The following is a 42,889-nucleotide window of genomic DNA, read 5'->3' on the forward strand; positions in this document are numbered from 1 at the left end:
ACCTGTCCCTCCGTCCCAGGCAACCGGCAAAAAAAATAGGCCAGAGCTTATGCTCTAGCGCTAAATTTACTGAATCGAGTTAAGATGGGACGACGTGGTCCTTTGCCAAGTCTCATGAAATAAAGCCGATCCTCAAGTCTTTTATAAAAACGAATACCAACGATCTTTAAAGGTGTCCAAATTTCTTTAAACGTATAGTAAGGCACGTGTAGCTCTCCTCCCCCAATCGAAAATATGACTTCTATATTATTTTTCGAATTTTTTGAATCCATTAGTAGAATGATAGCATGTCCAAATTGATAAAAATGTGGAAACGTGTAGAAAAAAATTAAATTATTTTGGACAAATTTAGACAAAAACAGCTAAAAAAGGCCCTTTTTAGGAAAGTTACCTCAAAAAAACAACAAAAATCGCTATAAATTTACTCCGATTTTCCCAATATACATTTTTCTAATACATTGGTACTATATAAGTATAGTAAATTACTAGATTGGTCGTAACACCAATCCAACGTTTGTTAGTTAATGTAGAGAATGGGGGTTTTCTACATTTGACTATATATTTTACCTGTAGACTTTTTTTCTCTTTTGCCCTGCTCAACGTGAGTGGGGTCTTTTTTGGTTGCAAAGAAAAAGTGTATACTACTATAAAGATGGAGGGGAGACAGGTGGACCAACAAATTTTGCCTGCATCAACGACGATGAAGGATTTCGAGCACTTTTTAAAAAGTAAGTATGAAATCGGGGTTTTTACAGAAATTCACATGGCCCAGTTGAAAAATATTAAGAGGCTGGCGGAGCAGCACGGGAAAAAAATGATCTATCATGTGGATATGGTACATGGGATAAAAAGTGATGAGTATGCAACGGAATTTATTTGCCAGGAGTTTCAGCCGTACGGGCTCATTTCTACGAAGTCTAGTGTGATCCAAAAAGCGAAGCAAAAAGGAGTTTGCGCGATTCAGCGGATGTTTTTGATTGATACGCATGCCCTTGAAAAAAGCTATAAGCTGATTGAAAAAAATAAACCGGATTATATTGAGGTGCTACCTGGGGCGATGCCGTGGATGATCCAAGAGGTCAAGGAAAGATTGAATATTCCAGTGCTTGCAGGTGGGCTGATTCGGACTAAAGAGGATGTGCAAAAAGCACTGGAAGCGGGTGCGACGGCCATTACTACTTCAAAAAGGGAGCTGTGGGTATAACCGTATTCAGTAGAAGTCAACCAAGGTTAAGCCTCCTGCGGATGCTTCGATTTTTCAAAGGAAACTTTTCGAGCTTGGGACAAAAGACTAAGAACGCCACGTCCTGTGGCAACTTCTTTGTGGTCCACCTTGGGTAGACCAAAAATCGGACGCAAATACCCCAATCCGCATTTGATCCTCCTTTTTTGATACTATTTGGCAGAATTTGTTGGGAAGTTTTTATGTAGGCGTTGTCACAATTCCTTTATAATATTAGTAAGACGAGATGAGGAGGCGAAGTGATGGAGGAGAATACGAATCAATTAGCGGTTGGTATGGTGTGGGGAACAACATTGAGTATACCCCTTTGGATTGCGTTTTTTGGTTGGTTGAAGCTTCTATCACATCTCTTCCTTTAATCAGAAACTGAACGTGAAAAAGGGACCAGGAGAACCGTCCCCTGTTCCCTATTTCAGCCACTTTTCCTCGAAGTCGGCCCTTGGGAGGGGCGTGCTAAAGTAGTAGCCCTGGCCGTAGGTGCAGCCTTCGTTGATGAGGAAGTCGAGTTGTTCTTTTGTTTCAATGCCTTCGGCGACGACTTTGACGTTAAGATTGTTGGACATTTGGATGATCATTTGAATTAAAATTTTGGAATCCGTATTAAAATTTTTGATAAATGAACGGTCAATTTTTAAATAGTCGATGGGTAGCTGATGAAGAACACTTAAAGAGCTATAGCCGGTGCCAAAGTCATCAAGGCTGATGCTGATCCCAAGCTTCTTCAATTGGTAAACAGAATCAAGCGATTTTTCTAAATTCATTAAGGCACTTTCGGTAATCTCGATATCCAAGCGCTGAAGGCAGGAGGCGCCTCCTTCATTTACTTCCTGGATAAAATGGTACAAGCTCTGTTTTTCAAAGTGCTTTGCCGACACGTTTACCGCAATTTTCTCGAAATAATAGCCAGCATCTTTCCACTTACCTATCAATCCCAACACTTCTGTAATGACCCACTCACCGACATCTACGATTAACCCGGTTTCCTCGAGCACATGGATAAACACTTCTGGACCAAGCATTCCTTTTTCGGGATGATTCCAGCGTAATAAGGCTTCAGCACCTCGAAGTTTTCCTGTTTGGATTTCGAATTGTGGCTGAAGATATATTTCAAATTCCTTTTTTTCAATTGCTTCCTTTAAGTCCTGCTCAAGCTTAAAACGTTCTTCCACCTTTTTTAAGAGAGTTTCGTGATAAAAAACAAGCTCATTCCCGCCATGTTCCTTTGAGGCGTACATGGCAAGGTCCGCCTTCTGTAGCAATTCCTCAATTGATTCGGCGTCAAATGGGAATCGAGCAATTCCGATACTTGCAAAAACCTCCAAGGTGTATTCTTGATAGGAAATGGGGAGTCGGATTTCGTCAGCAATTCCAAGTGCAATTTTTTCAATCTCCTCGTAATGTACCGTTGGAAGAGTCACCGCGAACTCATCCCCACCAATATGATAAGCAATACCATGATTGTCTTTTTCCGTAAGCCGATTGGCTACCGCGGTTAGAACGGCATCCCCAGCTAGATGTCCGTAGCGGTCATTTGTTTTTTTAAATTCGTTCAAATCAAGGTAAATAAGGGTAAAAGGAATTCGTTTCGTAATTTTTTCGGCCACATCCTCACTAAGCTTCCGTTTGTTTGGCAGATTGGTGAGAGGAGTGTGGTAGGCCATGAAGTGAATCTTTTCCATATTCCTTTTTTTCTCGGTGATATCCTTGATCATCCCGTAGATTCCATGGATTTTATCGTCTACCGTAATCGGGATATTCCGTACAAACACATCGATAATGTCACCAGCGGCATTATATAGTTGAACCTCATATTCAACAACTTCTCCGGACAAAACTTTTTCAAAATGTTTTTTCGTTGCCTCTTGCTCGTGTTCGGGTAAAAAATGGCTGAAGTGCAAACCGAGAACTTCATTTTTTCGCATTTCCGCTAGTTTTTCCGAGGTTCGGTTTAAGTCGATAATGACCCCGGTCGGATCCAGCATGATAATCGCGATGGGGTTCAACTCATAGAGGGGGCGAAAATAGCGCTCTTGCTTGTTGAATTTTTGCTGTTCCGTATGCAATTTTTGCTGATACCAATTACCGAGAAAGGCAATGAACATAAATAAAAAAACACTTAATAAAAGATAAGGGACAACGACCCCGCCGGCAAAAATCTTCCCCGTGGTTACATGGCTAAATCCCTTTGAAGACAAGTGATGGAGTACGATGATCGAAATGCCAAAGAATGCACCGACATACCACTTTTTAGAAGAAGTACCTTTAAGAAGTCCTTTTTTGAACAAGTAGCTTCCAACCATACTAAAAATAAAACAGTTCAGCACTCCAACTAGAAACCATTTGTTTAAAAATGAAAGAAAAAATAAATTGTTTGCCATGATAATAATAAAGTAAGAGGTACTACTACCGACCGTAAATAGAAGACCAGTCACTACAAAAGAAGTCTTCCTTTTTATGAGAAGAGTGATTCCAAGAAAACTTGTTATGAACACCATCATGAAAGAAACAATGACTTCTGGAATTTGAAAACTGGAGGTGGATGATTCCACGAGACCAGAAATTCCAACGATATGGGCTGTCTTGGTACCGAGACTAAACGTAAAAGCAGCAAGCAGGGTCCAAAGTAAACCGATTTGTTTTTGAGCGATAGGGACAATATTTAAAGCAATATCAAAGCAAATCATAGCGGAGGTAAGGGCAATGAATATCGAAAAAAGAGAATATGTAATATTGTATTCTGACATAAAAATTGAAATCATACGTACACCTCGGCCACATTTATGTGTAAGGATAGTATGAACTAATCTAAAGAAATTATTGGAACCCCAGATATTTTTTTCTTTTTCATGTATAGGATGGTTCAAGTGAGGCAATGATGAATAATGTATTCCCCCCCTTTGTTTATATATTTTGTTGAACCTCCTATATGGAGGTATTTTTTTTTCCTTTTTTTAAAAAGGATGCCCCTTTCTGCCCCTTACCTCTCTATAACATAGGTGTAAAGGAGGTGAGGGAAATGGCGGCAACGCAGGACATTCAACGTACACAGTTACGCTTAGTGTTTGAAAACGGGATTGATGGAAAAGGACAGATGACGTACAAAAACAAAAACTACAACAATATCAATCCAGTTGTAACAGCTAATGATTTATATTCAGTAGCCGTTGCAATCGAAAAGCTCCAAACTTTGCAGCTTCTAAGCTTCGAGCGTAACAACAGCTATTCATTAGCTGGTGATGGACAGTAAGATGTAAACCAATTTTAGAGAAAGGGGGAATAAAAAGTGGCAAAAACACTAGAAATGCAATTTATTAATGAAGATGGAAAAACAGCAACAGTTTCCATTGAAAATCCGAAGGAACCCGTCGATGAACTAGCGATTTCTGCAGCGATGGATGTAATCGTGTCTACAAATGCGTTCTTAACACGTGGTGGACCGATTGTTGCGAAAAAAGGCGCCCGTGTTGTTGAGCGCAATGTTGAATCAGTTGAATTTTAATAAGATTGGGCCAGCTCTCTATTAGGGAGTTGGCTCTACTTTTTTAAAGGAAGGAGGGGGAAATTGGTGGAGCAGCTAATGCCTTTTATTCAAGAGGTGGGCTTTCCTGTTGTCGTGACATTCTATCTATTGCATCGGATCGAAACGAAGCTTGATAGTGTCATTGACTCAATTCAAATGCTGCCACAAAGCATGAAGGCCGACCCACCGTATGAAACAAAGAAAAATATATCGTAAAAAATGAGGCACCTGACTAGTATAAGTAACGGGTTCACTTATAAGGTGCAAAAAGGCTTAGAGTTGTAAAAATCTCTAAGTCTTTTGTGTGATTTTTTAAGCTAAAACGAGTTTGATAAATAAGCGGAGAAATTTCTTTTAATAAGGAAATAGCACTGAAAATAACCTATATAGACGGAAAGATTCCGGCTATTAACTCGAAAAACATGAAAATGGGAGATTTTACTTTGCATAGGCGGAAAACCTCCCCATATTTATCCCGAAACTGGCCGCTTTCTGCATCTAACCGGAAAATCTCCGCTTATTGAAAAATTAATTGGTACTCACTTTATGGTGCCACAAGCTCCACCTTAATCCGGTCAGGATCCTCGAAGTAGACGGCGTAATAGTCCTCTCCTCCAGCAAACGGTGTTTTATCGGCATACAGAATAGGAGTTCCTTTTTCCTTAAGCATCTTTGTCATCTCGTCCACATGTTCTCTTGACTGTGCATGAAACGCCAAATGGTTCAACCCAACCCGACAACGATGGTATGGAACATCCTTAAACCGCTCCTCCACTTGCACAAACACAAGATACGTTTCACCATATTTCCAGCTAACTCCAGAATCCCACTCTTGATATTTCTTGTAACCCAGCTCCATTAAAAACCAACCCCAAAAGGCGATCGATTTTTCTAGATTCGATACATATACTTCAACATGATGTAGCAAAACAATCCCTCCTAAGTCCATTCTATCTAAAAAAAGGAATGAATAAAAAGGAAGTTGAGAAACTAAGAGGTAATGATTGGATAATGAGGTGTTCCGTTTGGAAATTCGAGGATACAAGCTTGTGAAAAATGAGGATGACTATACACTTGTTGTCTTTGTGGGGTCTGAAATGACAGAATTTGCATCAGAATTTGGCAGACATTTTCATCAGGAAAAAAAGGATCTGAACACACAAATACGCCATCTCGTCAAAGACAAATTCCCGCACCTGCCAATTAAGGTCGCGAAGGTGTTAGCAGGTTCAATGCTGATTACGACCTTCTATTTAGGAGCAACCGCTCCGAAAGTTGGGGCGGAAACAATCAGCGGTCAAACCCAAGTAGTCAACGACATATACACCGTAAAAGCAGGAGATACCCTTTACGGGGTCGCTATGCGTTACAATGTGTCAGTTGATTCGATAAAAAAGGTCAATGGGCTTACGACCAATATGCTGTTTGTTGGCCAGCAATTGAGATTGCCGTTTTTTACATATACTGTGATCTCAGGAGACACGCTTTACAACATTGCGAAGCGTTATAACATAACGGTTGACCAAATTCGCACAACTAACAGTTTAAAATCAGACATGCTGATGATTGGTCAAAAGTTGCGGATTCCACAGCCCCAGGCCGCAAGTGCGCCAAAGCCGGTGGAGGAGACGGTGACAACGCCTGCGCCTACGCCAGTGCAGGAAACTTCCACTTATACGGTTGTTGCGGGTGATACGTTGTATGGAATTTCTATAAAATTTGGAACGACAGTTGACCAAATAAAGTCGCTCAACAAACTGACGTCAAATGTGCTAAGCATCGGACAGGTGCTGAAGGTTCCAGGTAGTGAGGCTGAACCAGTCGTGGTCACACCAACTCCAATCGAACCTGCACCAGTCACGTCAACATATACGGTTGTCTCGGGAGATACTTTATATAGCGTTTCGCAACAGTTTGGCACGTCCGTTAGTGCCATTCAGGCTGCGAACAATTTAACTACGACGAATTTATCAATCGGTCAGGTGTTAACGATTCCTGGAGAGGCAATTACCCCTGAGATACCTGAAGAGACGACTGCACCACCAGTTAACCTAATTGCACCAACATTGGTTCATACCCAGATTATCAATAGCCAATCAGCAGCCGCATATCCAGTGAAAGGAACCGCAGAACCTGCATCGCGAGTGCAGATTGTCTTTTTTGATGGAGTGAATGCACCGATTACGACAGAGGTGCTAGCAAGTGAAAAAGGAGAATTCAGCACGTTTGTGAATCTCAGCAAATTACGTGACGGTCCGGTTTCGATTACGACGAAGGCCGTTGATTCATCTGGAAACGAAAGTGGCATGACGAAGCTAACGGTGAAAAAGGATACCACGGTTGAGGCGCCCATTTTTCAGGAATTACAAGACATTACGGGTAAAAATGCAGCCAATTATATGTTCGCGGGAACAGCTGAGGCAAATGCGGCCATTACCATTCGCGCGACCGATGGAGTTAATCCAGCAGTGGAGACAACAATTTCGACAAACGAAAACGGCGCATTCCAAGCGGCTCTTGACTTGGCTCGTTTGAAAGACGGTGCGGTCACAATTATTGCCACTACAACCGACGCAGCTCAAAATAACTCCACTCCGCAACAGGTTACTGTTACGAAGGACGCATTTGTGGGAGATCCTGTCCTGGATACGAAGCAAACAGTCACCACCCAAAATGCCAATAGCTACAGCCTGATTGGAATGGCTGACCCAGGTTCGACCGTCCAAATTGTGCTATCAGATGGGGTGAATCCTGAAATGACGGTGGAAGTCGTTGCGGACGAGAATGGCGAGTTCAGGACGGTTGTTGACCTTCGTACCTTGAATGACGGGGAAATTTCAGTCACAACAAGTGCAATCGACGAGCATGGAAATCGCAGTGAGGTTGAGCAAGCAACACTCATGAAGGAAACAACTCTTGCTCCGCCTGTGATTAGTAACACGGAGGTTATCAACAGTACGACCGTAACAAGCTATCACATTGTCGGCATGGCTCAACCGGGTGCAACCGTTGATATTACTGTATCAGACGGGGTGAATCCGGATGTCATCACCTCGACAACAGCGAATGAAAACGGGGAGTACAATGTGGCGGTTGATGTGAGTACCCTTCTGGATACGAGCCTAACAATCTCAGCGTTCCAATCGAGTGCAGCCGGCATCTCAAGTAATGTCAGTAATGTAACGGTTGAAAAAGACACAAAGGCTCCAACCGCACCGATTTTTAATAACAACCAATTTATTTCAAGTGACAATCAAGCGGGCTATGAGCTAATCGGAAAAGCCGAGGCAAACACCGATTTGCAGATTCGCATTTTTAATGGAAGCGGGCAGGAACAAGTCGTGACCGCAACCACGAATGAAAATGGCGAATACCGTGTGGCTGTTGATTTGAGTGCTTTTTCAGATGGGGATATATCGTTTGAATTGACCCAGGTTGACCGAGCGGGAAATGTGAGCCCAGCCGTTACAAAGTCCTTGATCAAGGATACAGTGGGACCTGATGCCATTCAACTGGAAACGCCACTGCCCATTTTTTCGGATAATGTGTTGGTTTACCCTATTCGCGGTGTCGTTGAGCCACATAGTACCGTTGTGATTGAAATTTCGGATGGTGCCAATGTGGTCACGAAAACAGTTGACACAAATGACGACGGCAGGTTTGAGGACATTTTTGACCTGAGTAGGTTAAAGGATGGCGAGCTGACGGCTACATTCCGTGCCACAGATAATGCCGGAAACGTCGGCGAAACGCAAACCTTTACGCTTGAAAAAGATACAACGGCACCCACCGGGGTGGTGATGAATCAACCAACTTATGTGAATCAAGCGAACCAGTCTAATTTTACAGTTACGGGCTCAAGCGTTGAAGAAGGTGCGACTGTTGAGATGGTTGTCAGTGATGGCACGACAACGGTGACGCAAACTGCCCAGGTCATAAACGGAACGTTCGAGGCTAATTTTAATCTGTCCGGACTAAAGGATGGACCGTTGACCTTTGAAGCGCGGCAAACAGATCGAGCTGGGAACAAAAGCATTGTTGAAGCCTTGACTATCGTGAAGGATACAGTTGTTGAAAATGCAGTCGCAACGAAAAACGGCTTTCGCTATGAAAACCTGCAGTACATCTATACGGTGATTGGAACTGCGGAGGCAAAAGCAAAGGTGGAGGTTTCCCTTTTTGATGCTGATAAAAATGTGCTCGTCACAAGAATCGCAAATGCAGATGAGAATGGGTATTATTCGGTCGATGTGTATGTGGACAAGGCCTCAAATGTTGTTTCGGCTTCGGTTACCCAGACGGACGAAGCAGGAAATAAAAGTGAGGTAACTAATGTTTCGCTGAGCTCGTACACGGTTGCCCAGGGTGACACCTTGTATGCTGTGGCGAAGCGCTACAACACAACGGTCGATTCATTGATGTCGCTTAATAATTTAACGAGTGATGTGCTTCAACCGAACCAAACCTTACGCCTGCCGATTACAGCGAGCGAAGTTGTTAATCTTGGGTATATGTATTTTGGCAATACAAAGGAATATGTGAACACGGTGAATTCAACGGGACATGCCGTGAACATTGCGTCACCAAGCTATTTTGATATAAATCCCGACGGAACACTAAAGCTCACTTATCAGGTTGACCGCAATTTTATCGAGACGATGCACAGACAGGGAATACGTGTTGTTCCATTTTTAAGCAATCACTGGAATCGCGATGTGGGTCGAGCAATGCTTGCAAATAAGGAGCTTGCGGCCCAGCAAATTGCGGATGCGATCGCGCGCTATAACCTTGATGGTGTCAATGTTGATATTGAAAATGTGACCGATGCAGACCGTGCAAACTATACTGAATTTGTTCGACTGCTACGTGAAAAAATACCGCCAACGAAGGAGGTTTCCGTTGCGGTTGCGGCCAATCCGAATGGCTGGATGGCTGGCTGGCATGGGTCGTACGACTACACAAATCTTGCGAAATACGCGGATTATCTTATGATCATGACGTATGACGAGAGCTATCAGGGCGGTGACCCCGGCTCTGTTGCAAGCTATTCGTGGGTTGAAAAATCAATTCAGTACGCGTTGGCGCAGGATGTCGCGCCAGATAAGATTGTCCTTGGAATCGCCCACTTTGGCCGCTATTGGATGGAAGGGCAAAGCTATGGCGGCTTTGGAATTTCAAACACGCAGGTTCAAACCTTGATTGATCGCTATAATGGGACCGTTGTGTTCGATGAGGTGAGCAAAACGCCAAAAGCGGTTGTCACTATTAAAGAGGGCGACCCTTTAACCTTTGTGAGTGGAGCCGCGCTTTCTCCAGGAACCTATACAATATGGTTTGAAAATGACGAGTCGATAGCGGCAAAGCTGGGGCTTGTCGGCAAATACAATATTCGCGGTGTTGGAAACTGGAGCCTCGGTCAGGAAAACAAAAGCGTCTGGAACAGCTACACAACAACCTTGCCTAATACCGTTCCGGTTGTTTCGCCGGTATACACTGCACCAGTTCAGAACTACAAAATGTATACCGTAGCGGCAGGCGATACGCTCTGGCTAATCGCGAACCGTAACAATATAACGGTTAGTGAACTGAAGGAAGCAAACGGACTCATATCGGATTCGCTGTTTGTCGGACAGGTATTGAGGGTTCCAACGGATGAGGTAGCAACTACCGTTCCACCACCTCCGCCTCCGACTGAGACTGCACCTGCGTATACGGTGAATTATACAGTCGTAGCGGGTGACACTTTGTCTGCCATTGCTGCTAAAAACGGCACAACCGTGACCGCCATTAAAAATGCTAACAACCTAACATCGGACATGATCTATGTCGGGCAAGTGTTAAAAGTACCAACAAATGTAGTGGTGCATACAGTCGCATCCGGCGACACCTTATACGGAATCGCCAAACGCTATAATACCACCGTTGCTAACATCAAAACGGCGAATAACCTAACGAGTGACATCCTAAGTCTTGGACAGACGTTGAAGATACCGGTTTAAGCGGGGACCCGAATGTGAGCATTCGGGTTCTGTTTTGAGTTAGTGGCAGTGTTTTTAAAATAGTGGCAGTAGATTGGGATTAGTGGCAGTGTTTTTAAAATAGTGGCAGTAAATCGGAATTAGTGGCAGTATTTTTTGTAAAAAATGTTTGTTGATGCAAAAGGGGTGACGCAAATATCCGCGGGACAACGCAAATCCCACTATAGGGAAGTAATTACAAGTGGAAACCCGAACGCCTCATGGTGGCGTTCGGGTTTTAATTTTGGGTTTAACTTTTTCACGCAAAGGATTTCACCAATATATGTCGAAAGAAATAAAAAAATACTTCATTGATGAGGAGAAATCTAAAGTGATTCCACAGTATCAACGACTTAAAAGCTATTTGGTTTCTTTACCATATCGTGTGAAACTTATGCTTGTTTTTTCACTTCTCATTCTCTTAACGGCTCTAATATTGGGGAGCATCACCTATTATCAATTTGCAAAGTCTAGTCAAGATCGGACGGAGGAATACCAGATTCAACTAGCCGATCAAATCAATCAAAATATCAATCGGTATTTAAAAGAGATGCAAATTATTTCACTTTCACCACTATATGACCAGCAGATTCTGGAAATTTTAAAAGCTCACCAAGAACCAAGTTCATCTACTACCTTTCCGCCTGCATCCGAACGACTCCCAATGTGGAGATATATATCAAGTTTAATACATATGAGAAATGAGATTAAGGGGATTCATATTTTAGCAAATGATGGGACCATTTTTAGTAATTTGGATTCGAATTCAGTGATGCTAAAGGTTTTTGAAAGAAACAATGAATGGATTAAGGAGATTGAGAAGGCAGATGGAGAGTGGGTGTTACTGCCCCTTCACCAACCCAATTACTATTTAAATAAAGAAACAGCTGTTTTTTCGGTTGCCAGGCTTATTCGAAATCCATCAACATACGAGCCGCTCGGAATCATTAAAGTAGATTTGAAGCAGGAACTTATTGAGGATATTATCGGCAATACAAGCTCAAAGAGTCATATTTTTATATTAGATTCAAGCAATCAATTTATTTATCCAAATAAGGATAATAAAATCATTGAGCCAAGCTTTTTAGAAGAACTGGAGGATGTGACTGTAAAAAACTATACGAGTATTCCAATTAACGGAAAGGATTACATGATGGTTTACAACGAATCCTCTTATTCTGGAGTGAAAACGATCATGTTAACTCCTCGTTCCGTTGTATTTAGTGAAGTGAATGATCTGCGAAAAATGATATTTGTTGTTGTTATTATTGGGATTTTAATTTCTCTTTTATTAGGTTTTATACTCTCCAAACCACTCGTGCAATCAATCTATCATTTACGGAAGGCGATGGATAAGGTTCAAAAGGGAAACCTTTCACAGAGAGTTGAAATAGCTTCTAATGATGAAATTGGTCAGCTTGGCAATGGTTTTAATCATATGATTAGTGAAATTGACAGACTTGTATCTGAGGTATACAAAACGGGTTTGCGGGAAAAAGAGGCTGAAATAAGAGCCCTACAAAGTCAGATGAATCCTCACTTTTTATATAACACACTCGAATCGATTAATATGCTTGCGATCACGAAAGGTAATCTGGATGTGTCAGATATGGTATCTTCGCTGGGGAGATTACTCAGATATACGATTGACAATACATCTAAGGTTGTGTCGTTAAAGGAAGAGTTACAATTTATACAATCTTATATTTCGATTCAAAAGGTAAGGATGGGGGAGAAACTAGATTATATAGAGGAAGTGGACTCTTCCCTATATAATGCATTACTGCCTAGGCTAATACTTCAGCCCTTAGTTGAAAATGCGATCCTGCATGGTTTATCAGCTAACAGGGGCTCCATTTTAATGAAGGTAAGCAAGGAAGACGATCATGTTACGATCAAGGTCGAAGATAATGGAAAGGGAATATCAAAGGAGCGTTTAACAGAACTTAAAAGATTAATAGAGAATCAACAACATACATCCTCCGAAAAACATAGTGGGATTGCTCTTTCAAATGTTCATGAACGGCTTCAGCTTTTGTACGGAAAACAATATGGAATACAAATAGAAGGTGGAGAACAGGAAGGCTTTTCAGTTATTTTGACATTTCCGATTCAAAGAATGGGGGAAGAAAAGTGAAAGAAATTCTTATAGTTGAGGATGAAGAGATTATAAGAACAGGGCTAAAAGTCTTGCTTGAACAAGTAATAGGTGGGTTTTCTGTCCGCGAGGCTAAAAGTGGAGAGGAAGGCCTAACACTTTCTCACCAACGACTTCCTCATCTTATTATTACCGACATTCGAATGGGATCAATGGATGGTTTAACCTTTATTTCGAAGGTTAGACAGATATCGAAGGAAGTTCCAATCATCATTTTAAGTGGACATAGCGATTTTGAGTATGCGCGTTCGGCAATGCGTTATGGAATAACGGACTATTTATTAAAACCGATTAACAGGGTGGAATTATCTGAAACTATTTCAATGCTTTTTAAGGATAAGGAAGAGGAATCAGTTGAAACCTCCAAACAATTTCAGAAAATCCTTCAATATATCAACGATCATTTAAGTCAGGAAATAACGCTAAAGCATATTGCCGATTATGTGTATTTGAACCCCCAATATGTGGGGCAGCTTTTTAAAGCAGAGTTGAATCAAACATTTACAGAATATGTAACGGAGGAACGACTAAAGCGTGCTAAAAAACTTCTCAAGGACACCCATTTAAAAGTGTATGAGGTCGCTCAGCTCTCGGGTTATAAAAGCCCTAAGCATTTTATGACCATATTTAAGCAAGAGGTAGGAATGACGCCTGTACAGTTTCGTAAATTTTCCTAAGATTCACAATACCTAAGATAAACGAACTATTTCTCTTTTTGAGAGGATATTTTTATATAGGCTATTTCCTTAAAATAAAAAAGAAAGGGAGGGATTACAAAATGAAAAAGCTTGGAATCATTTTATTAACATTTCTTTTGATAGCGTTTACAGTCGCGTGTAGCAATGATGCGGATACGAACGAATCAAAAGGCGACGGAAACAAAAAAACGGATGATCCAGTAGAATTAACCTTCATGATGTGGGGAAGTGAAGCTCACCAGGAAGTGTACAACAAATTAATCGCAAAGTTCAACGAAACTCATCCAAATATTAAGGTGACAATGGAAAGTGTACCTTTCCCAGACTACCAGCAAAAGATTACAGTTTTAGCGGCAGGTAGAGAATTACCTGATGTTGGTTGGGTGGCAGAGCGCATGGTGCCTCAATTTATGGAAAATGACTTATTAGAGGATGTATCTTCTTTCAAGGATGATGCCGAGTATAACATGGATGACTTTTTCCCATCTACGCTTGAATTATTTGAGAAGGATGACCAGTTATTAGGAATTCCATTCTCAACACCTCCAGGGGTTATATTTTATAACGAAGACCTATTTGTAAATGCTGGTGAAAAAACACCAAACGAGCATGCTGAAGCTGGAACATGGACATGGGAGCAATTTGAAAAGTCTGCAAAAGCGATTTCAGCTGACGGTGTATATGGTGCAAACTTCTTCCGTGATTGGAATACGTGGATTAATTTATTATCACACACTTGGTCGCATGGTGGGGACCTGTTTAATGAAGGCCAAACAGAATTCACATGGAATAGTCCACAAGGTGTTGAAACATTCGAAATGCTTGACCGTATGATGTTTGCGGATGCATCACATCCAAAAGCTGGGGAACAAGTGAGCTTTGAATCAGGAAAAATCGGAATGTTTTTTGATGTGTATAGTTATGTGTCGGCTGCACGTAATGTACAAGACTTTAAATGGGATATTGCTCCACTACCAGAGGGACCTGAAGGTAGATACCCAATGCTTGGTCAAGCGGGTTATGGATTATTTAAAGGTTCAAAACATCCTGAGGAAGCGAAGGAGCTATTAAAGTTCTTTACAAGCCAAGAGGGAATTACAGCTACATCTACTTTCTTTGTACCTCCACGTGAGTCTGTTTTAAGCTCTGATGAGTTTGTGAATCAGCCAAATAACCCACCTGTTGAGAGTATTCAAAGAGCGGTTATTGATGAAATGGATAATGCCAGACTTCAAGCTGGTCATATCGAGTGGCAAAAAATTGACAATGCTATTCAATTCGGATTTGACGAGTTATTTGGACAATTAAAAGAGCCTGAAGAAATCCTAAAAACGATGGAAGAAAAAATCAATCCACTATTGAAATAAGAATGACATGGATGCGGTTAAGTATGCAAAAGACTTAACCGCATACCTTTTAGGGGTGAAATCACGTGACTACATCTTTACAGGAAGTATTAGAAAAAAAGAATATGACATTAATTGTGAGTTTGCCAGAAAATCGGTTAGATCTAGCGAGGGCTGCCATTCGTGCTGGCGTTGATGTGATAAAAATGCATGTGAATGTATATCATCGTGCATCAGGAAATCATTTTTTAGAGGTTGACTCTTATTCAGAAGTATTTCGCAGTATTAGGGATGAATTTTCTGGACCACTTGGCATCGTTCCGGGTGGCTCATTTGAAGATATAAAACAAACTGAAATGGAGAAGCTTATTAATCTGGGGTTTGGTTTCTATTCTATTTATGCGCACCATAAGCCAAGCTGGATGTTAGGGCTAGATCCAATTGAAAAAACATTTGCGATTACCAGTGATTATCATACAGCGAATATAGGGAACGTAAAGCAATTTGGAATGACTGCCTTAGAAGCATCAATCGTCCGAGGAGAGGAGTATGGTACGCCATTAACATTTAAAGATGTACTTGCCTATAGTAACCTCGTGCAAAGCGTTGATGTACCGGTACTTGTTCCTTCACAAAGAAAACTCGAACCACATGATCTACCTGTTCTTCACCAAGCGGGCGTAAAGGCTGTTATGCTTGGGGCGATTGTAACTGGACACACTGAAGACAGCATTAAGAAAGCAATATCTACTTTTCGAGCGGGTATTGACAAATTGTAAAGGAGGTAGGGAAAGTGGAACCAAAAGTACAAACAGCAAATCGCCTACCTTTGAATGGTGAAAAAAGGAGACGGAAATTCGTAGGTAGTGAGGCATTTTATGGGTATTTATTTGTAAGTCCCATGGTATTGGGATTCTTGATCGTAATGGCATTTCCGCTCGTATATTCGATTTATATTAGTTTCACAGATTGGCAGCTTCTAGGTGATCCGAACTTTATTGGTGCAGAAAACTATCAAAGGCTAGTCAATGACCCTGACTTCTGGGTTGTACTAAAAAACACATTAATTTTTGCGGCGGGACTAGTGCCAATTAATATTGTCCTTGCATTATTCTTGGCTCTTCTTTTACAACGTAATTTGCCGGGGATTGGCATCTTTCGAACAGCCATTTTTATTCCGGTTATGACATCAATCGTAGTTTGGTCCATTATTTGGAGATATATGTTTGGGACGGACGAGGGCTTTATCAATCAAATGCTTGGTGTCATCGGTATTGATGGGCCGGCTTGGTTATACTCTCCAAACCTAGCTATGGCAGCTGTTATTGTTGTAAGTGCTTTGAAAAACGTCGGGTTAAATATGGTTCTTTTTCTAGCGGCATTACAACAAGTAGATAAAAATCTATACGAGGCGTCTGTATTAGATGGGGCAGGAAAGGGAAGACAATTTTGGAACATCACCCTTCCGATGATTACACCAACCGTCTTTTTAACCATTATTTTAACGGTCATCGGTTCAATGAAAGTGTTTGGCCAAATTTACGTGATGACCGGTGGAGGACCAGGGAATTCTACAAAAGTGCTAGTCTACTATATTTGGGAAAATGCATTTAAACTGTTTGATTTTGGGTACGCTTCAGCAATCGCCCTCGTATTATTTGTAATCATTTTATTCTTTACCATTATTCAGTGGGTTGGAAGAAGAAGGTGGGTATTCCATGAACAATAAAAAGAAAAACGGCATACTTACGAAAATCTCGTTTTATGGAATTTTGTCATTGATCTCCCTGATCATGATTGTCCCATTATTATGGATGGTAAATACATCCTTCAAGGACTCGACCAAGATATTTGTTTTTCAGTTAATCCCGGAACCATTTAAGTGGGAGAATTATTTAAAAGTACTAGATTCTACACCATTTCATCTTTTTTATTTTAATAGCTTATATATTGCTATTCTTGTTACAGTTGGGACGATTTTTTTAGGTTCATTGGCAGGTTATGCATTTGCGAAACTAAAGTTTAAAGGAAGTTCATTCCTATTCCTCTGTTTATTAAGCACGATGATGATCCCAGTTGAGGTCATTACGATCCCACTATTTTTGTTTATGAGAGATTTAGGATTAATCAATACACATGTACCGTTAATTGCCATTCCTATTTTAGGCCCAGCAGGTGTGTTCGGTGTTTTTGTCATGAGACAGTTTTTCCTTTTAGTTCCTAAGGAATTAGAAGAGGCTGCAAAACTAGATGGTTGCTCGTATTTTCGAATCTATTGGAATATCATGCTTCCGTTAGCAAAACCAGCGATTGCAACTTTAACGATTTTTACATTTTTAACAAGCTGGAATGAATTTTATGAGCCACTCATTTATATCAATTCAAAAGAGTTAATGACATTGCCACTAGCACTGGCATTGTTCACGGACGAGGTTGGAACGAAGTGGGAGCTACTCATGAGTGCATCAGTCATGGCAACTGTTCCACTGCTGATTGTCTTCTTCTTTGCCCAAAAGCAATTTATTGAAGGCGTCGCTATGACCGGTGGTAAGTAAAAAATGTACAAGGATGTGTCTATTTTGAAGAGAGAACTAGAGTTTGATGTCGTGGTTGCAGGGGGAGGTCCTGCAGGCATTAATGCAGCGATTGCTTCAGGTAGAGCAGGAGCAAAAACACTACTTATTGAAAGATACGGATTTTTAGGTGGGATGTCTACGGTAGCTTTAGTATATCCGTGGATGACCTTTCATACATCGTCTGGGAAGCAAGTCATAAGAGGGATTGCACAAGAAATTGTCGATAGGCTGATGGAACAAGGTGGCTCACCAGGTCATTTACGGGATACAGTCGGGTTTACCAATACACTAACTCCTTATCATCCTGAAAAATATAAGCTATTAGCCCTCGAAATGCTAGAAGAGGCTGGAGTTGAAGTTCTTGTTCACAGTTTTGTGGATAAGGTTGAGGTACAAGAGAATACCATTTCATCTATTAATCTTACAACGAAGTCAGGACCAATCACTGTTTCAGCAAAGAGGTTCGTTGATACAACAGGTGATGCAGATATTGCCTATCTATCCGGAGCCCCGTGCTTAAAAGGAAGGGACAGTGATCATAAAACACAACCAATGACAATGAAGTTTCGTATGAGAGGCGTCGATTTGTCAAAGGTAAAAGAAGAGATGAAAGCAAACCCTAGTAATTTTTATAAAAAAACACCAATTGGCGAATTAGATGAACTGCCATTAACAGGTGTTCAAGGTTTTTATAAGGAATGGAATGAATCAGGAGTTCCGATTAACCGTGATCAAGTACTCTTTTTTGCAGGTCCTGAGGAAGATGAGGTTTTAGTCAATTGTACACGTGTTCAGGGGTTAGATGGAACAGATGTATTTGACCTATCTGAGGGAGAAAAAGAAGGTAGAAAACAAGTCCTGATGATGGCTGAATTTTTACAGAAAAAGATTCCAGGTTTTGAAAAAGCATCGATTTCAGCTGTTGGTACTCAAATTGGTATCCGAGAAACCCGCCGTATTGATGGACAATATGCCCTTACAATTGAGGATGTAGTGGCGGGGAAAAAATTCGACGATACCATTGCTCTTAGTGGCTACCCAATTGACATACATGACCCAACTGGAAAAGGCGTCCAGGCAAATGACATCGAAGGAGATGGAAGCTATGGTATTCCATACAGAAGTCTTATTCCAAAGAAAATTGAAAATTTATTAGTAGCGGGGAGGTGTATTTCAACTACACACGAGGCATTAGCAACAACAAGACTTACTCCTAGTGCAATGGCAACAGGGCAAGCCGCTGGAACAGCCGCAGCACTTTCAATTACTGAAAATGTTGCACCGAAGGATATAGACATCAACAAGCTAAAAGCGATTTTAGTAGAAAACGGGGTAGTTCTATAAGGTGTAAAAGTAAGTAATATTGAGGAGGAAACCAATGAAGAAATGGAGAAAGATGCTTTCTATTAGTCTTGCTGTCCTTTTGTTATTTAGCTCAGCCAGCGTAATAAGTGCTGCAAAGGAAAAAGATGAAATTGCAACAATCCTAATGGTTCCACTTGATGATCGGCCAGCAAATATTTATTTTCCTACCCAAGTAGGATATTCTGCTGGTGTTGAAGTAATTGCACCGCCAAAAGAGATGATCGGAATGTTTACGACACCAGGTAACGGTGAGGAAATAAGTAAATGGTTAATTGAAAATGGAGACAATGCAGATGGGTTTGTCATTTCAACAAGCATGCTTGCCTACGGAGGATTAGTTGCCTCTCGAACAGGTACAAAGTCGCTTGAAGATGCTCGCTCTGATATTCAGGTGATTAAACAGCTTAAAAAGCTTTATCCTGATAAACCAGTTTATGTGTATGATACGATTCAACGATTAGCCGTCACAGCAATTAGTGATGAGTATTTAAAGTATTATTCACAAATTAGTGAATGGGCAATTCTTTATGATAAGGTTGTAAACCTTGGGATGGAAGGAAAGGAAAGACTTGATTATTTAGAGTCAATTATTCCTGAAGCGGTACTAGATGATTATAAAAAAGCAAGGGCAAGAAATCACACAGTAAATAATCTGATGATTGACTGGGTGAAAGAAGGTTATATCGACTATTTAATCTTATCCCAGGACGACGCTGCCCCATATGGCCTTCATCGTGCTGAAAGGGAGCTTTTACTTGAAAAAGTGGATGCTCTTAATGTTGAAGACCAAGTAGCAGTTTTCCCAGGCGCTGATGAAGTGGATGTGGTATTGGTATCGCGATTTGTGAATCAACTATTTGGTACAACACCAACATTCTTTGTCGAATATGGTGGGACTCACGGGGAAGATTGGATAGCTCCTTTCGAAGATACAACCTTTGATTATAATGTTCAAAAACATATTGTTTCAGCTGGAGGAAAAGTAGTAACGAACGAAGAGGATGCTGATATTCATCTTCTGTTAAACACTCCAACAGCAGCTGATTCAACAAGAGAAAAAGACATAGCAGGTCTTGTAGCGAGAACTAGTGAACTGATTGCTAGTGGAGAGCAGGTGGCCATTGGAGATGTTTGGATCGTGAACAAGGCTGATGAAGCGTTTGTGACGGAGTTAGCGGAGAATGTGGATTTAACCAAGATTCTTTCTTATAGTGGCTGGAACACGGCCGGAAATGCACTGGGTATTACAGTAGGTCATGCCGCGGCAAGGTATGCATTTTTAACACAAGAAAATGGATTTGGTGTTCCTTTGTACGAACAAACAGCTGAGTATCATTACGAGTTTTTACTTCATCGTTTTACCAAGGACCAAAGCTATAAAAATATCGTTCATCCAGCTGCAAGAGCGTACATTCAATCTATCGGAGCAAGTGAATGGGACCTTGGTGAAAAATATGACCAAGTCAATAGCTTTGTACAAGAAAAGTTAACACTTGAAACAGTAAAGTGGTACCAGTATTTTGACGGGAAAGAAGTATACATCGGCTCCAGAGGAAACAAGGATTTCTATAAGACAATCTCTGATTTGGAAAGTGTTCACGTCAAACTTCCATGGCCGCGTATCTTTGAAGCCGAACTCGAGCCAGAGCTTGAATTAAAATAGGAATTTTTGCGAAAGAAGGTAGACTAACTTGGTCTATCTTCTTTTTTATTTGGGCAAGGCTATGTGGGCATGGGGGAAGTTGCATATATACAGTTGGTGATGCAAAAACAGTGGGTGCCGCAGATGCAAAAAATGTGTATGAGGACGCAAATATCCGTGGGGCGGCGCAAAAATGTATGGGATGATGCAAATATAACCCGGATGGCGCAAATCGGTGGTGGACGACGCAAATATCATCCGGACGATGCAAATCCGCGGAAAATCGACGCAAAAATCAGACCCAGGACGCAAATCCCGGTACAGCGATACAAATCCGTTTGCAACCTAATTCCACTCCTGAGATTTATAACCATTCACATTTTTTTACAAGGAATTATGATATGATAGTTGCATAGTTAACGAGAGAAGGGTGAATGATTTGAAGGTTATTGGACGGAACGACCAATGCATCTGTGGGAGTGGAAAAAAGTATAAAAAATGCTGCGGCCGGTCTGCGGTCGTTTCAATAGATCAAGTCGTGGAAAACGAGCTGAATGATATCCAACATGATATGTTTCAGTATGCACTTCATTTGTATGAAGAGTTCTTAGATGATGTTTTGGATGAGTATGCGGATATTTTTAACGAGCTGCCAGAGGATGTGTACGATTTATTTTCATTCTTTTCACGAGTTTGGGTGATTAGCTCGATTCCGACTGATGAGAAAACCATTTTAGAAGAGTATGTTGATATCTATGGTCCGAAATGCAGCCGTCCACGAACTCGTGACCTTATACAAAAATGGAAGGCAGCACGTCCATCTGCCTACACGGTGACTGAGGTTGACGAGCGGAGAACCTTTATGACGGTCCGTGACATTTTTACAGAAGTAGAGCACAGCGTGCGGATTTATGAAACAGAGACGGAAGTGGAAGTAGGTTATTTTGTGTTCGGTACGTTATTGCCTGCTGGAGCGAACTCTATCTTTTTCCCGACGTTTCTGGAGTTGCCAACGGAATTTGCAGCAGAAATGCGAAAGATGATTCTTGACCTCTTTGAAAAAAGTGGCGAGACGAATCCGGTTGATTTTATGTCACATGATTTTATCAACGTATTCATGGTTTTTATGTTTGGAAAGGATTCCGTATCCGCAGAGGATTACGAATGGAAATCGCCAAAACAGCAAGAGGTAGCGGAAATGTTTCAGGTTCGGATGAAGGAGTACGATTACGAAGAAGAAATTATCGGAATTGGACTTACATTGTGGCATAAATATTGTGAGCGTAAAAACCCGAGGATTATCAAAACGGGAATATATGAAGCGGCATTGGTGTATATGATGGAATTAATTTATCCATACGAGGGCACTTCCACCCAAGAAGAGCTTGCCGAGGAATTTGATGTGTCACCAAGCAGCATCTCGACAAAATTCAAGGAGCTAGAAAAAGTCCTTTACGAGGAAATTGAAAAATACAAAGCCCTTGTCGATAATGATGAATTTGATGAGCACTTATTTTAAGGAATAAACCAACTCTACTTGAACCAACAAAAAGCAGCGAGAGAAAAAGCATGTTTTCCCCTCGCTGCTTTACTATTTTAGTGGCGTTATAGGCATCCATTATGGGATGATTTTCTTTATAACTGGAATTCGTCTAATGATTATTACAGCTATTAAACTGATGGTAATCACTATAGCCACATTTAGTGGAATTGAAATGATTGGATGCAAATTGTAGTAGATTTTATTAAAAATGGATTCCATAAAGAGTGACATCACCAATATATGGATAAGGTAAATACCGAAACTAGTTTGATTTATCCATTGAAATAGCATTGGAATTGGCTTTGAAAGACTTTCTTCTCTAGATTTAAATAGAATAAACACTCCTACTGATACAAGAAATACATTAGGTGAATGGTATTCATACCAAAATTCACTAAGCGCCCCACCAGCGGATTTCGTGTATATATATGTAAGACTAAAGGTAGCGAACAAGCCAATAATTGCACCTATATAAGATGAAATTTGTAATTTCCTAGAAATTGTATATGTTGATAAATAGTATCCTAGGATAAAGTATCCAACATAGTTCATTACAAAATATAATTCAAGATTTATTTTAATTCCAAACAAGTAATCCGTCGTTTTAGAAAACACTGAAATAATGAACCATAGTAGGAGAAAATACTGTATGTCTCTTTTGGAGGCATGCCTTGTCAGAATTTTCAATAGTGGTGTCACTAAATAGAGACCCAGGATCATGTACATAAACCATAAATGATAACTAATAGAATTTGATAAGAACATAGAGCCGAATTCTGTAGCAGAAAGAGTAAAGTGCCCTCGATATACCTGGTAAAAATAATAAATAAGACTCCAGCTTAATAATGGAACGAAAATTTTCCCGATTCGTTTTTGCATAAACTCCTTATAAGTTAATGTCTTATCATTACGAAGAAGGAGTGCACCACTTATCATGACGAATATCGGTACAGAGCATCTCGATAAGGATTCGAAAAGATTGCCAACTAACCAATATGATTGAGGATGATTGTAAAGATTTTCTGCAACAGTCCATGCAGAAACATGTATAGTTACCACGCCGATGATTGCGAAAATCCGCAGCCAGTCCAGGAAAAAGTATCGTTTCAAATTCCTTCTACCTCCAATAATTGTTTCTTTCTAGGTTTCAAAATTAATAGTATACACAAAACCTTCTAGCGTCAAAAGAAAATGTGAGAATTTTTTTAAATGATTTAATGGGGATGTATCCTTCTTTTTGGATTAACATTAGGCTTCGTGACCTTCCACTCTAAAACAATTCATAATAAGGTTTCCTTACTTGAAATTAATATAAAAACCCATACCTCCATTTTGGTTAAAATATCACCTTTTTCCATCTATTTTATGCAAAACTGTTTAAGAACTGCCGCTTAACCTGGTAATGTGAAATTCACCATAAATACACTCATGTTCAATTGGGTAAATAGAACTACCTATCCGCCTAATGGCTCATTTTTACAGAAAATAAAGGAATTTGTCGGATTCCTGTGTAATTTGTAGAAATGAAGCTACGAAAGGGAGGATATAGAATGAAGAAAATGGTCAAGGTTTTAGGAATTGTGCTTGTGCTGTTGATGCTTGCCCTGCCTGGAAATTCTGTTTTTGCACATGAGGATGATGAATGCGAGTGCATCGATCTCGTCGGAGCGGAGCGTAATAAAGTGGTATCAAATATATTAAAATCGAACGAGTTTAAGATAGTGAAATCAGAGAAAATGAGTGAGGGCTATGAGTTTGCTGGAGCTGATAAGGTGATGGCTGTCAAAATGCCGGCACCAGGGGATATCTTTTATACAATGGTTGCTATGCCGTTTGTAAACGAAAAAGGGGAATTGTTGTTTGCGGTCTTTGCGGATGGAATTCATATGGGGGATGGCCCGCCTCCAGCACATTAAATGGTTTTTAAACCCCTAACAGCTGAGTTAGGGGTTTTGTCATAAAATTGTAACGATTTTCCTTTGCAAAATTTGTTGGATAGTGTAAAATGGATTTTAATTGGAAAATAAGATTGGTAGGTAAAAAGTATGAGTGCCGAACAACTTTTAAACATTATGATAGATATTCAGAAAAAAGTAGAAGGAACAGCTTCTATAACAACAGAAGAGGTCATGCAGGATCTCATTGGTAGATTGAAAGAGTGTCAATCTGTTTAAGTTCAAAAACCAGAAAGTCGAAGTCAGAGGGGAAACTCTGGCTTTTTTGTGTTTCTATAAAATTAAAGCCCTTTCAAAATCTGTAAAAATATGAGAATATAGAGTTGTTCGGCTGTACTCCCCTACTTCTACAAGTGGGGGATTCTTGTATAAGAATGAACAATTTTCATAATATCTCCGGCGGAAGCCAGAGATTTTTAGAGGAAATTATCGAGCATGAACTGGCACTGAGCGCTTTTGCAGGGTAATTACGAGTAGAATCATGATAAACAATTGGGCGCAAATACCCACGGCGCGTTTGATTTAGTAAATAGGAGGAACTCTGATGACAAAGGTACGATTTGGTGTTTTATCTACAGCAAAAATTGCGAGAAATACATTGATTCCAGCCATGGAACGCGCGCATAATGCGGAGGTCGTGGCTGTTGCGAGTGAAAGCGGGAAGGCCAAGGATTTTGCGGCAGAGTTAGGCATCCCTAAAGCTTATGATTCATACACGGATTTATTGAATGATCCTGAAATTGATGCAGTATACATTCCACTTCCAAATCAGCTACATAAACAATGGGCGATAGAAGCTGCACAGCACGGTAAGCATGTGCTTTGTGAAAAGCCAGCTGCGTTGACATCACAAGACGTGGAAGAAATGGCGGCAGCCTTTAAAGCAAATAATGTGATTTTTATGGAAGCGTTCATGTATCAATTCCATCCACAGCATAACCGTGTGAAGGAAATCATTACATCAGGTGAAATCGGTGATGTGAAGCTGATTCGTTCGACGTTCTCTTTTCTTCATGATTTAAATTCAGGCAGCATAAAGATGCAAAAGGATCTTGGCGGCGGAGTGCTTTACGATGTGGGCTGCTACTGCATTCATGCAAGTCGCTTGATTACGGGCGAAGAGCCGGTTGAAGTAAAGGCAACAGCGAATCTACATCCGACACATGATGTTGATATTACTGCAGCAGGTACATTGAAGTTCGAAAGTGGTGTAATTGCGAATTTTGATGTGAGCTTAGAGCAACCATTTAATGCATCTTATGAAGTTATTGGTACAAAAGGTTCTATTCTAGCAAAGCATGCTTTCCGTCCGGATAACGAAGGTGGGAACGGCGTACTAGTTGTAACCGGAGAGGCTGGACAGCGTGAAGAAACGGTTCAGGGTGACCAGTACAAGCTTCAGGTGGAGCATTTTGCGGAAAGTGTCCTATCCAATAAACAACCGATGTACAGTGTGGAAGAAACATTGAAAAATATGCGTGTGATTGAACAGGCTCTTGCGTCTGCTCGCTAACTTTATTCAGCAGAAGTCCCAACTTCCGTAAGTGGGGATGGAATGTATAAGAGTCTCATCATTCAGTGGAGTATTCAAACCATGGCTGAATAAAGTTAAAGCCTCCGGCGGAGACATGCGATTTTCAAAGGAATCTTTTCAAGCAAAGATCAAAGATTAAAAACGCCACGTCTTGTGGCAACGTCGTGTGGGCCTAAAAAATCTGTGAGCAAATACGCCAATGCGCATTTGAATAAAAGTCAGCCTTCGGGTTGGCTTTTTTTGTTTTTAAGGAAACTATAAAATCCTACCTTGTGGATAACTTATTACGTTGTTTAGCTACATCCAGCTCCAGCGCCTAGCCCCTCGAGGTCACAAGCCAATCTGTCAAGAAGGTTAAAGTGCAACCTTCTAGCCATCTTATCTTGTGCTTGTCGGGACTGTTCAAGGAGCTTGCGCTTTTGTTCTTTCTTCCTCTTTTGCCGGCAATTCCTTCCCTCCAAATCTAGTAAAACTTTTTCTATCAAAAATGTATATCTATCAAAATTGCGGCAATACTAGATTACTAGAGCGGGACGGAGGGACAGGTCCCTCGTCCCAAATGGGACAAGGGACCTGTCCTTGTGACCCAGAAACGGAACCGTCCCCGTGGTTCCTATAAATGGAGGGATTTTAGGATGAAAACGAGTGTTGAGTTACCAGAGGTGTTACCGGCGAGTAAGGATGATTTTTTTAAGTTATTGTTAGATTTAGTAGTAAAAAAGTAATAGGGTTCGTGGTGTGAAGTATTGTTCAAAGGTGAAAAAACTTATATACTAGTGGGTAGAAAATCATATATTTGAAGAAAAGGGCAAACTTTCTGAAAGGGTGTGGCCCAGAAGCATAGGGTCTACCGTACACTGTACTATGATCGCCTGTCTACAAAAGTATCAAGCGTTTAGGCCAATCAATAGAATTGGCTTTATTTTTTTGCCTTGTTTTTCAATATTCAACAAGAAAGAGGTATCATAGATGAAAAGTATTCGCATGCGATTATTTGCTAGTTTTTTTACGATAATAATTCTTTGTATAGGCTTATCAGCCTATAATTATTTTGCAGTGTCCAGTATGAATCAAAAGACGGATCACATGGTGTCTGAGGAACTCACTGTTTTACTAGAATATGATAGTTTGAAATACAATATTGCTCAGAGCATTGCGTTGGCTCGTGGGTTTGTACTGTATGGGGAATCTTCCTATAGAAACGATTATGATATCTATTCTGTGGAATATGATTTAACCAGTCGAAAGTTAAGTGCGATGAAGATCAAAGAGGTCGAGGAACTTTTACGCGAGACGAAAAAATGGCGTGACATGATTAAAGAGTATGTGTTTATTCCTTATGAAAGTGGCAATGCCGAGCTTGCGAAGCATAATCTGCAGACCCACATCCAGCCGGCTGCAAGGAGCTTAATGGATCAAGTTGAAAACCTTTCGAATCAGCGAGAAAGACAGATTGTCCAGGCTGGTGAGGACGTTGTTAACTACGGTGAGAAGGCGAACATCGTTGGGCTTGTGGTATCCGTAGTTGCGATTATTTTAGGAACAATTATTTCGATTGTTACCTCCGAAGTGATTTCAAGACCAGTGAAACATGTGGCGTATCGTATGAAGGCGATTTCGAATGGTGAGCTTCAGGCAGAGCCTATTAAAACAAAGCTCAAGGATGAAATAGGCCAGCTTGTAACGGCGGTCAATGGTATGAATGAAAACCTAAGAGGCATGGTCAAGCAAATGGCTGTTGTTTCCGATAATGTGACCGGCCAGAGTGAGGAATTGACCCAATATGCGGATGAGGTCATGGCTGGCAGTCAGCAAATCGCCGTCACGATGGAAGAACTCTCACGCGGTTCAGAGGACCAGGCAACATCGTCCACCATTTTAATTGAAAAAATGTCCGATTTCTCACAGGAAATCATGCAGGTTGCAGTGAAGGGCGATGACATTAAAGACCATTCACAAGGGATGCTAACACTAACAAATGATGGAAATGCCTATATGGAAACATCGATTCAACAGATGAACAGCATCCATGAAAAAATGAAACAGTCCCATGCGATGGTGGTTGGGCTGGATAACAAAACTAATGAAATTACGAAGCTTGTGAATGTGATTCAAGAAATTGCAGGACAAACGAATCTTTTAGCATTGAACGCAGCGATTGAGGCTGCTCGCGCAGGTGAACATGGAAAAGGCTTCGCCGTAGTCGCCGACGAGGTGCGAAAGCTTGCTGAACAGGTTGGAAAATCCGTCTCTGAAATTACGTTGATTGTAAAAGATATTCAAATTGAATCTAAGCAGGTCGTTCAATCCTTGGATGACGGCTACCAATCTGTTGAAGAAGGTACCGCGCAAATCCAAACAACCGGTAAAACATTCAATGAGTTAAAGCAGAAAATCGCTGATATCGGCACCCAAATTGAGGCAATGTCCGGCTCCCTCTACGGTGTGCTTGATGACACAAGAGAGATCAGTGGAGCCATCGAAGGTATTGCTGCGGTGGCGGAAGAATCGGCAGCAGGCGTCGAGGAAGTATCGGCAACTGCCCAACAATCCAGCAGTTCAATGGAAGAAGTCGCAAAAAGCGCCAAACAACTCGAAGAAAACGCCGGTGAACTAAACACATTAATCCAGAGATTTAAGCTGGAATAATGGGACAGAGGGACAGGTCCCTTGTCCCAGCTGGGACGAAGGACCTGTCCCCGTGTCCCAGAAGAGGAGGTACCCATACGTGTTAAATATCGGAGACATTCTTTTTCAGTTATTTGCACTTCTCGTTCCACTTAGTTTTGTTACGATTCTCGTCTATGTGGTGCGTTTTTCAAAGCGTGTCAAACGATTAGAAGAAAAGATAGATGAAATTTCAAAAAAGGTAGAGTAGGCTTGGGAGATAATCTCAAGTCTTTCTTTTTAGGGGGCCTCATTGTGATCAAAACATTAAGGGAGTTTGCAGCAGCTATTGGTGATCGAAAAATCGTTTGGGGTGTTGGCGGGTCACTTTTATTAAGCGTTCACGGGCTTGTTCAGCACCCAAACGATATTGACTTGCTGGTGAAAGAGGAGGACGCTGTGGATCTCAATGAGATTCTTGCAGGGCTAGGAACGCCCATTGAGGCGGAATCTAAACTGCCTTTTAAAACGAGCCATTTTGCGAAATTCAACGTTGGCGGTATTCAAGTCGATAGCATGGGCGGATTTGCGATTGAACATAATGAAGGGGTTTTTCGGTTGCCTTTTGATGAGGATTCGGTTGTGGGGAGTTTTGAGGAGATACCTATAAGTTCGCTTGAGGACTGGTATGTTTTGTATTGGTTAATCCCGAACAAACAAGAGAAAGCGATTCTGATTGAAAATCATTTTAAAAAGAATCGCGTGAAGCATCCAGGGTTGCTTGTGCGTGCTCTGAACCAGCCACTGCCTCATGAGATTAGAGAAAAAGTGGTAAAATTGTTGGGATAGAAAACGAATGCCTGTGCGTAAGGCATCCGTTACTTTTTCACACTCATTTTTACGTTCCGAAACATGAAAGTGGTTTTCTCTTGCTTGTTTGTGAGCACCATCGCATCGATTTGGGAGGTGGTATCCTGAAGCTCCACCTCAAGCTGAATCGTCCGCCAAGGTTCGTGCAAGCCAATCACCGGGGACGCTGTCTCCGCTAAAAAAGTTCCGCGCCCATCAGTCTCGTCCACAAGCAAATAGACAGCAGTTTCACCCTTTACCTGTACCTCGAAGATAATCGTTTCGCCACCCTTAACCCCTTTTGGCGAGAAAACAAATCCCTCGTTCTCCTCGGCACCTTTTGTTTTTACCTCAAACGTACCATCCTCCACCTGCACCAGCGTTGCACTCACTCCAAAAAATGGCGATTTCTCCGCCGCACTAGTAGGAGAAATAAATATAAAGAAAAACGCTATACTAAGTAAAAGTTTAATTTTCATTATGAGAACCTCCTTTGGGACACAGGTCCGTCGTCCCACTTAGTATGTGTGGGACAGAGGGACAGGTCCCTTGTCCCAAGTGTGGCAAGTTTTCTAATTAGGGAAACAGGCCTATCCCCGTTTAGTATGTGGAAAAAGGAGGAAAACATGTAAGGCAGTAAAAAAGCAACCGGTACATAACCGGTTGCTATACAAATCTATTTGATTTCCAGATGCTTTTTCAAGCGTGTTGAGACGGCTTGGCGTTCTTCTTCGGAGACAATCCAGTACCAGCTGTCTAGGGTTTGGCCAACACCGTTGATGCTGAATTGCTCGATGCTATGACGAGCATCTTTATATTTCGATTGGATGGTTTTCATTTCATCAAAGGAAATATCGGTAGTTACGTTAGTTCCAAGCGCACCTAGGATGTCATCAATTTTTGTGACCGAAGTGAAGCTTGCGCCCTTATCGATAATCCCTTGGATGACCTGCTTTTGGCGGTCCTGGCGGCCAAAGTCACCACGTGGATCGTCGTAACGCATCCGTGCGTAACTAAGTGCTTCTTCACCATTTAAGGTTTGCGGACCCTCACCGAATGATGAACCCTCATATGAGAACGCGAATGTGCTGTTCACTTGGATACCGCCAAGCGCATCAACGATTTGCTGTAAACCTTCCATGTTCACCTTCACGTAATAATCGATTGGTATATCAAGAAATTGCTCAACAGTATCAATTGTCATATCTACCCCGCCAAATGCATAGGCGTGGTTGATTTTATCCTGAGTGCCTCTTCCGACAATTTCAACACGTGTATCACGCGGAATGCTTAGCATTTCCATGGAATTCGTGTTTGGATTAACAGTAACCACGATTAACGTATCGGTACGGCCCTTGTCGCCCGCACGTTCATCCACGCCCATGAGCAGGATGGAAATCGGGTCCGCTTTCGAAATATCAATTTCCTCAGTCCGTTTATCAGATGGACCACGGTCACTGTGCATTTTTCCAACCGTACTTGCAACAGATTGATATAGATAAACGGCATACCCACCGATGGCTAACAATAAAACAAGAGCGATAATCCCAACAACTTTTGGCCATTTCCGTTTTGTTTTCTTATTTGAATGGCGATCAACTCGACTCATATTTATCAACACCTTTTTCGTAGTTTACTAGCTGAATAAAATAGTACACAAGTATTAGACGTTTGAGAAGAGAAAAAGTTACATAATTGTAGAAAAAAGTATTTAATCGTGCTCGAAGTTTGTCGGAATGGGGTTGCAAGTTGGTGCGGAGAATTAAATTCGTGAGACAGGCACTAATATGGGGGCGATGGTGCAAATCCGTGTTCGACGACGCAAATATCGGAAGTATACAATCATGCAAATTCGCCCCTGAAACAATATCCTATGAACCAGATCTGTTTTTTTACACACTCTCCATACAAACTCCCTAATGCCCGCATTTTTGCTACTGCTTGTTAGTTTGTCTATAATATTCTATATTAATGTAGTTTTTATGATAGGGACACGGGGACAGGTTCGGTGACCCAGAAAAAATGGTGGGACACGGAACCTGTCCCTCTGTCCCATCAAAGATTGGGGGAATGCAAATGGCTGCAGATATTGTTGTAGTAGGTAGCTTAAATGTGGACATGGTGGTGAATGTGAACCAGCGACCGGAGTGGGGTGAAACGGTTTTGGGGCATGGTTTTTTCACGGGTAATGGTGGAAAAGGTGGCAACCAGGCGTTTGCGGCCTCGAAGCTTGGAGCTTCGGTTGCGATGCTCGGTTGCGTCGGAGAGGACATTTTTGGCGAACAGCTTTTAAAAGGCTTGAACGACGTTGGTGTTGATACTACTAATATTGAAAAAATTCACGGCGTTTCGTCCGGTGTGGCTGTGATCAGCGTGAATTCAGAAGGTGAGAACAGCATCATAGTGTCGCCGGGAGCGAACGACCATGTGACACCTGAATATGTGAAAAAACACGAGCAGGTTATTCGCGAGGCAAAGCTTGTGATGATGCAGCTTGAGATTCCATTGGAAACAGTTATTGAAGTTGCGAACATCGCTCATGCATACAATGTTCCGGTTATGCTCGACCCTGCGCCAGCGCGAGAACTTCCAGACGAGCTTTATAAAAAAGTAACCTACCTCACTCCAAATGAGAGTGAATTAGGAATTCTGGTCAATGCAAAAATTTCGGATGCCGAATCTGCGAAAGCGGCGGGCTTAAAGCTTTTGAAAAAAGGTGTAGATACGGTATTTGCAAAGCTTGGTGGGAAAGGTGTCGTCGTGTTGAGAGAAACAGAAACGTTCTCTGTCGACCCACAAACTGTGACTGTAGTTGATACGACCGCAGCAGGCGACGCATTTGCGGGTGCGCTCGCAACAGCACTCGTCAGTGGGAAGAACTTGCATGAAGCTACTGAATTCGCAAACACAGTTGGCGCGTTGACGGTGACGAAAAAAGGTGCCCAAAGCTCAATGCCAACGCTTGAAGAAGTGGGACACGGGGACAGGTCCCTCGTCCCAGATGAAAATTAGGAGGTAAATTATGAAGAAAATTATTTTTGATGTAGATACGGGAATAGATGATGCGATGGCGATTGCCTATGCTGTAAACTCACCAGAGCTTGACATTCTTGGATTAACGACGAGCTACGGAAATGTCGCGGTTGATGAAGCGACGCGGAATACGCTTGCGGTTTTAGAGAAGCTTGGAAAAAAGATTCCGGTATACGCAGGTTCAGAAAAGCCGCTGGTTCGTGGGAACCGTGAAGGCTTTGCGAAAAAGGTCCACGGGGAAGATGGGTTAGGAAATGTCTTGGATTTTGAGCCTAAAAATGCTGGAGAAAAGCAGTCTGCGGTCGATTTCATCGTCGAACAGGTAAAAATGCTTCCTAATGAGGTGACGATTATCGCTGTGGGACCGTTGACCAACCTTGCTCTTGCGCTTCAAAAGGCACCAGAGATTGTCGGGCAGGTTTCCAACGTCGTGATTATGGGAGGTGCGGTCTTTGTACCTGGAAATGTGTCGCCACACGCAGAGGCGAATATTTTCACAGACCCTGAGGCGGCCAAAATCGTGTTGTCATCGGGATTACCAATAACCTTGGTTGGGTTGGATGTAACGATGCAGACCTTGTTGCCAAGGAATAAAGTAGATGCATGGCGCGGTTCTGAGGTCGGCGACTTTTTTGCGGACATGGTCGGTTTTTATCATGACTTTTACGAAACCGCGAACCCCGGAATTGGTGGCTGTGGTCTCCACGATCCATTGGCGGTAGGTGTAGCAATCGACCCAAGCTTCGTAAACACGAAGTCCATAGGAATCGAAGTAATTACAGAAGGAGAAGAAGACGGCAGGACAGTACCGGTAGTGGATGGAAACCCAAAAATCCAAGTTTGCACTGAAGTCGACGCACCACAATTCTTGGATCACTTTTTAAAAAGAACGCCTGTTGCACAATAGAAAATTCGAGCCCATGCTACAAAAATAGTAGCATGGGTTCAATTGTTGTAATATTGTTATAATATATAAATTTTAGGGACACGGGGACAGGTCCCTTGTCCCAGGAAAAAAATGGTGGGACACGGGACCTGTCCCTCTGTCCCAATAGAAGGTGGCATTGTGATGGAACAGCAGGTTGTGGCGTTTTTAAAAGAGAGAGAGTCTGAGATGGTGGAGGTTTTGAAGGGGTTAGTGGAGTTGGAATCTCCGTCTCATGATAAGGAAGCAGTGGACCAGGTAGGTGAGCAGGTTCAGGAGCTTTATAAAAAATATGTTGGCGGCTCGATTCAGAAGTTTGAGAACGAGCATTCCGGGGATCATTTTCGCTGTGAGTTTGGTGAGGGTGACGAGCAAATTTTGATTTTAGCACATATGGATACGGTTTGGCCAAAGGGTACGCTTGAAGATCTCCCATTCCGGATTGATGGCGATAAGCTTTACGGACCGGGGTCATTCGATATGAAGGGCGGCATCGTGCAAGGGTTATTTGCACTCCATGCGCTTAAAACACTTCAGGTTTCATTGAAAACAAAGGTTGTTATGTTGTTTACGTCAGATGAGGAGATTGGAAGTGATTCCTCACGGGCGTTAATCGAAGCGGAAGCGAAAAAAAGCAAATATGTCCTTGTTTTGGAATCTGCGGCAGCTTCTATTAAAGGAAAGCTAAAAACCTCCCGCAAAGGTGTCGGTATGTTTACGATAAAAGTTCAGGGACGTGCGGCACACTCTGGAATTGAGCCTGAAAAAGGAATTAGTGCAATCGAGGAGCTTGCCAGGCAGACACTTTATTTACACGGGCTAACGGATTTTGAAAAAGGAACAACCCTAAATATAGGATTGATAAAGGGCGGAAGTGCATCCAACGTGGTCGCTGCAGAAGCCGAGGCCGAATTGGATTTGCGCGTGAAAAATTACGCCGAATTTAATCGAGTCATTCCATTAATTCAAGGCTTGACGCCGTCTAAGGAAGGTTTAACGATTGAGGTAACGGGTGGCATCAATCGTCCAGTGATGGAAAAAACACCTGAGATCACAAAAATGTTTGAAACAGCGAAAGGCTTGGCGAAGGAATATCTTGGTTTTGACTTGGACGAACAAGCAAGTGGTGGCGGAAGCGACGGTAGCTTCGCATCGCAATTTGCCCCAACCTTAGATGGGTTAGGACCAGTCGGTGACGGGGCTCACGCGTCAAACGAGCATCTGCTTATTTCGCAAATGCCGGTAAGAAGTGCACTAGTTGCGCTACTTATTGAAAAATTGGCGAATGAGTGACTGGGACAAAGGGGTGGTGGGACACGGGGACAGGTCCCTCGTCCCAGAAAAAAATGGTGGGACACGGGACCTGTCCCTCCGTCCCAACCGGAATTTTGTTGATAAGTTACCGAATTATTTAGACAACTCATCGGGTTGCTGTTATAATATTCCTCATTACTCTAATGTGAGGTTATGAACATGTATTTTAACAAGGAAGAGTTTCAAAGCAAGCATCAGAATCACGGAAGATTATTGGTGAGTTGTCCTGACCAGCCCGGAATTGTGATGGCCATCTCCCAATTTTTATATTCATTCGACGCAAATATCATTGAATCCAGTCAATATTCCACACACCATCAAGAAGGAACGTTTTATCTCCGGATTGAATTTGACTGTCCTTCACTAGATGAGAAAAAGCCAGAGATGGAGTCTGCGTTCGTCGAGGTTGCTGAAAAATTTTCGATGAAGTGGAAACTAATTAACGTCCAAAATGTAAAAAGAACAGCCATTTTTGTTTCCAAGCAGCTTCACTGTTTGAATGAGCTTTTATGGGAATGGCAAAGTGGAGATTTGATGACGGATATTGCGGTTGTTGTGAGCAATCATGAGGATGCGAGACCTGTTGTTGAAAACCTTGGAATTCCATTCGTTTACATTCCAGCAAACAAAGATATCCGCAAACAAGTTGAAGAACAGCAATTACAGCTTTTAAAAGAATATGACATTGATTTGATCGTGCTGGCGCGTTACATGCAGGTGTTAACACCAGACTTTGTCGCGGCATACCCAAATCAAATTATTAACATCCACCACTCGTTCCTGCCAGCGTTTGTGGGAGCGAGACCGTACGAGCGCGCCTATACGCGCGGGGTAAAATTAATAGGTGCAACCTCTCATTATGTAACAAACGATTTGGACGAGGGCCCGATTATTGAACAGGACATCGCTCGCGTTGATCACCGAGATGATGTAGCAAGACTGAAAAAAATTGGTCAAACAATCGAACGAAGCGTGCTTGCGCGTGGTGTGAAATGGCATCTTGAGGACCGAATTATCGTGGATCATAATAAAACAATAGTGTTTTAAAATGCAAGGACATCACTCATGTGGTGTCTTTTTTATTTTCCATTACAGCATACAATTACCCAATCACGAATAAGAAGCAACAATTCAAATTGACGATGCTATATTAGAATAGTGAAAAGAACCTTGTGATTATCCTTTACCTAATATATCCTAAAGGGAATAAAAAAGGCTTTAATATAGAAGTAAAACAGTAATTACATCCTATTACATGAATTATTCTAATATTGGTGGACGACACAAAATCTAATCCTAAATCTCCTCTATTTTTATAATCTCATTTAAACGCTTTCAAAAAACTATTTACACAAAAAAGAGATAATGTTAAGATAATTAAAAATGTAATAAATATTACTTTTGTTTAAAATGTTGTTATTTTTACTACTAAACAAATCCAGTTATAGTAATTACATATTCATTATTTGGGGTGGAAGAATGGGAACTTTACGTTTTAATGGTGGATTAATATGGAATCAATCTAGTTTTTTACAAAATGATGTTTTTGAGATTCAAGTGGAAAACGAGGGTAATCATGAAGTTTTCCTTCCTGACGATGCATTGCTTGTCCCAGCCTTAATTGATTACCATTGTCATCTTTGGGCACCAGGAGCAGCTTCAGTTGGAGTTACAGATACAGAATATCTATCTTCTGGGGTAGCTGCGGTTGGAGACGCTGGAACATTTGGCTATGATGGGTGGGAACAGGCGGATAGATTGTGGCAAAATAGTTTGTTGCAAGTTCGCTCGTGGTTGTCGGTATTGCCAGAGGGATTAACGATACATCCGAATCCGAATCCGACAAAACCTGAAAATATTTCGTTAGAGAGATTAGTAGAAACAGCCGCTCGATCAAATGGCAGACTCCTTGGTTTTAAGGTACGCCTTGGTCAAAAGGATAAAGTAAATGATCGTGGATTATTGAAATTAGCTCGTGAAGCTGCGGAGAAAAGTAATTTAAAAGTCATGGTTCACATCACGGATTCCAATTTATCAATTGATGAGGTTGTAGAAATCTTACGACCAGGGGATGTGTTGACGCATCCATACCACGGTAATAGAGGAAATATATTCAATCAATCAGGACAGGTATCAAATGCCTTAAAAGATGCGATTAAATCAGGTTTGATTTTAGATGTTGGACAAGGCAGTAAGCACTTTTCGTGGAATTCGTTTAAGAAGGCTGTGGCTGAGGGAATTAAACCGCACACAATTAGTACGGATCTTGTAAGGAATACATGGAAAAAGGATCCTGTTAATGATTTAAGTTATGTTCTTTCAAGATTTATAGCTGCAGGTTTTACAAAAGAGGAAGTTATTACCTCAGTTCTTGATAAACCATTAGAATTATTGGGGATTTCAATTAATCCGAGTGAAAACCTTGTTGTGTTAGAACCAAATCATGCTCCAATCAAGTATGCAGATTCTGTTGGAGATATCATTCAGGGCAACGTACTTTACAAACCAACTTATTATATGAATCGCGGGAAATCAATTTTTGTAAGTGAGAGTTTAGTTTAAAAAAATACTTTTACGTAGGGGGTAAAAAAATGAAGAAAATAGTCATCTTTTTAATGATCACAATGTTAGTTACTGTTCTTACTGCTTGTGGAGGTGCTTCTCCTAAAACTTCAAGTGCGAAAAATAAATTTCCAGATAAACCAATTACGTTGATTGTCTCTTTTGCAGCAGGTGGAGGTATGGACACAGGAGCACGTATTTTAGCGCCATATTTAGAAAAAGAACTCGGTGTACCGGTTACTGTTGTAAATCGTCCGGGCGCAGCTGGATGGATTGGATGGTCAGAATTGGCTAATGCAAAACCTGATGGATATACAATTGGATATCTTGGAACGCCGAATATCATTAATGGTTATCTCGACCCTAAACAACAAAGAAAAGAAAACCTAGAGAGTTTTACTTTAATCGCAAGCCATTTATCAGATCCAGGTGTCATTGCCATTAACAATGATGAGACTCGTTTCAAAGATGTGAAAGAGTTAATGGAATATGCAAAAAAGAATGAAGTTACGATTACAACAACAGGTGTTGGCAGTGACGATCATATTGCTGCATTGAAGCTAAATGAGAAATTTGGCACTAAATTTATTCCCGTACATACAGAAGGTTCTGCAAAACAAGCACCTGCTGTAATGGGTGGACATATTGACGTAATGTTTGCGAATGTTGTGGATGTGATCAATCTGAAAAAGACTAATGACATCAATGTAATTGCAGTACTGTCTGAGGAAAGAACTCCATTTTTTGATGATGTTCCGACATTGAAAGAAAGTGGTTATGAAGGCGTGTTATCAAGTGCAACCCGTGGTTTTGCAGCACCAAAAGGGCTTGATGAAGAAGTGTTGAAAGTGTTAAGTGATGCATTTGAAAAGGCAATTACAAATGAAGAACATATTAAAAAGCAAGCTGATTCTGGCCTTGCGGTTGATTATAAAGGAAGCGAAGCTTATTTAGAAGAGATGAAAGGGATTGAGCAAGAATTAATTGGGATTAAGAGCTTGCTTGGATGGGAGTAATCATTTCATTACTAGATAAGAAGTATACATGTTATCTAGTTTAACTCTATAAGAATTGCCTGCTAGTATTTGCAGGTGATTCTTTAAAACATTAGCAAAAAGAGGGACGGATGTCTTTTGAAAAATCTTGGTGTTTATATGAGCTTGTTCTTTCTCATATTCGGTGGAATCATTTTTTGGCAATCATTATCAATGGATTATTACAGCGACTATGGACCGGGACCTGGTCTTTTGCCACGTTGGGCAGGAGGTCTAATTATCGTTCTGTCCCTTCTCAACATTGTATTGTCTCTTAAGAAGGAAATTATCAAGCTTGGAGATGTAATGCCGAAGGGTGAAGGAGCGATAAATGTTTTGACCTGTATGGGGTCATTCGTTATTTTTATGATCATTGTTCCGTTTGTTGGCTTTGTTTGTGGAGGAATCATCACGTTATTTATTCTATTTAAACGGGGTTACAAATGGTATTCGGCATTGGGTTTGTCTTCACTGGTGATATTAATCATTTTTTTCGTATTTGGTGTAGCACTAGATATACCTTTGCCTGTTAATCAATACGGTTGGTAGGAGGTTATTATGGACACACTTATGTATTTACTTTCTGGGTTCGAGACCGCGCTTACATGGACAAATTTATTATATTGTCTAATCGGAGTTACGTTTGGCATGTTTATCGGAGTCCTTCCTGGTCTTGGACCAACAGCAGGAACAGCCTTACTACTACCTTTAACCTTTGCGCTTGAACCCATTTCCGCCATTATTATGTTGTCCGGAATTTATTATGGGGCAATGTATGGCGGTACGATTACATCGGTATTAATTAATACTCCTGGTGAATCGGCTTCCTTAATAACCTGTCTTGATGGGCACCCCCTCGCAAAGCAAGGGCGAGCAGGCGTAGCACTAGGGATTGCAGGAATAGGCTCGTTTATCGGAGGATGTATATCCATTATTGGTTTGATTTTAGTCGGCCCTCCTCTAGCAAAATTAGCTCTTAATTTTGGTCCGCCAGAATTTTTTGCAATGGTGTTTTTAGGATTAGCCCTTCTCCTTGGCTTGATGGGGAAATCAATAGTCAAGGGACTTTTAGGCGCACTATTTGGATTGTCCTTAGCCTTTATTGGGCAAGATTTAAGCTCTGGGGTGTTGAGATTTACGTTTGGCCAAACGCATTTAATGAGTGGAATTGATTTTATTGCGATTGCCATGGGGTTATTTGGCTTATCTGAATTGTTTCTAAATGCAGAATCGAAATTAAGCGCTAATGCAGAAAAACCACCTAAGGTCCAAGGACTCCTTCCTAGACGTGAGGAATGGAAGCCAACAATGAAATCAATCGGACGTGGAAGTATATTAGGGTTTTTTATCGGGTTGATTCCAGGAACAAATTCAGTCATTCCAACAATATTAAGCTATTCAATGGAAAAGAAACTAGCAAAGGATCCTTCACGATTTGGAAAAGGCGCATTAGAGGGAGTTGCAGGTCCAGAAACAGCGAACAACTCATACTCTGGTGGGGCATTAATCCCTCTTTTTACACTAGGTATTCCAAGTTCTCCGACAATTGCCGTCTTACTTGGTGCATTTGTCATGCATGGATTAACACCAGGTCCAGCACTGTTTCAAGATAACCCAACCTTTGTCTGGGCAGTTATCGCTAGTATGTTTATCGGGAATGCCATTTTATTGATGATGAATTTACCGATGGCGAACTTATGGGCAAAAATAACATTGGTTCCATTTAGAATACTTTTTCCAATCATTCTAATTATTACGATTGTAGGTACGTATGCATTAAACAATAGTATGTTTGATGTAGGTGCCATGTTAGTATTCGGAATTCTTGGCTACTTTCTGAAAAAAGCTGACTTTCCGCTGGCACCAATTATTTTAGCCTTTGTACTCGGTGGATTGATGGAACAAACTTTAATCCAATCGTTAACCATCTTTAGGGGAGATTTCTTCGAGTTCTTTATGCGTCCTATTTCAGGTACGATTTTGGTAATTGCAATCCTTTCTATTATTGCAAGTGTGATCGCAACAATAAAAGATAAGCGGATTGTCAATGAAGATGTTGAAATGTAATGATGGGCTATTTTAGCCCAATTCTTGGTTTTTATAGTCGTAAAAATTACTACACTTTATTTAATCGAAAAATATATCACATCATTTTTTAAAAAAGGGAGAGTTTGTTCGTGACTAATATTGCACCTCTTGTTTCGAAAGAATTGATCGAACGCGCCAAAAAGCTTAATACGACACTAATTTCAGATGCAATGGGCCGTACGGGTTCAATGGAACATACGATGAAACCAGTTGCACCAGGAATGAAGGTTGTGGGAACAGCACTAACGATTGAACTTAGTCCTGGAGATAATCTATTTTTACATCAAGGTATTTATACGGGTGGAGAAGGATATGTACTCGTAGCAGATGGGAAGGCACATACAGAAAATGCGTATCTTGGCGAGTTGATGGCAGACGCTTCAAAGGCGATAGGAAATGAAGGGATTGTCATTGATGGATTTGTTCGTGACAAAGAAACGCTAGCTCAAATGGGATACCCAATCTTTGCAAAGGGCTTTATTCCAAATGGTCCATTTAAAGAAGGGCCAGGAGCTATTAATACACCGATTTCATGTTCAGGAGTTGCTGTTTACCCTGGAGATTTAATAATTGGTGACGAAGATGGTGTTGTTGTCGTACCGAGAGAAAAAATAGAAGATATCCTTCAAGAAGCCGAAAACAAGCTTGAATATGAAAAAACACGTTTGGAATCAATTGCTACGTATGTAGAAAATCGTAAACAAGGAAATGCTGATATAGCTAGTATTGCTCCACCTTGGCTTGAAAAGAAAATAAAGGAACTTTCAATTTAAGAGGGGGTGGAGAAATGGAATTAGGATTCATTGGATTTGGGGAAGCGGCTTTTGAATTAGCAACAGGTTTAAAGCAAGAAGGCTTATCAAAAATAGTTGCATATGATCCGCTTTGGAACGAGGCACCATTCAGTGATTTGGTGCAGAGTCGTTCACAGAAATCGCAGGTTGGACTTGTTGAATCACCTGAAGAGGTTTTACAAATGGTTAAGATCGTGATGGTTGCGGTGCCAGCTGATAAGACACTTGAAGTAAGTAAACAATTACAGCCTCATTTACAAAATGATTGTATATATATTGATGTTTCAGCTGCTAGCCCTATTGTAAAGCAAAGAGTAGCTACAATTGTAAATGAAAAGGGTGCGAAATTTGTTGACGTAGCAATGATGGGTTCACTACCGGTATATAAACATAAGGTTCCTATGCTTGCGAGTGGAGATGGAGCTACTTCATTTATCGAGCTTATGCTGCCTTACGGAATGAACGTTACAGAAGTAAGTGAAGTACCAGGAGAGGCTACAGCAGTGAAGTTAATTCGAAGCATTTACATGAAGGGCGTTGCCGCATTGTATGTAGAACTATTGGAAGCAGCTCATGCGTTTAATGTCGATAAACTTGTTGTTGATTCGATTAGTGAATCAATGAAAGGACATACATTTGAAGAAACCATGAATCGTCTCGTGACCGGCTCATCCATACATGCACTCAGACGTTCGATTGAGCTCGGTGGAACGATCGAAATGCTGGATTCTGCTAATATTGACTCTTCCATGTCAAAAGCAGCGAAAGCAAAACTTGAAGATCTCTCTAAGATGAATTTGAAGGATTATTTTAAAGGTGAAAAACCTGAGCATTGGCTCCAAGTTATTGAAGCATGTAAGGTAGCAAATTAAGAATTAAAATTTCTAGATGGATTTATTTTGACCACATCCTAAGGCTACTCCAGGGTTACTGTTAAGTGGAGGCGTGCGTTGGGACATGTGGTTTTCTTATTACGGAAGGAACTAATTGGAGAAACATCCCATTTTTACAAAAAACCAAGAATGTGATAAAATTTTCTTGTGAAAAAAATGGCGGAAAAATTACTACAAAATTCTAAAATGGGGATAAAATATGGTAGATCCAATTGTAAAGTTGCAACAAAAAATATCAGAACTAACAGAAGCTCAACGAAAAGTTGCAGATTATATTATTAAGCACCCTTTAGATGTTGCTTTTTTAACGGTCGATCAATTAGCGGGAGTTGTTAAAACAAGTACAACTACGATTATGCGGTTGACATTCAGCCTTGGGTATTCGGGTTATGCTGAATTTCAAAAGGGACTTCAAGAAAACCTTCGAAATCAAGCAGCACCTCAAACGAGACTAGAAGCGAACATAAAGGGATTGGATGAAAATAATTTATGGAGCCGCTATGCAGAAAGCCAAATCAATAGTCTACAAGAAACACTTGATATGATTTCATCGGATCTACTTGAACAGTCATTAGACATGATTGCTTCTGCAAATCGTATCATGTGTACAAGCGTAAGAAGTGGATTACCAGTTGCGCAGTATCTTACACAAGGATTAAATCGACTATTTGGCAACACTCAAATGGTTGTGGCGGATATGAGTGATTGGATTGATAGTGTAGTGGGCATGGATTCTAATGATTTACTGATTGCCGTTAGCTTTCCAAGATACGCTAGAAGAATTATTGAATTAACGGAAGCTGCAAAAGCCAATGGATTACATGTGATAGCCATTACGGATAGTTACTCATCACCACTCGCTAAAAATTCTGATTTGATTATACCGTGTAATTCCAGCAGTATTGCATTTCATAATTCTGTGGTGCCATCAATGTTTGTTGCGGATTATTTAATCAGTGCTCTTGCAATTAACTATCCTGAAAAAACAAAAGACCGACTTGATAAAGTTAATTCCATTTTAACAGGAATGAATTATCATTATTTAAACTAGGGATACGCACCTTGCAAAACCTTTGTGTACTTAGCTCTCCATTCAAAGGGTTCCATTTTGGGATTCATTTTCATTAAAAGATACCATAATAGACGTATGAATTGGCATACGTCTATTTTTATTTTAGTCTTTTTAAACCACA

General features: G+C 41.1%; 37 protein-coding genes and 1 riboswitch. Of the genes, 31 read left to right on the plus strand and 6 right to left on the minus strand.

From position 1 onward, the window contains the following. Window positions 1–47: 47 nt before the first annotated feature. A complete protein-coding gene (locus V7112_RS12610; RefSeq protein WP_335420005.1) occupies window positions 48–206 on the minus strand; it encodes a hypothetical protein in 159 nt (52 codons plus the stop codon). A gap of 446 nt (window positions 207–652) precedes the next feature. Between V7112_RS12610 and V7112_RS12615 the strand changes: the two genes are divergently transcribed. Next, window positions 653–1,204 (plus strand): glycerol-3-phosphate responsive antiterminator, encoded by a 552-nt coding sequence (locus tag V7112_RS12615; protein WP_335420115.1) that lies wholly within the window; start codon window positions 653–655, stop codon window positions 1,202–1,204. Window positions 1,205–1,650: 446 nt separating this feature from the next. On the opposite strand, the gene V7112_RS12620 is transcribed toward V7112_RS12615, so the two are convergent. After that, window positions 1,651–4,002 carry a putative bifunctional diguanylate cyclase/phosphodiesterase gene (locus V7112_RS12620; RefSeq protein ID WP_335420008.1) on the minus strand — a complete coding sequence of 784 codons (2,352 nt, stop codon included), beginning with the start codon at window positions 4,000–4,002 and terminating at the stop codon, window positions 1,651–1,653. A 257-nt stretch (window positions 4,003–4,259) separates the two neighbouring features. Here V7112_RS12620 and V7112_RS12625 point away from each other — a divergent pair, with 257 nt between their 5' ends. The 3 genes from V7112_RS12625 to V7112_RS12635 all read left to right on the plus strand — a co-directional run bounded on the left by V7112_RS12625 (window position 4,260) and on the right by V7112_RS12635 (window position 4,979). Continuing rightward, entirely contained in the window at window positions 4,260–4,490 is a 231-nt protein-coding gene (locus V7112_RS12625; RefSeq protein WP_335420010.1) for a DUF1659 domain-containing protein, read from the plus strand. 36 nt (window positions 4,491–4,526) lie between these two features. Further along, window positions 4,527–4,742: a DUF2922 domain-containing protein gene (locus V7112_RS12630; protein WP_335420012.1), complete on the plus strand. Its 216-nt coding sequence runs from the start codon at window positions 4,527–4,529 to the stop codon at window positions 4,740–4,742. A 66-nt stretch (window positions 4,743–4,808) separates the two neighbouring features. After that, complete coding sequence (locus tag V7112_RS12635; RefSeq protein WP_335420015.1) at window positions 4,809–4,979, plus strand: YvrJ family protein; 171 nt, start codon at window positions 4,809–4,811, stop codon at window positions 4,977–4,979. A gap of 328 nt (window positions 4,980–5,307) precedes the next feature. Here the strand turns inward: V7112_RS12635 and V7112_RS12640 are convergent, their stop codons facing one another. Beyond that, window positions 5,308–5,712 (minus strand): VOC family protein, encoded by a 405-nt coding sequence (locus V7112_RS12640; RefSeq protein ID WP_335420018.1) that lies wholly within the window; start codon window positions 5,710–5,712, stop codon window positions 5,308–5,310. 76 nt (window positions 5,713–5,788) lie between these two features. On the opposite strand from V7112_RS12640, the gene V7112_RS12645 reads away from it, so the two are divergent. From V7112_RS12645 to V7112_RS12690, 10 genes are all read left to right on the plus strand, one after another. Beyond that, window positions 5,789–10,762 (plus strand): LysM peptidoglycan-binding domain-containing protein, encoded by a 4,974-nt coding sequence (locus tag V7112_RS12645; RefSeq protein ID WP_335420021.1) that lies wholly within the window; start codon window positions 5,789–5,791, stop codon window positions 10,760–10,762. A gap of 301 nt (window positions 10,763–11,063) precedes the next feature. Next, window positions 11,064–12,917, plus strand: coding sequence for a sensor histidine kinase (locus tag V7112_RS12650; protein WP_335420024.1), 1,854 nt, complete (start codon window positions 11,064–11,066; stop codon window positions 12,915–12,917). Next, complete coding sequence (locus V7112_RS12655) at window positions 12,914–13,615, plus strand: response regulator transcription factor (RefSeq protein WP_335420027.1); 702 nt, start codon at window positions 12,914–12,916, stop codon at window positions 13,613–13,615. Before V7112_RS12650 ends, V7112_RS12655 begins: the two co-directional genes overlap by 4 nt. Before the next feature lie 101 nt (window positions 13,616–13,716). After that, complete coding sequence (locus V7112_RS12660) at window positions 13,717–15,003, plus strand: ABC transporter substrate-binding protein (protein ID WP_335420030.1); 1,287 nt, start codon at window positions 13,717–13,719, stop codon at window positions 15,001–15,003. A gap of 65 nt (window positions 15,004–15,068) precedes the next feature. Next, window positions 15,069–15,761, plus strand: coding sequence for a hypothetical protein (locus V7112_RS12665; RefSeq protein ID WP_335420033.1), 693 nt, complete (start codon window positions 15,069–15,071; stop codon window positions 15,759–15,761). Between the two features lie 14 nt (window positions 15,762–15,775). Then, the gene (locus V7112_RS12670; protein ID WP_438823889.1) at window positions 15,776–16,711 is read left to right on the plus strand and encodes a carbohydrate ABC transporter permease; all 936 of its coding nucleotides are present in this window, start codon (window positions 15,776–15,778) and stop codon (window positions 16,709–16,711) included. Continuing rightward, on the plus strand, window positions 16,701–17,537 hold the full coding sequence (locus V7112_RS12675; protein WP_335420036.1) for a carbohydrate ABC transporter permease: 837 nt from the start codon (window positions 16,701–16,703) through the stop codon (window positions 17,535–17,537). Before V7112_RS12670 ends, V7112_RS12675 begins: the two co-directional genes overlap by 11 nt. Window positions 17,538–17,561: 24 nt before the next feature. Continuing rightward, window positions 17,562–18,902 carry an FAD-dependent oxidoreductase gene (locus V7112_RS12680; RefSeq protein WP_335420038.1) on the plus strand — a complete coding sequence of 447 codons (1,341 nt, stop codon included), beginning with the start codon at window positions 17,562–17,564 and terminating at the stop codon, window positions 18,900–18,902. A 34-nt stretch (window positions 18,903–18,936) separates the two neighbouring features. After that, window positions 18,937–20,586: a DUF4127 family protein gene (locus V7112_RS12685; RefSeq protein ID WP_335420041.1), complete on the plus strand. Its 1,650-nt coding sequence runs from the start codon at window positions 18,937–18,939 to the stop codon at window positions 20,584–20,586. Window positions 20,587–21,004: 418 nt separating this feature from the next. Then, the gene (locus V7112_RS12690) at window positions 21,005–22,084 is read left to right on the plus strand and encodes an SEC-C metal-binding domain-containing protein (RefSeq protein ID WP_335420044.1); all 1,080 of its coding nucleotides are present in this window, start codon (window positions 21,005–21,007) and stop codon (window positions 22,082–22,084) included. A gap of 99 nt (window positions 22,085–22,183) precedes the next feature. Here the strand turns inward: V7112_RS12690 and V7112_RS12695 are convergent, their stop codons facing one another. Further along, entirely contained in the window at window positions 22,184–23,218 is a 1,035-nt protein-coding gene (locus V7112_RS12695) for an acyltransferase (protein WP_335420048.1), read from the minus strand. 440 nt (window positions 23,219–23,658) lie between these two features. On the opposite strand from V7112_RS12695, the gene V7112_RS12700 reads away from it, so the two are divergent. From V7112_RS12700 to V7112_RS12725, 6 genes are all read left to right on the plus strand, one after another. Continuing rightward, entirely contained in the window at window positions 23,659–24,024 is a 366-nt protein-coding gene (locus V7112_RS12700; protein WP_335420050.1) for a hypothetical protein, read from the plus strand. 129 nt (window positions 24,025–24,153) lie between these two features. Continuing rightward, entirely contained in the window at window positions 24,154–24,282 is a 129-nt protein-coding gene (locus V7112_RS12705; protein WP_335420053.1) for a hypothetical protein, read from the plus strand. A 325-nt stretch (window positions 24,283–24,607) separates the two neighbouring features. After that, window positions 24,608–25,576: a Gfo/Idh/MocA family protein gene (locus V7112_RS12710; protein ID WP_335420057.1), complete on the plus strand. Its 969-nt coding sequence runs from the start codon at window positions 24,608–24,610 to the stop codon at window positions 25,574–25,576. Window positions 25,577–26,394: 818 nt separating this feature from the next. Further along, window positions 26,395–26,481: riboswitch (cyclic di-GMP riboswitch) on the plus strand. A gap of 85 nt (window positions 26,482–26,566) precedes the next feature. Beyond that, complete coding sequence (locus tag V7112_RS12715) at window positions 26,567–28,246, plus strand: methyl-accepting chemotaxis protein (protein ID WP_335420060.1); 1,680 nt, start codon at window positions 26,567–26,569, stop codon at window positions 28,244–28,246. Window positions 28,247–28,325: 79 nt separating this feature from the next. Next, the gene (locus V7112_RS12720; RefSeq protein ID WP_335420064.1) at window positions 28,326–28,475 is read left to right on the plus strand and encodes a hypothetical protein; all 150 of its coding nucleotides are present in this window, start codon (window positions 28,326–28,328) and stop codon (window positions 28,473–28,475) included. Window positions 28,476–28,519: 44 nt separating this feature from the next. Next, window positions 28,520–29,053 (plus strand): hypothetical protein, encoded by a 534-nt coding sequence (locus V7112_RS12725; RefSeq protein ID WP_335420066.1) that lies wholly within the window; start codon window positions 28,520–28,522, stop codon window positions 29,051–29,053. A 29-nt stretch (window positions 29,054–29,082) separates the two neighbouring features. Here V7112_RS12725 and V7112_RS12730 read toward each other — a convergent pair whose 3' ends face one another. Both V7112_RS12730 and V7112_RS12735 read right to left on the minus strand, forming a co-directional pair. Beyond that, window positions 29,083–29,532 (minus strand): hypothetical protein, encoded by a 450-nt coding sequence (locus V7112_RS12730; RefSeq protein ID WP_335420068.1) that lies wholly within the window; start codon window positions 29,530–29,532, stop codon window positions 29,083–29,085. A 197-nt stretch (window positions 29,533–29,729) separates the two neighbouring features. Beyond that, the gene (locus tag V7112_RS12735) at window positions 29,730–30,662 is read right to left on the minus strand and encodes an LCP family glycopolymer transferase (protein WP_335420071.1); all 933 of its coding nucleotides are present in this window, start codon (window positions 30,660–30,662) and stop codon (window positions 29,730–29,732) included. A 413-nt stretch (window positions 30,663–31,075) separates the two neighbouring features. Between V7112_RS12735 and rbsK the strand changes: the two genes are divergently transcribed. The 11 genes from rbsK to V7112_RS12790 all read left to right on the plus strand — a co-directional run bounded on the left by rbsK (window position 31,076) and on the right by V7112_RS12790 (window position 42,747). Beyond that, window positions 31,076–32,065 (plus strand): ribokinase, encoded by a 990-nt coding sequence (gene rbsK, locus V7112_RS12740; RefSeq protein WP_335420074.1) that lies wholly within the window; start codon window positions 31,076–31,078, stop codon window positions 32,063–32,065. 10 nt (window positions 32,066–32,075) lie between these two features. After that, window positions 32,076–32,993, plus strand: coding sequence for a nucleoside hydrolase (locus V7112_RS12745; RefSeq protein ID WP_335420077.1), 918 nt, complete (start codon window positions 32,076–32,078; stop codon window positions 32,991–32,993). A 162-nt stretch (window positions 32,994–33,155) separates the two neighbouring features. Continuing rightward, on the plus strand, window positions 33,156–34,304 hold the full coding sequence (locus tag V7112_RS12750) for a M20 family metallopeptidase (RefSeq protein ID WP_335420080.1): 1,149 nt from the start codon (window positions 33,156–33,158) through the stop codon (window positions 34,302–34,304). A gap of 180 nt (window positions 34,305–34,484) precedes the next feature. After that, window positions 34,485–35,372, plus strand: coding sequence for a formyltetrahydrofolate deformylase (gene purU / locus V7112_RS12755; RefSeq protein WP_335420083.1), 888 nt, complete (start codon window positions 34,485–34,487; stop codon window positions 35,370–35,372). Window positions 35,373–35,804: 432 nt separating this feature from the next. Beyond that, the gene (locus tag V7112_RS12760) at window positions 35,805–36,887 is read left to right on the plus strand and encodes a hypothetical protein (protein WP_335420086.1); all 1,083 of its coding nucleotides are present in this window, start codon (window positions 35,805–35,807) and stop codon (window positions 36,885–36,887) included. A gap of 29 nt (window positions 36,888–36,916) precedes the next feature. Beyond that, window positions 36,917–37,903: a tripartite tricarboxylate transporter substrate binding protein gene (locus tag V7112_RS12765; RefSeq protein WP_335420091.1), complete on the plus strand. Its 987-nt coding sequence runs from the start codon at window positions 36,917–36,919 to the stop codon at window positions 37,901–37,903. 117 nt (window positions 37,904–38,020) lie between these two features. Continuing rightward, window positions 38,021–38,470, plus strand: coding sequence for a tripartite tricarboxylate transporter TctB family protein (locus V7112_RS12770; protein WP_335420094.1), 450 nt, complete (start codon window positions 38,021–38,023; stop codon window positions 38,468–38,470). Window positions 38,471–38,479: 9 nt separating this feature from the next. Continuing rightward, a complete protein-coding gene (locus V7112_RS12775; RefSeq protein ID WP_335420097.1) occupies window positions 38,480–39,988 on the plus strand; it encodes a tripartite tricarboxylate transporter permease in 1,509 nt (502 codons plus the stop codon). 110 nt (window positions 39,989–40,098) lie between these two features. After that, entirely contained in the window at window positions 40,099–40,782 is a 684-nt protein-coding gene (locus tag V7112_RS12780; protein ID WP_335420100.1) for an RraA family protein, read from the plus strand. Window positions 40,783–40,796: 14 nt separating this feature from the next. After that, the gene (locus V7112_RS12785; protein ID WP_335420103.1) at window positions 40,797–41,675 is read left to right on the plus strand and encodes a prephenate dehydrogenase/arogenate dehydrogenase family protein; all 879 of its coding nucleotides are present in this window, start codon (window positions 40,797–40,799) and stop codon (window positions 41,673–41,675) included. 220 nt (window positions 41,676–41,895) lie between these two features. Then, window positions 41,896–42,747, plus strand: coding sequence for a MurR/RpiR family transcriptional regulator (locus tag V7112_RS12790; RefSeq protein ID WP_335420109.1), 852 nt, complete (start codon window positions 41,896–41,898; stop codon window positions 42,745–42,747). Window positions 42,748–42,889: the final 142 nt, after the last annotated feature.

It is taken from the genome of Bacillus sp. JJ1566, from assembly GCF_036962685.1.
GTDB lineage: Bacteria > Bacillota > Bacilli > Bacillales > Bacillaceae_L > Ferdinandcohnia.

Excerpts from the sequence above, each read along its gene's own strand:
- V7112_RS12765 (WP_335420091.1), top strand. The coding sequence starts at position 36,917 with ATGAAGAAAATAGTCATCTTTTTAATGATCACAATGTTAGTTACTGTT.
- V7112_RS12715 (WP_335420060.1), top strand. The coding sequence starts at position 26,567 with ATGAAAAGTATTCGCATGCGATTATTTGCTAGTTTTTTTACGATAATA.
- V7112_RS12785 (WP_335420103.1), top strand. The coding sequence starts at position 40,797 with ATGGAATTAGGATTCATTGGATTTGGGGAAGCGGCTTTTGAATTAGCA.
- V7112_RS12700 (WP_335420050.1), top strand. The coding sequence starts at position 23,659 with ATGAAGAAAATGGTCAAGGTTTTAGGAATTGTGCTTGTGCTGTTGATG.
- V7112_RS12620 (WP_335420008.1), bottom strand. The coding sequence starts at position 4,002 with ATGATTTCAATTTTTATGTCAGAATACAATATTACATATTCTCTTTTT.
- purU (WP_335420083.1), top strand. The coding sequence starts at position 34,485 with ATGTATTTTAACAAGGAAGAGTTTCAAAGCAAGCATCAGAATCACGGA.
- V7112_RS12745 (WP_335420077.1), top strand. The coding sequence starts at position 32,076 with ATGAAGAAAATTATTTTTGATGTAGATACGGGAATAGATGATGCGATG.
- V7112_RS12650 (WP_335420024.1), top strand. The coding sequence starts at position 11,064 with ATGTCGAAAGAAATAAAAAAATACTTCATTGATGAGGAGAAATCTAAA.
- V7112_RS12775 (WP_335420097.1), top strand. The coding sequence starts at position 38,480 with ATGGACACACTTATGTATTTACTTTCTGGGTTCGAGACCGCGCTTACA.
- V7112_RS12660 (WP_335420030.1), top strand. The coding sequence starts at position 13,717 with ATGAAAAAGCTTGGAATCATTTTATTAACATTTCTTTTGATAGCGTTT.
- V7112_RS12760 (WP_335420086.1), top strand. The coding sequence starts at position 35,805 with ATGGGAACTTTACGTTTTAATGGTGGATTAATATGGAATCAATCTAGT.
- V7112_RS12615 (WP_335420115.1), top strand. The coding sequence starts at position 653 with ATGGAGGGGAGACAGGTGGACCAACAAATTTTGCCTGCATCAACGACG.
- V7112_RS12750 (WP_335420080.1), top strand. The coding sequence starts at position 33,156 with ATGGAACAGCAGGTTGTGGCGTTTTTAAAAGAGAGAGAGTCTGAGATG.
- rbsK (WP_335420074.1), top strand. The coding sequence starts at position 31,076 with ATGGTGGGACACGGAACCTGTCCCTCTGTCCCATCAAAGATTGGGGGA.
- V7112_RS12685 (WP_335420041.1), top strand. The coding sequence starts at position 18,937 with ATGAAGAAATGGAGAAAGATGCTTTCTATTAGTCTTGCTGTCCTTTTG.
- V7112_RS12625 (WP_335420010.1), top strand. The coding sequence starts at position 4,260 with ATGGCGGCAACGCAGGACATTCAACGTACACAGTTACGCTTAGTGTTT.
- V7112_RS12710 (WP_335420057.1), top strand. The coding sequence starts at position 24,608 with ATGACAAAGGTACGATTTGGTGTTTTATCTACAGCAAAAATTGCGAGA.
- V7112_RS12640 (WP_335420018.1), bottom strand. The coding sequence starts at position 5,712 with ATGGACTTAGGAGGGATTGTTTTGCTACATCATGTTGAAGTATATGTA.
- V7112_RS12730 (WP_335420068.1), bottom strand. The coding sequence starts at position 29,532 with ATGAAAATTAAACTTTTACTTAGTATAGCGTTTTTCTTTATATTTATT.
- V7112_RS12790 (WP_335420109.1), top strand. The coding sequence starts at position 41,896 with ATGGTAGATCCAATTGTAAAGTTGCAACAAAAAATATCAGAACTAACA.
- V7112_RS12705 (WP_335420053.1), top strand. The coding sequence starts at position 24,154 with ATGAGTGCCGAACAACTTTTAAACATTATGATAGATATTCAGAAAAAA.
- V7112_RS12675 (WP_335420036.1), top strand. The coding sequence starts at position 16,701 with ATGAACAATAAAAAGAAAAACGGCATACTTACGAAAATCTCGTTTTAT.
- V7112_RS12735 (WP_335420071.1), bottom strand. The coding sequence starts at position 30,662 with ATGAGTCGAGTTGATCGCCATTCAAATAAGAAAACAAAACGGAAATGG.